42 protein-coding genes and 1 tRNA gene (1 of these 43 running past the window's edge) are annotated in these 57,671 nt (G+C 33.5%); 21 read left to right on the top strand and 22 right to left on the bottom strand.

Annotated elements, in window-relative coordinates; translation table 11 throughout:
* Together ABWO08_RS07750 and ABWO08_RS07755 are read left to right on the top strand one after the other, a co-directional pair.
* Window positions 1–1,851: GH92 family glycosyl hydrolase (locus tag ABWO08_RS07750; RefSeq protein ID WP_353084896.1), on the top strand; the 1,851-nt coding region annotated here is incomplete at its 5' end.
* Window positions 1,852–1,859: 8 nt separating this feature from the next.
* Entirely contained in the window at window positions 1,860–3,770 is a 1,911-nt protein-coding gene (locus tag ABWO08_RS07755; RefSeq protein WP_353084898.1) for a beta-L-arabinofuranosidase domain-containing protein, read from the top strand.
* A gap of 30 nt (window positions 3,771–3,800) precedes the next feature.
* Here ABWO08_RS07755 and ABWO08_RS07760 read toward each other — a convergent pair whose 3' ends face one another.
* Window positions 3,801–5,099, bottom strand: coding sequence for a T9SS type A sorting domain-containing protein (locus ABWO08_RS07760; protein ID WP_353084900.1), 1,299 nt, complete (start codon window positions 5,097–5,099; stop codon window positions 3,801–3,803).
* 121 nt (window positions 5,100–5,220) lie between these two features.
* Window positions 5,221–6,198: a polyprenyl synthetase family protein gene (locus tag ABWO08_RS07765; protein ID WP_353084902.1), complete on the bottom strand. Its 978-nt coding sequence runs from the start codon at window positions 6,196–6,198 to the stop codon at window positions 5,221–5,223.
* Window positions 6,199–6,306: 108 nt separating this feature from the next.
* On the opposite strand from ABWO08_RS07765, the gene ABWO08_RS07770 reads away from it, so the two are divergent.
* Window positions 6,307–7,176: a hypothetical protein gene (locus tag ABWO08_RS07770; protein WP_353084903.1), complete on the top strand. Its 870-nt coding sequence runs from the start codon at window positions 6,307–6,309 to the stop codon at window positions 7,174–7,176.
* Window positions 7,177–7,222: 46 nt separating this feature from the next.
* Here ABWO08_RS07770 and rlmN read toward each other — a convergent pair whose 3' ends face one another.
* Entirely contained in the window at window positions 7,223–8,263 is a 1,041-nt protein-coding gene (rlmN, locus tag ABWO08_RS07775) for a dual-specificity RNA methyltransferase RlmN (protein ID WP_353084904.1), read from the bottom strand.
* 76 nt (window positions 8,264–8,339) lie between these two features.
* On the opposite strand from rlmN, the gene ABWO08_RS07780 reads away from it, so the two are divergent.
* Window positions 8,340–8,981 (top strand): O-methyltransferase, encoded by a 642-nt coding sequence (locus ABWO08_RS07780; RefSeq protein WP_353084906.1) that lies wholly within the window; start codon window positions 8,340–8,342, stop codon window positions 8,979–8,981.
* On the opposite strand, the gene ABWO08_RS07785 is transcribed toward ABWO08_RS07780, so the two are convergent.
* From ABWO08_RS07785 to ABWO08_RS07805, 5 genes are all read right to left on the bottom strand, one after another.
* Window positions 8,978–9,532, bottom strand: coding sequence for a phosphatase PAP2 family protein (locus ABWO08_RS07785; RefSeq protein WP_353084908.1), 555 nt, complete (start codon window positions 9,530–9,532; stop codon window positions 8,978–8,980). The two genes, ABWO08_RS07780 and ABWO08_RS07785, sit on opposite strands and share 4 nt — an antisense overlap.
* The gene (locus ABWO08_RS07790; protein ID WP_353084909.1) at window positions 9,532–9,879 is read right to left on the bottom strand and encodes a Sec-independent protein translocase subunit TatA/TatB; all 348 of its coding nucleotides are present in this window, start codon (window positions 9,877–9,879) and stop codon (window positions 9,532–9,534) included. Before ABWO08_RS07790 ends, ABWO08_RS07785 begins: the two co-directional genes overlap by 1 nt.
* 39 nt (window positions 9,880–9,918) lie before the next feature.
* Window positions 9,919–12,165, bottom strand: coding sequence for a M1 family metallopeptidase (locus ABWO08_RS07795; RefSeq protein WP_353084911.1), 2,247 nt, complete (start codon window positions 12,163–12,165; stop codon window positions 9,919–9,921).
* Between the two features lie 59 nt (window positions 12,166–12,224).
* A complete protein-coding gene (locus tag ABWO08_RS07800) occupies window positions 12,225–12,668 on the bottom strand; it encodes a DUF6702 family protein (RefSeq protein WP_353084912.1) in 444 nt (147 codons plus the stop codon).
* Between the two features lie 103 nt (window positions 12,669–12,771).
* On the bottom strand, window positions 12,772–13,464 hold the full coding sequence (locus tag ABWO08_RS07805; protein ID WP_353084914.1) for a hypothetical protein: 693 nt from the start codon (window positions 13,462–13,464) through the stop codon (window positions 12,772–12,774).
* Window positions 13,465–13,652: 188 nt separating this feature from the next.
* Here ABWO08_RS07805 and pepE point away from each other — a divergent pair, with 188 nt between their 5' ends.
* Window positions 13,653–14,357, top strand: a complete 705-nt coding sequence (gene pepE / locus ABWO08_RS07810) for a dipeptidase PepE (protein ID WP_353084916.1) — start codon at window positions 13,653–13,655, stop codon at window positions 14,355–14,357.
* Window positions 14,358–14,398: 41 nt separating this feature from the next.
* Here pepE and ABWO08_RS07815 read toward each other — a convergent pair.
* Window positions 14,399–14,471 (bottom strand) — tRNA-Gly (locus ABWO08_RS07815).
* A gap of 148 nt (window positions 14,472–14,619) precedes the next feature.
* Between ABWO08_RS07815 and ABWO08_RS07820 the strand changes: the two genes are divergently transcribed.
* The 5 genes from ABWO08_RS07820 (at window position 14,620) to ABWO08_RS07840 (ending at window position 22,281) form a co-directional block, all read left to right on the top strand.
* The gene (locus ABWO08_RS07820; RefSeq protein WP_353084918.1) at window positions 14,620–15,066 is read left to right on the top strand and encodes a GNAT family N-acetyltransferase; all 447 of its coding nucleotides are present in this window, start codon (window positions 14,620–14,622) and stop codon (window positions 15,064–15,066) included.
* Entirely contained in the window at window positions 15,063–16,763 is a 1,701-nt protein-coding gene (locus ABWO08_RS07825; RefSeq protein WP_353084919.1) for a L,D-transpeptidase family protein, read from the top strand. The genes ABWO08_RS07820 and ABWO08_RS07825 overlap by 4 nt, the downstream gene beginning before the upstream one ends.
* A gap of 72 nt (window positions 16,764–16,835) precedes the next feature.
* Entirely contained in the window at window positions 16,836–19,268 is a 2,433-nt protein-coding gene (locus tag ABWO08_RS07830; protein ID WP_353084921.1) for a DUF5916 domain-containing protein, read from the top strand.
* A 118-nt stretch (window positions 19,269–19,386) separates the two neighbouring features.
* A complete protein-coding gene (gpmI, locus tag ABWO08_RS07835) occupies window positions 19,387–20,904 on the top strand; it encodes a 2,3-bisphosphoglycerate-independent phosphoglycerate mutase (protein WP_353084923.1) in 1,518 nt (505 codons plus the stop codon).
* Window positions 20,905–20,949: 45 nt separating this feature from the next.
* Entirely contained in the window at window positions 20,950–22,281 is a 1,332-nt protein-coding gene (locus tag ABWO08_RS07840) for a T9SS type A sorting domain-containing protein (RefSeq protein WP_353084924.1), read from the top strand.
* 4 nt (window positions 22,282–22,285) lie between these two features.
* On the opposite strand, the gene hisS is transcribed toward ABWO08_RS07840, so the two are convergent.
* Window positions 22,286–23,647 (bottom strand): histidine--tRNA ligase, encoded by a 1,362-nt coding sequence (gene hisS / locus ABWO08_RS07845; protein ID WP_353084926.1) that lies wholly within the window; start codon window positions 23,645–23,647, stop codon window positions 22,286–22,288.
* Between the two features lie 191 nt (window positions 23,648–23,838).
* On the opposite strand from hisS, the gene ABWO08_RS07850 reads away from it, so the two are divergent.
* Both ABWO08_RS07850 and ABWO08_RS07855 read left to right on the top strand, forming a co-directional pair.
* The gene (locus tag ABWO08_RS07850) at window positions 23,839–25,080 is read left to right on the top strand and encodes an ABC transporter permease (RefSeq protein WP_353084928.1); all 1,242 of its coding nucleotides are present in this window, start codon (window positions 23,839–23,841) and stop codon (window positions 25,078–25,080) included.
* A gap of 49 nt (window positions 25,081–25,129) precedes the next feature.
* Window positions 25,130–25,687: a hypothetical protein gene (locus ABWO08_RS07855; protein ID WP_353084930.1), complete on the top strand. Its 558-nt coding sequence runs from the start codon at window positions 25,130–25,132 to the stop codon at window positions 25,685–25,687.
* A 151-nt stretch (window positions 25,688–25,838) separates the two neighbouring features.
* Here the strand turns inward: ABWO08_RS07855 and prmC are convergent, their stop codons facing one another.
* Window positions 25,839–26,720: a peptide chain release factor N(5)-glutamine methyltransferase gene (gene prmC, locus ABWO08_RS07860; protein ID WP_353084932.1), complete on the bottom strand. Its 882-nt coding sequence runs from the start codon at window positions 26,718–26,720 to the stop codon at window positions 25,839–25,841.
* Between the two features lie 2 nt (window positions 26,721–26,722).
* Window positions 26,723–27,202 (bottom strand): GNAT family N-acetyltransferase, encoded by a 480-nt coding sequence (locus ABWO08_RS07865; protein WP_353084934.1) that lies wholly within the window; start codon window positions 27,200–27,202, stop codon window positions 26,723–26,725.
* A gap of 38 nt (window positions 27,203–27,240) precedes the next feature.
* Between ABWO08_RS07865 and ribD the strand changes: the two genes are divergently transcribed.
* From ribD to ABWO08_RS07880, 3 genes are read left to right on the top strand one after another with little or no spacing between them, the layout of a single operon-like run.
* A complete protein-coding gene (gene ribD, locus ABWO08_RS07870; protein WP_353084935.1) occupies window positions 27,241–28,263 on the top strand; it encodes a bifunctional diaminohydroxyphosphoribosylaminopyrimidine deaminase/5-amino-6-(5-phosphoribosylamino)uracil reductase RibD in 1,023 nt (340 codons plus the stop codon).
* Window positions 28,241–28,849, top strand: coding sequence for an HAD family hydrolase (locus tag ABWO08_RS07875; RefSeq protein ID WP_353084936.1), 609 nt, complete (start codon window positions 28,241–28,243; stop codon window positions 28,847–28,849). The genes ribD and ABWO08_RS07875 overlap by 23 nt, the downstream gene beginning before the upstream one ends.
* A 20-nt stretch (window positions 28,850–28,869) precedes the next feature.
* On the top strand, window positions 28,870–29,475 hold the full coding sequence (locus tag ABWO08_RS07880) for an IMPACT family protein (RefSeq protein WP_353084938.1): 606 nt from the start codon (window positions 28,870–28,872) through the stop codon (window positions 29,473–29,475).
* A 1-nt stretch (window position 29,476) separates the two neighbouring features.
* On the opposite strand, the gene ABWO08_RS07885 is transcribed toward ABWO08_RS07880, so the two are convergent.
* Complete coding sequence (locus ABWO08_RS07885) at window positions 29,477–29,878, bottom strand: acyl-CoA thioesterase (protein ID WP_353084968.1); 402 nt, start codon at window positions 29,876–29,878, stop codon at window positions 29,477–29,479.
* A 183-nt stretch (window positions 29,879–30,061) separates the two neighbouring features.
* On the opposite strand from ABWO08_RS07885, the gene dnaA reads away from it, so the two are divergent.
* The 3 genes from dnaA to ABWO08_RS07900 are packed head-to-tail and all read left to right on the top strand — an operon-like array spanning window position 30,062 to window position 32,730.
* Window positions 30,062–31,489: a chromosomal replication initiator protein DnaA gene (dnaA, locus tag ABWO08_RS07890; protein WP_353084940.1), complete on the top strand. Its 1,428-nt coding sequence runs from the start codon at window positions 30,062–30,064 to the stop codon at window positions 31,487–31,489.
* 51 nt (window positions 31,490–31,540) lie between these two features.
* Complete coding sequence (locus tag ABWO08_RS07895; RefSeq protein WP_353084942.1) at window positions 31,541–32,008, top strand: low molecular weight protein-tyrosine-phosphatase; 468 nt, start codon at window positions 31,541–31,543, stop codon at window positions 32,006–32,008.
* Window positions 32,008–32,730: an SAM-dependent methyltransferase gene (locus tag ABWO08_RS07900; RefSeq protein ID WP_353084944.1), complete on the top strand. Its 723-nt coding sequence runs from the start codon at window positions 32,008–32,010 to the stop codon at window positions 32,728–32,730. The genes ABWO08_RS07895 and ABWO08_RS07900 overlap by 1 nt, the downstream gene beginning before the upstream one ends.
* A 10-nt stretch (window positions 32,731–32,740) precedes the next feature.
* Here the strand turns inward: ABWO08_RS07900 and ABWO08_RS07905 are convergent, their stop codons facing one another.
* From ABWO08_RS07905 to dapF, 4 genes are all read right to left on the bottom strand, one after another.
* On the bottom strand, window positions 32,741–33,421 hold the full coding sequence (locus tag ABWO08_RS07905) for a peptidoglycan-binding protein LysM (RefSeq protein ID WP_353084946.1): 681 nt from the start codon (window positions 33,419–33,421) through the stop codon (window positions 32,741–32,743).
* 216 nt (window positions 33,422–33,637) lie between these two features.
* Entirely contained in the window at window positions 33,638–34,672 is a 1,035-nt protein-coding gene (gene mltG, locus ABWO08_RS07910; RefSeq protein WP_353084947.1) for an endolytic transglycosylase MltG, read from the bottom strand.
* Between the two features lie 28 nt (window positions 34,673–34,700).
* The gene (locus ABWO08_RS07915) at window positions 34,701–35,228 is read right to left on the bottom strand and encodes a GNAT family N-acetyltransferase (RefSeq protein WP_353084970.1); all 528 of its coding nucleotides are present in this window, start codon (window positions 35,226–35,228) and stop codon (window positions 34,701–34,703) included.
* The gene (gene dapF, locus ABWO08_RS07920; protein ID WP_353084949.1) at window positions 35,228–36,010 is read right to left on the bottom strand and encodes a diaminopimelate epimerase; all 783 of its coding nucleotides are present in this window, start codon (window positions 36,008–36,010) and stop codon (window positions 35,228–35,230) included. Before dapF ends, ABWO08_RS07915 begins: the two co-directional genes overlap by 1 nt.
* Before the next feature lie 145 nt (window positions 36,011–36,155).
* On the opposite strand from dapF, the gene ABWO08_RS07925 reads away from it, so the two are divergent.
* The gene (locus ABWO08_RS07925; RefSeq protein ID WP_353084951.1) at window positions 36,156–37,547 is read left to right on the top strand and encodes a S1C family serine protease; all 1,392 of its coding nucleotides are present in this window, start codon (window positions 36,156–36,158) and stop codon (window positions 37,545–37,547) included.
* A gap of 152 nt (window positions 37,548–37,699) precedes the next feature.
* On the top strand, window positions 37,700–39,148 hold the full coding sequence (locus tag ABWO08_RS07930) for a glyceraldehyde-3-phosphate dehydrogenase (RefSeq protein WP_353084952.1): 1,449 nt from the start codon (window positions 37,700–37,702) through the stop codon (window positions 39,146–39,148).
* A gap of 79 nt (window positions 39,149–39,227) precedes the next feature.
* Here ABWO08_RS07930 and ABWO08_RS07935 read toward each other — a convergent pair whose 3' ends face one another.
* The 4 genes from ABWO08_RS07935 to ABWO08_RS07950 all read right to left on the bottom strand — a co-directional run bounded on the left by ABWO08_RS07935 (window position 39,228) and on the right by ABWO08_RS07950 (window position 46,152).
* The gene (locus ABWO08_RS07935) at window positions 39,228–41,495 is read right to left on the bottom strand and encodes an aconitate hydratase (protein ID WP_353084954.1); all 2,268 of its coding nucleotides are present in this window, start codon (window positions 41,493–41,495) and stop codon (window positions 39,228–39,230) included.
* Between the two features lie 247 nt (window positions 41,496–41,742).
* Window positions 41,743–42,696, bottom strand: a complete 954-nt coding sequence (locus ABWO08_RS07940; RefSeq protein WP_353084956.1) for an AAA family ATPase — start codon at window positions 42,694–42,696, stop codon at window positions 41,743–41,745.
* Window positions 42,697–42,771: 75 nt separating this feature from the next.
* Complete coding sequence (locus ABWO08_RS07945) at window positions 42,772–44,178, bottom strand: peptidylprolyl isomerase (RefSeq protein ID WP_353084958.1); 1,407 nt, start codon at window positions 44,176–44,178, stop codon at window positions 42,772–42,774.
* A 9-nt stretch (window positions 44,179–44,187) separates the two neighbouring features.
* Window positions 44,188–46,152: a peptidylprolyl isomerase gene (locus ABWO08_RS07950; protein WP_353084960.1), complete on the bottom strand. Its 1,965-nt coding sequence runs from the start codon at window positions 46,150–46,152 to the stop codon at window positions 44,188–44,190.
* Window positions 46,153–46,373: 221 nt separating this feature from the next.
* Here ABWO08_RS07950 and ABWO08_RS07955 point away from each other — a divergent pair, with 221 nt between their 5' ends.
* Complete coding sequence (locus ABWO08_RS07955; RefSeq protein ID WP_353084962.1) at window positions 46,374–47,963, top strand: peptide chain release factor 3; 1,590 nt, start codon at window positions 46,374–46,376, stop codon at window positions 47,961–47,963.
* 130 nt (window positions 47,964–48,093) lie between these two features.
* On the opposite strand, the gene ABWO08_RS07960 is transcribed toward ABWO08_RS07955, so the two are convergent.
* Window positions 48,094–57,671: the 3' portion of an Ig-like domain-containing protein gene (locus ABWO08_RS07960; RefSeq protein ID WP_353084964.1), read on the bottom strand. 2,599 nt of this gene lie beyond the right edge of the window; only the last 9,578 of its 12,177 coding nucleotides appear in the window; its start codon lies beyond the right edge, outside the window; the stop codon is at window positions 48,094–48,096.

Below are 57,671 nucleotides of genomic sequence, written 5' to 3' on the forward strand. Positions count from 1 at the left end.
GAAAATTCAAAACTTAAAAATAGTTATTATAAAAACAGTGAAAAATCCTCAGTTGGTTATTACACCCTTACCAAAAAAGACGGTATTAAAGTTGAGCTGACTTGCTCCGAAAGAGTGGCCTTTCATAAATACACCTACCCCACTCAAAAAGCAAAACTACTACTCGATTTTCAACACGGATTTCATTTTTTAAATGACAGTTTGGTATTGGAAAGCGACATTAAAATAGAAAATGCAACCACAATTTCTGGGTATTGCAAAACCAAAGGCTGGGTGACAAAAAAATACTTCTTTACAGTAGAATTTGAAACACCATATAGTGTATTCAAAGAACTTGATAAAGAAAAAAACCAAAACGCACCGAAATATATTTTAGCTTTTGATTTGCCCAAAAACAAAAAATTACAAATAAAAATAGCTTTATCTACCGTAAATAGTGATGGCGCAAAAGTCAATTTAAAAGCGGAAATTCCACATTGGGATTTTAATAAAGTAAAGAAAAATGCCAAACAAGTTTGGGACACCTACTTGAATAGAATAGCGATTGAAGCACCTCAAAAACAAAAGGAATTATTTTATACTTCGATGTACCATTTATTGCTCCAACCTTCCAATATTGCAGATGTTAATGGTAAATACAGAGGAGCAAATGATGCAATTGGCTTAGCGCCAAATAAAGAATATTACTCTACTTTGTCTATTTGGGATATTTACCGAGGGGCCTTCCCATTGCTTCAAATTATTGCGCCTGAAAAAATAAATGGAATTGCAAATACTTTGCTTTTACATCATAAAGCAGCAGGCTTTCTTCCTATTTGGACTGCTTGGGGCCAAGATAATTATTGCATGATTGGCAACCACGCTATACCCATGTTGCTGTCGGCATATACGAATGGTTTTACAGGATTTGATAAAAACGAAGCCTTTCAAGCCATGTTAGAAACTTCAACCAAAAGTCATATTAATTCCGATTGGGAATTATATAATCAATACGGCTTTTATCCTTTTGACAAATTAGATAATGAGGCTGTTTCAAGAACCTTGGAAAGTGGATTCGACGATTGGTGTGTGAGTCAAATGGCTTTTAATTTGAATCAAAAAAACGAAGAACTTGTTTATAAGAAAAGAGCCAATTATTATAAAAATTTATTTGATTCGGACACCCAACTCTTTCGAGGAAAAGACACCAATGGAAATTGGAGAACTCCTTTTGATCCGCTAACAGCAACTTCACCTATGAATAATCCAGGTGATTATACCGAAGCCAATGCGTGGCAGTATTTTTGGACACCTGCCCAATATGACATTGACGGAATGAAAGAATTACTTGGCGGAACAACCGAATTCACAAAAAAATTGGATGAATTTTTCACATTGCAAAGTACCAATCCGAATAAATTTTTAGGTCAAGAAGCCCTGATTGGTCAATATGCCCACGGAAATGAACCAAGCCATCACATTGCCTATTTATATGCTTTTTCGGACACACCAAAAACAGGTCAAAAGTACATTCATAAAATAATGAATGAATTTCACGACAACACCCCAAATGGCATGATTGGCAATGACGATTGCGGTCAAATGAGTGCATGGTATATTTTATCTACATTAGGGTTTTATCCTTTGAATCCTACAAATGGTGAATTTGTATTTGGAGCCCCACAAGTTAAAAAAGCAACGCTTCGCGTAAGCAATAACAATCAATTTACCATAACCGCAGAAGGATTCTCAAACCAAACTATATTTCAAAATAATTCCAAACTCAATGGCATTCCGTTAGAAAAACCAATTCTTAATTATGCTGATATAATGAAAGGCGGAACGCTAAATTTCAAAATGACCACCAATTAATTTCTATCATGAAAAAATACATTTTACTTATTGCACTAGCGACTTCAATTCAATTGAGTGCTCAAAATAAACCTGTTGAAAAATACAAACCTTTTCCTTTTGGGACTGTAAAACCTTCTGGTTGGATTCAAACCCAAATGCAATACGATGTCAATGGTTTTGTGGGAAATCTTGATAAACTCGTACCAGATTTAATTAATGATCCAATATACAGCACCGGAAGATTGCACAAAAATAGTGTTGCCAAAGATCTTGGTAATTTAAAAGATGGCGATGCCGAAGGAAGCGAACAATATAAGTGGTGGAATAGCGAAACGCAATCGAATTGGTGGGATGGTTACATTAGAAATGTATTATTGTTAAATGATAAAGAAGGCCTGAAGAAAGCGCAAAAACACATTGATGAAGTAATTAAGAGCCAAGATGAAGACGGCTACATCGGAATTTACGCCAAAGACTTGCGCTACAATTTCAAGTCAGAAAACGGGGAATTGTGGGCAAAAACTACCATGTACAGAGGCTTACTTGCCTATTATGAATTCAGCCAAGATAAAAAGTTATTTGAAGTTATTGAAAAAGCAATCAATAATGTAATGGTTAATTACCCAATAGGAAAATCAAGTCCGTTTTATTCGGGTGAAAATTTCAATGCAGGAGTTTCCCACGGACTTACCTTTACCGATGTATTGGATAAAATGCATCAAATTACGGGAGATAAAAAATACGTTGAATATGCTCGATTTTTATACCTTGATTTTTGCAAAACCTATCAGTCAGAAAAAGATGCCCAATTAGAAAATATCTTAAACCCGGAATACAAACTGCAGTCTCACGGAGTACATACTTTTGAGCATTTAAGACCGCTTACTGTTGCGGCTTTTTCAATAGACAACCCTGAATTGCAAAAAGCATTAGACATTTACACCCAAAGAATTGAAAAAGCAACTACGCTTACCGGAGGTGCAATTGGGGATGAATGGATTGCACAAAGAACTGCAGATGCAACTAAAACCGGTTATGAATATTGTTCGTTACAAGAATTACTAAACAGTTATACTATGTTATTTCAAAAGCAAGGAAAATCTAAAACCGCAGAAGCAATTGAAACAATATTCTACAATGCAGCACAAGGTTCTAGAAATCCAAATCATTCGTGTATTGCTTATTTAAAAACCGACAATTCGTATGAAATGGAAGGTACAAAAAATGGAGAAATAGAACCAGACAGAAAGCAAATTCGATATAAATATTCCCCTGCTCACCAAGAAGTAGCCGTTTGTTGTAATCCAAATGCTGGTAGAATTACACCCTATTTTATTGAAAATTCGTGGTTATTAGAAAACGAAACTACTTTAGTGAACGCACTATTAGGACCAACTAAATTAGAAACTAAAGTGAAAAACAATCCTGTTGCGATTGAAGTGGTGACCGAATATCCGTATCAAAATAAATTTACTTTTTTGATTACTAATTCCAATCAAGCCAGTTTTACTATCAAAATAAGAAAACCATCTTGGGTAACTGAAATTGTTACAACTGAAAATTATAAAATTGAAGGTGATTTTATTACTATAGCCCGAAAATTTTCTAAAAGAGATAAAATTCAAATTGAATTTAAAACTGAGGTTCGTATTAAACTAGATGCAAATCAGGAAAACTATTTCACTTATGGAGCTCTTTTTTATGCAAAAGCTATTGAAGCAGAAGAACTAAAAGGAAGAAACTATTTTGAAGGTTTTGATGATTTTTCATACAAGCCAAAAAACAACATACGCTACCAATACATAGAAAACAACAAAGCAGTATTTGAAAATAATCAGATTAAAGTAAATGCAAGAAACAGTAACACTAATGAAGTGGAAGAAATTACTTTAATTCCTTTTGGAAAAACAATATTGAGACAAGTTAGCTTAAAATAAGAAATTAGTAATTTCTAATTCAATTAGCGCTTATATTTTTACAAATTTCATGGTATTCACTTCTTGGCTGCTAAATACCTTTAAAAAATACAAACCTGAATTTAGACTGTCCATTTCGATAACATCAGCACCTGATTCGCTGCTCATAACCATCATTCCATTGGCATTGAAAACCTCAACACGCTCAATGTCAAAATTAGCAGAAAGATGCAATCTATCTCCAACAGGGTTAGGATACATTGAAATTCTGTTAGCTTGATTATTGCAATTACCGTTTACCACAGCAGTATCATTATCGTATTGATTGCATAAATTTTGCATATAAACTACTTCATTGGCATCACAACAAACTGAAGTTAAACCTGGATTTCCTGAAAAATCAATATATTCTTCAATAATTCCATTTTGGGTTGCTAAAGTAGTTAGTTGATTATTTTTACAACTAAAGTTGATTAAATTAAACATTTCACTTACATCCAAACTAGTAAGTAAATTATTATCGCAAAAAAACTGACGAACATATTTAACATTATCAATATTTAAGGTTGCAATATTATTATTAGAAATATTTAAAGTCTCCAGATTTGGTGAATTACTTAAATCTAAACTGGCAATATTGTTTCCTGTTAAATCTAATCTCATTAACTTAGTTTGATTGCTTAAATCTAAAGTTGAAAGTAAATTTTCAACTGGCAAATTAGAATTTTGTGTTAAGCCAATGCAGGTTAAAGTCAATAAATTAGTTGCATCCGACAAATCTATGGTTGGTAATTTTCCTAAATAACTTAAGTTCTTTAGATTACTCAAATTACTTAAATTAAGTGACGTAAGTGATGGACAATAAATTGATATATCTCGAAGTAATGTATTGGAAGAAAAGTCAAGACTGGTTAAAATATCACCTCTACACTGGAACTTTTTCAAATTAATATTTGGCGAAAGATCTATTGTTGATAAAGAAGAGATCCCAACTGAATTTAATAAACCTAAATGCTCAAGATTAACTAATGTGGGTTGATAAAAATTTGGGAAATCAGCGTAATAAGTAGAAATAGATTTTACATTAGTAAAATATTGCAACCCTTCAAGATTTGTAATGTTAGCATAGCCAAAATCTAATGCTTCAACTAATAATGCTTCTGCATAACTTATTTCCCCATCTGCATTTGCATCAATTGGTGGATATTGTATAAAGACATTTGGATCGTAATTATAGTTGATTCTAGCAACCAATAAATAATCTTTAAAAACCGAATCTAAAAAAGTAATGTTTTGAGCAAGACAAAACTGAGTAAAAATAAAACAACAAAAAAGTAATTTTGCTTTCATATAAATTAATTTTTAAAGTAATTAACGCTGCTAAATTACTACATAAGTAACTATCAACTAATAAATTAACGCATTAAGTTAAAAATTTAACAGTTGTTTGAGGGGATGTAAATGTGGGATTTTATTTTTTTCGCTCCATTACATAGTTCACCATTAGTGTCAAACTATCTTTATAAACCGATTCTGGGTAATCTTTTATAAGTAAAAGTGCTTCTTGTTGGAATTGCACCATTTTTTGTTCTGCATAAGCCAACCCGTTTTTGTCTTTCACAAATTGGATAACTTCTTTTACGCGCTTTTTGTTTTTATTGTGGTTTTTTATCGAATTGATGCACCAGCTTTTTTCTTTATCCGAACAATGATTTAATGCATAAATTAATGGCAAGGTCATTTTTTGCTCTTTGATATCAATTCCTGTTGGTTTACCAATTGCCTCATCGGTATAATCAAATAAATCATCTTTTATTTGAAATGCCATTCCGATAAGTTCTCCAAATTTTCGCATGTTTTCTACTTGCACTTCATCATCAGAAACCGATTTGGCTCCCAAGGCGCAACATGCAGCAATTAGCGTAGCTGTTTTTTGTCGAATGATTTCATAGTATACGTCTTCCGTAATATCTAAACGACGCGCTTTTTCTATTTGCAACAATTCGCCTTCACTCATTTCACGAACGGCCACCGAAATGATTCGAAGTAAATCAAAATCTCCGTGATCTATAGAAAGTAACAATCCTTTGGATAATAAATAATCACCAACTAAGACTGCAATTTTGTTCTTCCAAAGGGCATTAATAGAGAAAAAACCTCTACGTCTATTACTATCATCAACAACATCATCATGAACCAAAGTGGCAGTATGAATTAACTCAATCACACAAGCTCCTCGGTAAGTTCGCTCGTTAATAGTGCCATCCGAAAGCATTTTGGCAGTTAAGAAAACAAACATTGGTCGCATTTGTTTCCCTTTTCGGTTAACAATGTAATAGGTAATTCTATTTAATAAGGCCACTTTAGACGACATCGATTCATAAAACTTTTTTTCAAAAAGTTCCATTTCTTGCATTATCGGTTGCTTTATTTGCGAAGTAATATTCATTAGGTCAAAGATACAACATTCCAACAATTTGAAAATTATTTTTATCTTAAGATTAAACCTTTTATATTTGTAAAAGTCCTAATGACATAACCTATTAATTTTATTCTTATGAAAACAAGATCTTTTATTAAAATGGCAGTAGTTTGTGCTAGTATTTTCTTTGCTGGTTGTAACAGAAATGAGCGTACAGAAAATCTTATGTCTAAAGAAGAAGCACAATCAAGTTCAAAAATTGATTTAGCAAGTGATGATATTGGTTCAATTATTGAAGACCAATTCAATAATATTAATTCGGATTCTTTTTCTTTCAAAAATGGAGATGTTGCTTTGTCTACATGTGCAACAATTACAAGAGAACCAAATTTTGGAACGCCTTTAACTCCGGGAACACAAGTTACTAAAACAATAGATTTTGGAACAGGATGTACTTTATCAAACAATAATGTAGTTAGTGGTAAAATTATTATAACTTTTACTTATCAGCCAACTGCAACTAGCCATACTGTAAATTACAGTTTTGTGAATTTTTATCACAACAATATCAAAATTGAAGGAGATAAATCATTTACAAGAACTATGACTCAAGCAACTGCTACGTCTCCAAGTCACCCAATTGTAGTTATGAATATGGATTTAACGGCTACAATTAATGGTCAAAGTCACCACAGAGTTGGTACAAGAACTAGAGAAATTATTGAAGGATACGGTACTCCAAATATTTTTTATGATAATGTTTATAGCATCATTGGAAATTGGACTACTACGCATCCAACAGGAGTGGTAACTAGTACAATCACAACACCACTTAAAGCTAAAATGAGTTGTTTAAATCAAAACAAACCACTTTTAGTTCAAGGTATAATTACATTTACAAAAAACAACAATACCGCTACTTTAGATTATGGAAATGGTGATTGTGATAATTTGGCAGTGTATACCGTAAATGGAAATTCTTATAATATTGTTATAGGTAATTAATATAATTCAAATTAATAAAAAAGTCCCAGTTAATTGGGACTTTTTTTTATGATTCTTTGTTGGCTAATTGGCCGCAAGCAGCATCAATATCTTTACCTCTACTCTTCCTTACTTTGGCAACGATGTTGTGTTTAGTTAATTCTTTAATATACATATTAACGGCTGCATCTGAAGCTTGCTGGAACTCCCCGTCATCAATTGGATTGTATTCTATAATATTGACTTTACACGGCACATATTTACAAAATTTAACCAAAGCATCTACCGCCTCTTTAGTATCGTTTATACCTCCCCAAACCACATATTCATAGGTAACTTTACTTTTTGTTTTTTGATACCAATATTCTAAAGATTCTCGTAAATCAGTTAACGGAAAATTGGTGCTAAAAGGCATAATATGGTTTCGAACACTTTCTATAGCAGAATGCAAAGAAACAGCCAATTTAAATTTTACTCCATCATCGGCCATTTTCATAATCATCTTTGGAATACCCGAAGTAGAAACTGTAATTCGTTTGGGGGACATCCCTAATCCTTCCACAGAGGTGATTCTATCAATTGCTTTAATGACATTGTTGTAATTCATTAAAGGCTCGCCCATTCCCATGAAAACAATATTAGAAAGCGGACGGTTGTGGTATAATTTACTTTCGTTATCTATTGCTAGTACTTGATCATAAATTTCTCCAGGCTCTAAATTACGCATTCTTTTTAATCGGGAAGTGGCACAAAAATTACAATCCAAACTGCATCCCACCTGAGATGAAACACAAGCAGTAGTTCTGGTATTTGTTGGAATCAATACGCTTTCTACTAGTAATCCATCATGAAGTCGAACCGAGTTTTTAACCGTACCATCAGCACTTCGTTGCATCGTATCCACTTTGACATTGTTAATCACAAAATTAGCTTCAAGCATTGCTCGTGTTTCTTTAGAAACGTTAGTCATGTCTTCAAAACTATGTGCGCCTTTACTCCACAACCATTCATAAACTTGATTGCCACGAAAAGCTTTATCACCATTGGCAACAAAAAAATCTCTAAGTGCTTCTTTAGATATAGTTCGAATGTCTTTTTTCTCCATCATGGCGCAAAGGTAAAACAATTAGTTGATTTGGTAATTTGTGTATTGTAATTTGTAATTTTGCTAAAAATAATATTTCATGCATTTTATATCTGAAGAATTAGAAGCCTACGTAGAACACCATTCGCAAAACGAACCCGAATTGTTGGTCAAACTTTTTAAAGAAACCCATCAAAAAATTCTACAACCCCGAATGCTAAGCGGTCATTTTCAGGGGCGCGTTTTAAGTATGTTATCTAAGATTATTAATCCGAAAAACATTCTTGAAATAGGGACATATACTGGCTATGCAGCGTTATGTCTTGCAGAAGGAATGCAAAAAGAAGGAACGCTAGACACGATTGACATCAAAGAAGAATTGGTTTCAATTCAGCAAAAATACTTTGATTTATCGCCTTGGAAAAATCAAATTACCGCGCATTTGGGAAATGCTTTGGATATTATTCCGACATTAAATAAAAAATACGATTTGGTTTTTATTGATGCGGATAAAGAAAATTACATCCATTATTTTAATTTGGTTGTACCAATAATGAATCCTGGAGGCATCATCCTTTCGGACAATGTATTGTGGAGCGGTAAAGTTTTAGAAGAATTAAATCCTAAAGATACTAGTACTATAGTATTGTTAGAATATAATCAAATGGTTAATAACGACCCAAGAGTAGAAACCGTTTTATTACCTATCCGAGACGGGTTAACGGTATCGCGAGTTCTTTAAATCTTATTGAAATATTTTTGGTATACCAAATAAAAACCAAGCCCTAAAGAAGACCCAAATAAATAGCCTGTTAGAATATCTACAGGGAAATGTACACCTAAGTAGATTCTGCTGTAAGCAAAAATTAATGGATATAGAAAAATCAAAAAGGCATATTTATAGTATTTCTTCAAAATCATATAAACAAAAATCATTGTTGCCATTGAATTTGAAGCATGACCAGAAAAGAAACTATATGTACTTGAGTGATGAATTATTCGAATAATTCCTTTAAGTTCAGGATCATTACAAGGGCGCAATCTTTCAAAAGTAGTTTTAAAAAATTCCACTGAAGTGTCGCAACAAAGTAAAATCAACGCAATAAATAACACAACAATCCCTAATTTTTTAACTCCAATCTTTTGAAATAAAAGATAAGCCAATAGCAAGAAAAACGGAGTCCAATAGGCTTGTTTTGTAATTAATAACCAAAGCCCATCAAATGTTGGAGAACCCAAACTATTTAAAAAAACAAAGAGTTTCTTATCTAAAGCAATGATTTTTTCAAGCATTACATTTTGCGTTTAATAGGGCCTGTAACTTCCTCAATATCTTCATTAATTTGAGTTACTACAGAAGGCGCTTCTTTTAAGATATTATTTTCAATAGATGTTGAAGATGCCGCAACATTAGATTTAACTTCCTCTACCTCTTGAGTTAACGTTTGTGTGATTTGCTTCACAGAAGCATCTAATTCCTTCACATCTACACTGTTTTGTATTTCATTTTTTATTTCATTGGTAGCATTTTTTAATGTTGCTACAATTTTGGCATACCCTTTCACGACTTCGGGAAGGTTTTTGGAACCAAACAATAAAAAAGCTACAAGAAGTATAAAAAAGAATTCTCCTCCAAACATGGCACTACATTTAATAAGTGGTACAAAGGTACAAAGTTCTTAATCAAATTTTGAATTTACTTCTGTTTTTGGCCAAGTATTATTTGACAAATCGATATCAGCTGTTTCTAAATTTGGATCGATATTAATTTTTACAATTGCTTTTTGCGTTGCAAATGTTCTATTCACCTCTTTATCGTTCATACGCCAAATTTGCGCTGGGAATTTTTGAATTTCTGATGTTCCATCTTCAAAAACTAATTCTACAATAATTGGCATTACTAAAGCACCCGGCTTATTAAAAGTTACTTGATAAAAATACTTTGGTTCGTTTAATTTAGCACGTTCTTCGGCAGTAAAATGTGAATTTACATAATCATTTAATGCTGCATAATCGGCAATTTTAAATGGCTTATTCATTTCAGCTTTAAAGTCTTCACTTCCATCGGCAATCATATAAACCATTGGTCCTGGCTTGCTATCACGACGGCGTTGTTTTTTCATAAACTCGGTTACCTCTTTTGAGGGCTCGTTGCTAACAAAATATTTTTTTACTTCTTTGATTCCAATATCATTGGAGTCAGTGGTGTAAAACCAACCTCTCCAAAACCAATCTAAATCAACTGCCGAAGCATCTTCCATAGTTCTAAAGAAATCTTCTGGAGTTGGGTGTTTGAATTTCCAACGGTTGGCATAAGTTTTAAATGCATAATCAAATAATTCATGTCCCATAACGGTTTCACGTAAAATATTTAAAGCTGTTGCAGGTTTTCCGTAGGCGTTATTTCCAAATTGTCTGATGCTTTCTGAATTGGTCATAATTGGTTCCAATCCTTTTTGATCACCACTCATATAAGGCACAATGTTTTTTGCAGGTCCGCGACGAAGAGGAAAATTAGGGTCAAATGATTTTTCTGCAAGGAATTCCATAAAAGAGTTTAATCCTTCATCCATCCATGTCCATTGGCGCTCATCAGAATTAATAATCATTGGGAAAAAGTTGTGCCCAACTTCGTGACAAATTACTCCAAGCATTCCGTATTTGGTTCCGTCAGTATATTTTCCTTCTGCATCCGGACGACCAAAATTCCAACAAATCATTGGATATTCCATACCTTGATCCCTAGCATTAATGGATATTGCTTTTGGATAAGGATAATCAAAAGTATAACTAGAATAACTTTTTAATGTGTGCGCCACCATTCGAGTAGAATATTGTTCCCAAAGCGGATTCCCTTCTTTTGGATACAAGGAAATTGCCATTGAAGTAGTGTTTCCGGTTTTAACCGCCATGGCATCATAAATAAATTTTCTTGAAGTAGAAATTCCAAAATCACGCACATTATCTGCCTTGAATTTCCATGTTTTTTTCTTATCCGAAAAGCCTTTTTCTGCAACTTCAGCCTCCGCTTGAGTTACTACAATAACTGGATTATCAAAAGATTTTTCAGCTTGAGCATAACGTGCTAATTGTGCCGGAGTAAACACTTCAGCTCTATTTAATAAAGTTCCTGTAGCTTCAAGAATATGATCTGCTGGAACGGTAATGTTCACTTCATAATTTCCAAAAGGCAAAGCAAATTCACCAGAACCCCAAAACTGCATGTTTTGCCATCCTTCCACATCATTATATACGGCCATTCTTGGATAAAACTGCGCAATTACATATAAATTATTTCCGTCAGAATCAAAATGCTCGTAGCCAGAACGCCCGCCATCAATAGTATAATTATTTATGTTATACCACCATTTTATAGAAAACGAAATTTTTTCTCCGTGCTTTAAAACCTTAGGTAATTCTATTCGCATCATCGTTTGATTGATGCTATAATTCATAGGTTTTCCAAGTGCATCTTTTACAAATTCGATATTAAAACCACCATCAAAATCGGCTTCTAAATATTTTCTAGAAAACCCTTGAACACCCATTGCTGGATCTGTTCTATTGCTTTCAACTAAAGGAGAAAGTGATTTGCGAGATTGTTGGTTTTGATCTAATTGTACCCAAAGATAATCTAAAGCTTCTTTAGCATTATTGGTATAGGTAATGGTTTCTTGACCATATAGCTTGGTGTTTTTATCATCCAATTCTATATTAATTTTGTAGTCGGCTTGTTGCTGATAATACTCAGGTCCTGGAGCGCCAGAAGCAGTACGATACATATTTGGCGTTGCCAATAAATCATACATCTGTTTAAATTTATCTGGATTTTTTTCGCTTGGCGCAGCTTTTGGAGCTTCTTGAGCATAGATTCCAATAGAAAAACAAAGAATAAAAACTTTACTTAGGGAAGAAAGATGTTGCATGGATATGAATTTTTAAAGCATAAAAGTAATTTATTTTTTTAAATAAATTACTTCTGCGATTATTTTATAGTTCGTTTATAATTATCTGAAGTAAGCATTACGGTTTGCTTTTCTCCGTTTAGGTTTGCTTGTATAATATTTTGCTGATCGGAATTCCATTCCATTAACAACGAATTTTCAATTTCTAAACTATTGATCTTTGAAATTTCTGGTATTCTAAAATAACAAATCATAACATTTGCGTCCAATTCTTTACTCAAATAAGTCATGGGCTTTGCTACTCCATTCACTTTAATTATGAATTTTTCAGCAAGGTATTTCTTTAGATTAGCTTCTTCTTGAGGTGTCTCTTGAGAGAAGCCTATATTTGATTTAACATGGAATTTTTTTTCCAAAGCCGCATTTAAATCATCTACAAAAATGCGCGAAGTAACTTGAATTCGTTTCTTTTGTGGCACAAAATCAACTTGATAAATTGCCATATAATATTTGTGAATCCCCATTGAAGTAAGGCTCACAAACAATAAAATAAAAGCTGAATATTTGAAATATTTGGGCACCTATATAAATAGAATTCGTTAAACTAATTTCCAAAAATAGTTTAATTTATTTATCATTCAAAAGTTGTTTGTATTTAACTGCAAGATCATTCATAATAAAGGTAGCCATGGTTTTATTTTTGGATTTCATTGCAGCATTGAATTTCGGATCCTCAACCAAATAAAACAAAAATCCTTTGACGTATTCTTCTGGAATTTTAAGATTTTCAATAAAATATTTTTTTTCAAACCATCCTTCTAATTTATGAATTAACAGTTCTTTTTTTTCTACTTCTAGTTCTTTTTTTAACATGCTTGTTCTTCCACTAATAGAATTTATTAACCCATCAACACTCATTCCTCCAAAAGGTATTAACAATGGACTATACCAATGAAGTTCTTCCGCTGTTTTTAATTTCCTTTCTGCAGGAGTATAATGCTTGGTATTCGGAGAAATAATTCCGAGAGAAACGGCATTAATATTTTTATATTCATTAATTCGTACGTCATCCAAAAAACGAACAATTGGATACAACTTAACAAAAAATAATTCTTTATTAAAGTCGGCTTCAGATAAAGCAACTTTTGCAGCTTTAAATTGAACTGAAGAAAAAACTAAGGTATCTCCAACACTTGCCTGAATAGAAAAATAACCACCATGCTCGGTTAGTGTATTCTCTTTTGATCGATTATTTATTAAATAAATCCCTTCTAAATCGGAAAAAGAAGAAGTTACTTTTCCATTTAATTTTCTATTCACAGTATTAGTTTGTCCTAAAGCAGCATTTAGAAAAAAGAGTAAAACGAAACTAAACTTAAAAGTATACAAGAAAAAGAAGTTAAATATTTTGGCAAAAGTATTTTAAAGTTTTGCAAAATTAGAGCCAAAGCAATGGTAATTTTTTGTTAATTATAAATTTGTAGCTTTGCATAAATTAGAATATCACAATGAAAAACCTAATCATAGCAAGCACTTCCACAATTCATGGAGGTGACTATTTAGACTATTTATTACCCATATTGGAAAATCATTTTGCCAATTGCGACACCCTTCTTTTCATTCCCTATGCGCGTCCAGGAGGAATAACAGAAGAGGCCTACACTAAAAATGTTAGCGCTGCCTTTGCCAAAATAAATAAAAAAGTGGTGGGCTTGCATACCTTTTCAAACCCTGTAGAAGCTATCTCAAATGCCCAAGGGATTTTTACCGGTGGTGGTAACACCTTTTTATTGGTTACCCAATTGTATCAAAACAAAGTTATGGAGGTGTTATCAAAAGCAATTGCTAATGGAACACCTTATCTTGGCACCAGTGCAGGAAGCAATATTACAGGTATTTCGATGCAAACTACTAATGACATGCCGATCATTTACCCTCCAAGTTTTGCAACACTTGGAGCAATTCCGTTTAATTTAAATCCCCATTATTTAGATGCTGATAGCACAAGTAAGCACATGGGAGAAACTAGAGAAACCCGAATTAAGGAATTTCATTCGTTCAATAAAACCCCTGTTCTTGGCCTGCGAGAAGGGAGTTGGCTAGATGTTAAGGGCGAATCCATTATACTAAAAGGTACATTAAAGGCAAGATGGTTTACTCAAAATCAAGATCCTGTAGAGCTGGATCCCGAAACCAATTTGGCTACATTATAAAATAAAAAAACCCGAATCGGATGATTCGGGTTTTTTTGTAGAGCGGAAGACGAGGCTCGAACTCGCGACAACCAGCTTGGAAGGCTGGAGCTCTACCAACTGAGCTACTTCCGCATTGGAGAGTGCAAATATAAAGTATTTGTTTCTTTGATTGCAAATTTTTTTTAGAAAATTTTTAAGTATCTTTATAAATTAGAAACCTGCAACAAAGCTAAAAGTTTTATTATTAAATTGTTACCAGATTCAAATTAATCAAAATAAAATGGATATCATTAAAAATATTACTGCTTTAGAAACCATATCGATAAGGCAGCCAGTATTAAGAGCAGGGAGATCAATTGAAAGTTGTCACTTTGAAGGAGATGATTTACCTTCAACTAAACATTTTGGCATATATTATGATAAGAAATTAGTTGGAGTAGTTTCTGTATTTTCTAAAATAAATAGTACATTTAATTCCCCAAATCAATTTCAATTAAGAGGAATGGCAATTTTATCCGAATTTCAAAAAAGAGGATTCGGAGAAAAATTACTTCAACACTGCGAGGACTATATCAAAAGTCAAAATGGTTCTATGATATGGTTTAACGCTCGCGTAACGGCCGTTTCTTTTTACGAAAAATCACATTACAAAAAAATTGGCGATCCATTTTCAATTTTAGAAATAGGACCACATTATTTAATGAAAAAAGAAATTGATTACCCATGAACAAATTTTACCTAGTTTTTATTTTTTTAATTCTAATTTTTTGGAACAAATCAATATTAAAATATTCCATTTTTAGAACTGCTGTTTATGAGTTTTCACCAAATAATAAAAGCAGTGTTATCGATTCAACCCTAATTTTGAATACCCACAATAATCTATTGATTGATTTTTACAGAAAAAATAATTTCGAATTGGTTTGGAATTCTAAATCTGATAGAGATATCTTAATTCAAGAAATTACAAATTCAGAAAATGAAGGATTAGAACCTAAAGATTACAACCAAGCAACGCTAGTGAATTTTGAAGAAAAAAGAGAAACACTTTCCGATTCTTTACTTATAGATTATGACATAGCGCTTACCTTAAGTGCTCAAAAATTAATTTCACACTTAAGTAGTGGAAAATTAAACCCTAAAAAATTATATCGAAATTGGGATTTAGAGGAAAAGAAAATACCTGTAAATATTATTCTAGAAGAAGGCATAAAAAACGGAAAACTCAAAGCAAATCTTGAAAATTGCAAACCAAAACATTGGGTATATAAAAAACTTAAATCAAGTTTGAAATTATTGAAACAATATCCTGCAGAAAAAACAATTGGATTAATCAATCTAAAGGAAAAAATAGTTCCGAATACAAAAAACATTTACATTCCTCTAGTTAAAAAAAGATTGAATTATTGGGGAGACCTAAAAGAAAAAGACACAATTCTTACTACATTTTACAACAAAAAAACACAAGAAGCAGTTAAGAAATTTCAGGCAAGACATGGTCTAAAACCAGATGCAATCATTGGTAAAAGCACCATTGAAGCATTAAACTACAGCAGAAACCAACGAATTGAACAGGTTATTGCAAACCTAGAGAGATGGAGATGGTATACACAAAATTTTGAAGAAAATTACTTACTCATTAACGTCCCCGATTATTCAATAGTAGCGGTTAAAAATAAAGACACTCTAGTTTCTCAAAAAATTGTTGTGGGAAGAGATACCAGAATGACACCTATTTTAGATTCTAAATTGTCTAATATAAATTTGAATCCGAATTGGACTGTACCACCAACAATTTTAAAAGAAGATATTTACCCAGAGGCTAAGAAAAATCCTACTATTTTTAAGAAAAAAGGTTTACTTATTTTAGATCAAAACAACGAAGAGATAAACCCATACGATTGGAAAATAAAAGAAGCTTACTTATATAAATATGTTCAAAAACCAAGTAGAAATAATTCGCTCGGTTCCATGAAAATTAACTTCCCAAATAGGTTTTCTGTTTACTTACACGACACCAACCACCGCGATTATTTTGATTACACTTTTAGATCCTTAAGCTCGGGTTGCGTTAGATTGGAAAAACCTTTAGAAATGGCAACTTACATATTAAATGACTCCCTAAAATGGCCTTTACAAAAAATTAGAGACACAACTGACATCTCTTATTACAACAAATTACAAAGAAAAAAACAATTAGAAATCAACCTTAAAAATTCGAAATTACTTGCAAAAAATCCATTTTTTAAAATTGATAATAAGCCATTACCAAAACCAGAACTAAAAACTATAGTAGTAAAAATAAAAGAACCCATTTATTTGCACCTTTGGTATTGGACCGCATGGGAAAACAAAGGAATTCTTCAGTTTAGAGAAGATATTTATTGCTTGGATGCCGATTTATATTCGAAATTAAAATATTAGAATGTAACATTTAACTTAATTTTTCGTCTATTAATGAGCTAGAAAATTAATTTTGCCGCAGAAAATTTGAAAATGCAAAAAACTACATCCTATTTCCTTGTTATTCTTAAATTTATTAGTGTTTTTGTATATTCGCAAGCTCCAAAAAAAAAATTACATACTCAATTTTGCAATGAAAAGATCAATGTTGACGGCAAGTTGACAGAGGCTATATGGAAAAATGCTGAAATAGCAACAGACTTCTTGATGATTAATCCAGATAACGGAAAACCTGAGTTAAAAACTAGAAAAACAGAAGTAAAAGTAGTTTATGACAATGATGCTATTTATATAGGCGCAACAATGTTTGACAACGAACCATCCAAAATTAGAAAAGAGTTAACTTTAAGAGATAATGATGCTTCCGCAGATATGTTTGGAGTATTTATAAATGGATATAACGACGGTCAACAAGAAGCACGATTTGCTGTAAGTGCTGCAGGGGTTCAAATAGACGGCATGTATACAAGTACTTCGGAACAAGATCTTTCCTGGAATGCAATATGGGATAGCCATGTAGAAATCACTAATTATGGCTGGGTTGCCGAACTAAAAATTCCTTATGCAGCATTGCGTTTTTCATCGGATAAAAAACAAACCTGGGGTTTAAACTTTTACAGAGATATCAATCGTGATCGTCAACAATTTACCTGGAACTTAATAGATAATAAAATTACTAACGAAAGTATACAAGCAGGCTTACTAGAAGGCATTGAAAATATTGACACTCCTACCCGATTATTTCTTATTCCGTATTCTTCGTTTTATTTAAATAGTAACCAACAACAAACAAAAGGAGAATTAAAAGGAGGATTAGACATTAAATACGGCATTAATGATGCCTTTACTTTAGACGCAATTATGATACCCGATTTTGGTCAAACTGCATTTGATAATGTGGTATTAAATTTGGGTCCTTTTGAACAACAATTTGCAGAAAATAGACCTTTTTTTACCGAGGGAACCGACTTGTTTAATAAAGGTAATATTTTTTACTCCCGAAGAATTGGTGGAAGCCCTTCTACTTATGCATATCTTGATGCCAATGAAGAATTTATTAAAAACCCAAGTACCATAAATTTATTAAATGCTTTAAAAATTTCAGGTAGAACTAAAAGCGGACTTGGAGTTGGAGTATTAAATGCAGTTACGGACAACACTTATGCCGAGATAAAAAATACTGTAAATGGAGACCGAAGAAAAGAACTTGTTGAACCTTTAGCCAACTATAATGTATTTGTTTTAGATCAGCGATTTAGAAAAAACTCCTCTGTAACATTTATAAATACTAATGTTACTAGAAATGGAGATTATAGAGATGCCAATGTTTCAGCTTTGGTTTTTGACTTAAATACAAAGAAAAATTCTTTCAACCTTACCGGAAATGTAAAATACAGTTTTATAAATGAATTTGGTACTTTCGAAAATAGAGATGGACATGAAATGGATTTGAGCTTTTCTAAAACTAGTGGAAAATTTAGATTTAATTTAGGATCCGAATATTATTCTGAAGAATTTGATCCCAATGATTTAGGAATCAATTTTCAAACACATTACCATAATTTTTTTGCTAATCAAAGTTATCGCATCCTAAATCCTACAAAAAGATTTAATAGTTTTTCCATTGGATTAAATGAATATATTGAATTTGATAACAGAACAAATAGATTGCAAAATGCCAATTTCTCATTAGATATTAATACGGTAAATAAGAAAAATGATTACTATGGTTTTGGGTTAAATTTTAGACCTTTGAAAATTTCAGATTTTTATGAGCCTAGGTCAGAAAATGAAATGAAATATGTAACACAGCCTGAATTTATAAATCCTTGGTTTTATATATCAACTAATTACAATAGAAAATTTGCAATTGATATAAACCCAGCATTTGCAATAATTAATGAAAAAGAGCGCTACAATATTAATTTTTCGGTTACACCTAGATACCGTTTTAGTGATAAATTTTCTTTAAGCTATTCCTTTGCTTACAATTATCAGAATAACAATGTTGGATGGGCAGCATTTGATACCAACTCAAATACTATTTTTACGAGAAGAAACAGGACCACATTTAACAACTCTATTCAAGGAAAATATTCGGTTAATAACCTAATGAATTTTAATTTATCGGTCAGACATTATTGGAGTTATGCTTTAACAAATAAATTTCTTACACTACAAGAAGATGGAAATCTTTTAGAAAACACGAATTACACTTCGAATCAAGATAGATATTATAATTCCTGGAATCTTGATTTATCTTATTCGTGGTGGTTTGCACCCGGCAGTCAAATTTCGGTTCTGTATCGAAATAGTTCCACTTACTATCCTGATGGCGATTTTAGTCAAGACTATGGTCAAAATTTTAAGAATTTATTTCGCCCAGAAAGCCTGAATAATGTACTGTCTATTAGCATCCGTTATTTCATTGATTACAATCATGCAAAGCGTTGGTTCTCTAATTAATAAGGTATTAAATTAAAACGAAATCACTAAAACGATTTCGTTTTTTTTATCTAAATTTAACGCTATTCTTCCCTTTTTCGATTTTGCAATTGACTATATTTGTGAAAATTTAATTTCCATGAATAAAAAAGTAATTTTGATGATTCTTGATGGTTGGGGAAAATCTCCAGATCCTAAAGTTTCGGCTATAGACAATGCAAATATTCCTTTTATAAATAGTTTATATACTAAATATCCTAGTGCTCAATTACGAACTGACGGTTTAAATGTAGGTTTGCCAGAGGGCCAAATGGGAAATTCGGAAGTCGGTCATATGAACTTAGGTGCCGGACGAATTGTTTACCAAGATTTAGCCAAAATAAATTTAGCGGTTCAAAACAAAACCATGAACCAAGAAAAGCCTTTATTGGATGCTTTTCAATATGCTAAAGACCACAATAAAAAAGTACATTTCTTAGGATTAGTTTCTAATGGCGGTGTGCATTCACATACTTCACACCTTTATGGCTTACTAGACGCAGCTCAAGATTTTGGGTTACAAAATGTATTTATTCATGCTTTTACAGATGGCCGAGATGTTGATCCAAAATCGGCTGTAGTTGATATAGCAAATTTGGAAAATCACATTAAAAATTCGAATGCAAAAATCGCAACAATCATTGGTAGATACTATGCTATGGACCGTGATAAACGTTGGGAAAGAGTGAAATTAGCTTATGATTTATTAGTTCACAATGTTGGAACTTCATGCTCAAATGCTATTGAAAGCATTCAAAAAAGTTATGCCGATAATGTAACCGATGAATTCCTTCAACCTCTTGTTATGGTGGATGAAAATGGTTCTCCGTTAGCGAAAATCGAAGAAGATGATGTAGTCATTTTCTTTAATTTCAGAACCGATAGAGGTCGTGAATTAACGGAAGTGCTATCGCAAAAAGACTTTCATGAATTCAACATGCATAAAATGAATTTGTATTATGTTACCATGACCAATTATGATGATACGTATCAAAATGTGCATGTAATTTACGATAAAGACAACATCACAGAAACACTTGGCGAGGTTTTAGAAAAAGCAGGAAAAACACAAATTCGTATTGCTGAAACAGAAAAATATCCACACGTAACTTTCTTCTTTTCTGGCGGAAGAGAAATCCCGTTTGAAGGTGAAACCCGAATCTTAAGAAACTCTCCAAAAGTTGCTACTTACGATTTACAACCCGAAATGAGTGCCTACGAATTAAAAGATGCTTTGGTGCCAGAACTTAAAAAAGGAGAAGTTGATTTTGTATGTTTAAATTTTGCAAACGGAGACATGGTAGGTCATACCGGAGTTATGGAAGCAGCAATTAAAGCTTGTGAAGCAGTAGATGCTTGTGTAAAAGAAGTTGTTGAAGCCGCACTTAAAAATAACTACACTACAATTATCATTGCTGACCATGGAAATTGCGAAACGATGATTAATCCTGACGGTTCACCAAATACGGCACATACTACAAACCCAGTGCCAATTATTTTGGTAGATAAAGAAATGAAATCCATACACGATGGCGTTCTTGGCGATATTGCTCCAACCATTTTAGAATTAATGGGAGTCGAAAAACCTGAAGCCATGACAAGACATTCCTTATTATAGAAATAAAATGAAAAAACATAATTAAAAATTAATAATTCCCTCAAAATGAATAAAGTATTTATTTCAATCAGTTTAATATTAATTAGTTTACAAATTCATTGCCAAACAAATCCAGCAATTACTGCATGGATTCAAAACACAAACAATACAACAGGACGTCACTACCTTTCTGGTAATTCCACGGTAATAAATGATGTAGCCTTGGCTAATGTACAAGATGTTCAATATTCAGCTAATTGGGCTTATGTTACAACCCAAGGAGTTCCGTCATTTATTACAGGGCCGTTCACTGCCAACCCCAATCCGGTGATAACTGCAATCACTTCCATATATAAAATTCCTTTAAATCCAGTCCCTAATATGGGTACATTAACTCCCACAGGAGCAGGAAATATTGGTGTTTTTATTAATGGTGTTGGACTTTTTAGTTATGGAGATGGTTTTTCTTATACCCCATCATCTAATTCAGATACCCCAACTCCAAATGGAGTTTGGAGACGCGATGCAGTAAAAGCAGAAATGATTGGTTTTGATTGTGCTAAAGCTCATCCGGCAGCTCAAGGTAATTACCATCACCACCAAAACCCTAGTGCTTTTAATTTAGATTTAATACAACTTTCTTCCATCTGTAACCTATACCCATCCGATGGATTATATACTATTAACCCTAGTGTTCATTCTCCACTTATTGGCTTTGCTTATGACGGATATCCTATCTATGGAGCATATGGCTACACCAATACTAATGGAACTGGAGGCTTAAGCCGAATGAAATCTAGTTATAAATTGCGAAATATTACAACTAGAACTACTTATGCAGACGGAACTGATGTAGTAGATGGACCTCCCGTGAGCAGTGCTTTTCCATTAGGATGGTACCGTGAAGATTACGAATTTATAGCAAATCCTTCAGATCCAACATATCTAGATGAACACAATGGAAGATTTTGCATCACACCCGAATATCCTAGTGGAATTTATTGTTATTTTACAACAGTAGATGAAAATTATAATTCTACTTACCCTTATTGTGTAGGACCAACTTATTATGGTGTGAAAAATGTAGTAAAAGTAACTTCAATAACTGAAGCTACAACCCCTTATTTGGATAATGCAAATTTTGATAAAAATATTTTTTCTATAATTATAGCTCCGAATCCTGCTCAAGATTTTATTGCAATTCAATCTCAAATTGCCTATTGTGATTACAAAGTTGAACTTATTGATGAATTGGGAAAATTAGTTGCTACCAATACTATTTTTAAAGGAAGTACCTTAACAGTAATTGATGTGCAAACAATTTATAACGGAATTTATTTTGTAAAAATTTCTAATGATAAAGAATTTAAAACATACAAAGTTATAATCGATAAATAGTTTTTTATTTAACTAGTTTTTGCAATAGCTCATTCATTGAAACTTGAACTTGCTCACCGGATATAATATTCTTTAAAGTATAATTTTCGACTCCTATTTCTTTCACCACAAAAGGAATACCTCTTTTTTCGGCATGCTTAAATTGTTTGTCAATCTTGGCATTATCTGGGTATAATTCGGCTTTAATATTTTGAGCTCGTAATTTCTGGATAGCTTGCATTGCTTGGAAAGCAGGAGCATCACCAAAATTTAAAAACATGACTTTAGTTCCTGTTGTGACCGTATTTGGAAATAAATTTAACTCTTCAATAACCAAATAAATTCGGTCTAATCCAAATGAAATTCCTACCCCACTCATATTTTTCAAACCGAAAATTCCGGTTAAATCATCGTATCTACCTCCGCCACCTATTGATCCCATTGCAACTTCTTTTGGAGCAACAACTTCAAATATGGCGCCTGTGTAATAATTTAATCCACGAGCTAAAGTAACATCCAAATCTAAAATGGCTTTTTGCAATCCTAATTTAGAAACATTTTCACAGATAAATTGCAACTCTTCAATTCCTTTTTTTCCTTCGTCAGAAGTTGAAAGTAAATCAGATAATTTGGCTATTTTTTCAAGAATTGTTCCTGTGAAATTAAATAAAGGCTGTACTTTTTGAATTGCTTGTTCTGAAATTCCTTTTTCAAGCATTTCTTTTTTCACCCCTTCTTCACCTATTTTGTCTAATTTATCTAGAGCAACCGTAAAGTCAATAAGTTTATCGGAAGCACCTATAACCTCAGCAATTCCAGATAATATTTTTCGATTGTTAATTTTAATGGTCACGCCATTCAAACCTAATTCAGAAAAAACTGCATCATACAATTGTACCAATTCCACTTCTTGCCAAAGCGATGTAGAACCTACCACATCGGCATCACATTGATAAAATTCTCTAAATCGTCCTTTTTGCGGACGATCAGCGCGCCAAACTGGTTGTATTTGATAACGTTTAAATGGAAATTCAATTTCGCTTTGGTGTTGTACCACATACCTTGCAAAAGGTACCGTTAAATCATAACGAAGTGCTTTCTCTGAAATTCTTGGAGTTAATTGTTTGGAATTAATATTTTGCAACTCATCTGCAGCAACTTTATCCAAGTAATCTCCCGAATTCAATATTTTAAAAATCAAACGATCTCCTTCTTCGCCATATTTACCCATTAAAGTGTCGGAGTTTTCAAAACTAGGAGTTTCAATTGGTTGATAACCAAATTTTTCAAAATGATTTCGAATTACTGAAATAATATAATTTCGTTTTGAAACCTCTGATGGTGAAAAATCGCGTGTACCTTTTGGTATGCTGGGTTTGGATGCCATTTTAAATAAGTTAGAAGTTGGTAGTGGAAACTAAAATTCAACTATTTTTTACATCTTCCAACTTCCGTCTTCCAACATTCAAAACAGTAAAATTTAATTTCCTTTGCAAATATCTAATTTTTTCGACTAATTTATAATTCTTATAGCACAAACTTGTAACAAAATCCGTAAATTCGTGTCAAATTGAGATTATGAAAGGAGTTTTTAAAGAAAATATTAAGATTGCATTAGGTTCAATTCGAGCGCAATTACTTCGTACAATACTTACAATATTAATTATTGCTATAGGAATCACGGCATTGGTTGGAATTCTTACAGTAGTTTCAGCGATTGATTATACACTAAACTCCAAGTTTGCTTCAATGGGATCGAATACATTTAGTATTAATCAATATGAATTTAGAACTCGAAATCAAGGGGGAGAAGTTGAAAAAATTAATCCAATTATTTCCTATCCAGAAGCCAAAGCCTATAAAGAAAAATACAATTACCCATTTACTAGAACATCCCTTTCATTTACTGCTACAGGAAGAGCAGAAGTGAAATTTGAAAATGAAAAAACAGATCCTGAAATTGCAGTATTAGGAGTTGATGAATATTTTACTTCAAACAATGGATTTGAAGTTGTACAAGGAAGAAATTTTAACGGTTTTGATATTTCAAACAATACTTATAATTGTATTGTAGGGAGTGATTTTGCATCGAAAGGACTATTAAAAGATGTAAATCCAATTGACAAAATTATTGCTATTCGTGGCGCAAAATTTAAGGTTATTGGGGTATTAAAAGAAAAAGGATCCACTTTTGGAAACAATCAAGACTTACGTGTATTAATTCCAATTCAGGTTGCAAGATCGTTGTTTTCTGTTCCTAGCATCAACTACACAATTAGTACAATGGTGGATAAAAAAGAATTTTTTGAAGAAGCTGTTGACAACGCAACGGTAACTATGCGTCAAATTAGAAAACTGAATCCAGTAGAAGAAAATAATTTTGGAATTTCCAGAAGCGATGATTTAGTAAACCGAATTGCTGAAATGACTGGAGTTTTGAGTGCATCAGCATGGATTATAGGAATTATTACCATTTTAGGTTCTTCAATTGCATTAATGAACATTATGATTGTTTCGGTAACCGAAAGAACGAGAGAAATTGGCGTACGAAAATCATTAGGCGCCAAGCGTAAAACGATAGCGTGGCAATTTTTCATGGAAACCTTACTAATTGGTCAAATTGGAGGTTTTGTTGGAATTATTTTCGGAATATTAATTGGTTATTTGATGGCTACCGTAATGGAATTTGGATTTGTAATTCCTTGGGGAGCAATACTTGCAGCAGTAATAACTAGTTTTATTGTAGCGTTAGTTTCCGGTTTGTATCCTGCAATAAAAGCATCAAAACTTGATCCTATAGAAGCGTTGCGTTACGAGTAGCTAGTAGTTGTAGGCAAGTACACCCGAATTTAACAAAACATATATCTTAATGAAAAACTTAATAATATTTTTTTGCTTCTTTTTAAATTGCTCATGTAAAGGCCAAAATAGAATTGACCCTATTAAAGATTTTGAAGTTGAACTTACTGATTCTGCTCTAGAAAAATTTAAAAATAATTGCCCATATGATATTTCAAATGTTTTTCTTGCTGGAAGTTCATTTTTTGCAAGTTTTGAAGCAATAGGAAATTCAGGAGTAAAACTAATGTTCAATCTTAATAAAGAAGATTTAAAACTGCTGGAGTCAAGGTTAAAGAAATATATTCGAATTAACAATAAAGAACTTAAAGTTCAAGACTATAAAGTCTTATATCCATATAATAATAAATTGTTACTGTTTAATGATGTTTCGGATGAATGGAAAGATTTGTTGGGAGAAGTTAATTTGAAAAATGAAGAAGTAGAAATTTACTTAATAGAAGAAGGCAAACTAGAAAATACATTTATTCAAGAGGGAACAAGTAATAAACCGCATAATTTTGTTTGTGGAATTTACTTATTTAAGAAGATGAACAAGTTAATATATTGGTTTGCAATATCTAAATAAAAAACTACCTACAACAGCTATTTCTCGCAATTGTGAATTTTGTGGTAAGTTCACGTTTCACATTGAACTTTTTACTTAATTACAAAATATGCAGTCACGAAGCCTTGCACCTCGTTTAGCAGCGAAACGTTGGAAGATGGAAGTTATTTTCTTACAAAGCACTTCGAATCATCCTATCATTACCGTAAATATCTTTCTTTAATTCGATAGATTTAAAACCTAAATTTTCAAGTAATTCAAAAGTTTCCTTTCCTAAATACTGATTGATTTCAAAAAACAACTTTCCGTTTTGAGCGAGATTTTTTGAAGCCAAATGAGCAATTTTTCTATAAAAGAGCAACGCATCAGTATCTTCCACAAATAAAGCCAAGTGAGGTTCAAATTCTAACACATTGGGTTTTATTTCGGCTTTTTCAAGATTTCGAACATACGGTGGATTGGAAACAATAATATCAAAATGAGTTGGAAGTTGAAAGTTGGAAGTTGGAAGTTCATTTAAATTAGTGACACTTAAAATATCTGCATTTACAAAATTCACTTTTACCTTATTATTCGCTGCATTTTTTTGGGCTACAGCCAAAGCTTTTTCCGAAACATCCACAGCAAAAACTTCAGCATTTGGAAAATTTTTGGCCAAGGAAATTGCTATACAACCACTACCCGTTCCAATATCGAGGATTTTCAAACTTTCAACTTCTGACTTCCGACTTTCGACTACAATCCATTCGACTAATTCTTCGGTTTCTGGCCTTGGAATTAAGGTATTTTCATTTACTAAAAACGGCAAACCATAAAACTCGGTTTCTCCTATTATATATTGTATTGGCCTTTGATTTTTTAATTCTGATAAGGCACTTTCCCATTTAACCAATTGTGAGACATCCATTTCCATTTCGGGATTCAGTGCTAAATCGATGCGTTTTTTTCCATGATAACTCTCCAACAACAGATAAAAGAAACTTTCAATTTCTTTTTCATCATAAATAGCTGAAAGTTCTTGTAATAATTTTGATTTAAAGGTTTTTAGTACCATTTCTATTCTAAATTTTTAATCATCCAAACAGGGCAACTGGTATTGCCCGTTCCGCCAAGTGGTTCGCTTAGATACTCAAAGCCTACTTTTGTATATAATTTTTGGGCATTAAGCATTACCGGCAACGTTTCTAAATAGCATTTTTCATAGCCAAATTCTTTGGCTTTCGCCAAACATTTTTCAATCATTTGCATTCCAATTCCTCTGCCTCGAGCTTCTTGTAAAAAATACATTTTTTGCAATTCACAGATGTTCTCAGTGGAGTTATCCAATTGATTTACTCCTGCACCACCAATAATTTTACCATTTTCTTCTACTACAAAATAAATTGATTTTGGATTTTGATAAGCCTCAAACATAAAATCCAATTGAACATCTGCAAAGGCTGTACCTGTTTTTGGATAGCCTTCATTTACAAAAACCTCCCGAATAACCGCAGCTATTTGAGGGTTATCTTCTTTTTTTATTTCTCGTAGTAACATACTTTCATTCTAAATTCAAAAAGACTTATTTTTGTGGTGTGAAGATACATGAAAAATACATAAAGCGCTGTATAGAACTAGCCAAAAATGGATTGGGCACCACCTACCCTAACCCTTTGGTTGGCAGCGTAATTGTTTATAACGACCAAATTATTGGCGAAGGATGGCACCAAAAAGCAGGAAGTCCGCACGCTGAAGTCAATGCTATTCAATCGGTAAAAGACAAATCCTTACTTTCAAAAGCCACAATTTATGTGAGTTTAGAACCATGTAGTCACTTTGGAAAAACACCACCTTGTAGTGATTTGATTATTGCAAATAAAATTCCGAATGTAGTCATTGGCACGATAGATCCTTTTGCAAAAGTAGCTGGAACTGGCATAAAAAAATTGATAGAAGCTGGAGCAAATGTTACTGTTGGGATATTAGAAGATGAATGCTATGAACTGAACAAGCGCTTTTTTACATTTCACACCAAAAAAAGACCTTATATTATATTAAAGTGGGCAGAAAGCAACGACGGCTTCATCGCTCCAATTACTAGAGAAGAGCAAAAGCCAGTTTGGATTACTAGTGAATTGTCTCGCCAACTAGTTCACAAATGGCGCAGTGAAGTGCAGGCCATTTTAGTTGGAACCAATACTGTTTTAGAGGATAATCCAACACTAACCACTCGAAATTGGGCTGGAAACAACCCAATTAGAATAGTTTTAGATCAAAATAATAAAATTTCAAAAGAAAGTCATATCTTTGATAATCAAGCGAAAACTATTTCAATTAGCAAAAATGAAATGCCGTTTGATGAAAATTTAGCTACAAATATTGTTTCGTTTTTATTTGAGCAAAACATTCAATCGGTGCTAATTGAAGGAGGAACAAAAACTTTGCAAACATTCATTGATTCCAATTTATGGGATGAAGCTCGATTATTTAAGGGAGCTATTTCATTTAATAAAGGAATAAAAGCACCTGAATTTAATTTTGCAAGTTCGAATAAAACGCAATTAACTGAGGATGAACTAGTAACTTTTAGGAACCATGATCACAACCATAATATTTGATTTTGGAGATATTTTTCTAAATCTAGAAAAAGAAGCGCAAGTTGAGACATTTAAAAAGCTTGGATTATCGGGTCCAAATGAAGAATTAATTGCTCAAAACGACTTATTTGAAAAAGGTAAATTAACAGAAATTGAATTCCTTGAATCGTTTAAAAAATTCATCCCTAACGCAAGTATAAGTGAAATTAAAGAGGCCTGGAATACTGTAATTGGAGATTTTCCTTTATATCGGTTGGAGTTTTTACAATTACTTTCCTATAAATATAAATTGTTTTTATTGACCAATACCGATGAGATTCACATTGACCATTTTGAGCAAAATGTTGGTATTTCCTTTTTTAGTGATTTTTATCAATGCTTTGAAAAAGTATATTATTCCTATGAAATGGGAATGCGAAAGCCAGAAGAGGCCATTTATTCCCATATAATAAGAAAACACGATTTAAATCCGAAACGCACCTTATTTATTGACGACAAAAAGGTAAATACTGATGCTGCTCAAAATCTAGGTTTACATGTTTGGAATTTACAAGTTGGGCAAGAAGATGTGGTCGATTTATTCAAACAAAAACAGCTTCCATTATAAAAAATTACCTTAATTTAAAATTGCAAGATACCTACAAAACCATAGCTACTGCTTCGGAGGAAATACTATTTAAAGAAAAAAATAGCAAGTTTTTTGGATATGCATTTCCGGTTTCTACCGAAGTAGAAATTAAAAATCATTTAGAAATATTAAAAAAGCAGCATTATGGAGCAGTTCATAATTGCTATGCTTTTCAAATTGGTACAGATTCTATTCAATACCGAGCAAATGATGACGGCGAACCTAGTAACACGGCAGGAACTCCCATATATGGCCAGATACAATCTTTTGGACTAACCAATGTATTAGTGGTAGTAGTTCGGTATTTTGGTGGAGTGAAATTAGGAGTTGGCGGATTAATTACTGCATATCGAACGGCAGCTCAAATGGCACTTGAAGCTTCAGAGATTGTTGAGAAAACTATTGACATTAAATTTTCTATCCACTTTGATTACAAAAACATGAATAAAGTAGTGCGCGTAATCAAAGAAAAAAATATAGAAATTAATTCTCAAAAGATGGATTTAGATTGCGAAATATTAGTTTCTACACGAAAAAAAAATGCCGAAATAGTATTCGACATTTTTAATTCAATGTTTGAAATTAACATTAAAAAATTAGATTAATTTATTCTGCATTAATTATATCCAAAATATATTGTGGAGGAGTAGTAGGTTTTCCGGAATTTACATCGACAAAAACCAAAATAAAATGTGCAGTTGTTAATAACTCTTCATTTTCATTGCGAATTTCACAATCAAACTCAATCTTCACTCCGCTATAACTTTTTAATTTAGTATGTATCGTTAAAAGATCATCATACTTTGCAGGTTTTTTATAATTAAGATGCATAGAAACAATTGGCAACGCAATACCATTTTGCTCCATGTCTTTATACAAAACCCCTCTGTTTCTGAGCCATTCCACCCTTCCTATCTCAAAATAGGGCACATAACTACCATGATATACTACTCCCATTTGGTCGGTTTCACCATATCTAACTCTAACCTCAACTTTATTATCTTTCATCATTATTATATTAATTTACACAAAATTTACACATCTATACGAAAATATTTTTTAAAAAACCATAGCAAATAATTTTTTTTAATGGATTTTTATCCACATATTTGTTATCCCAAAAAAAACAGAATAAATATCTCATTTTTCTGTTTGAAAACCATAATATAATTTAGTAATTTTAGTAAGAATATGAGCAAGACTGCGCAATCAGTTTGGGAGAATTGTCTACTTTTTATAAAAGACAACATCCAAGAACAGGCCTACAAAACTTGGTTTGAACCTATTAAATCTGTTGAATTATCAGACAACGCATTGTATATTCAAGTTCCTAGCAAATTCTTTTATGAATGGTTAGAGGAACACTATGTTAAATTACTAAAGGTTGCTCTAACAAAAGAGCTTGGGAAAAACGCAAAGTTACTCTATAAAATTAAAATGGAGAACACTTATGGCAATAAACAACCATTTACTGAACAATTGCCTAGTGCTCACCGTAGTCCAATAAAATCTCAAGATGTTGATGCGCCTTTTAAAAATCTAAATCCAGAATTAAAAAACCCATTTGTAATTCCTGGAATTAGAAATTTAAAAATAGAATCGCAATTAAATCCAAACTACAGCTTTGATAATTTCCTTGAAGGAGATTCAAACCGTTTGGCTCGATCTGCAGGTATGGCTGTTGCCAACAAGCCTGGAGGAACTTCATTCAATCCGTTATTAATTTTTGGTGGTGTTGGATTAGGTAAAACGCACTTAGCTCATGCTATTGGTGTTGAAATCAAAGATAAATATCCAGAAAAAACTGTTTTATATATATCTGCAGAAGTATTTACTCAGCAATACATAGATTCTGTTAAGAAAAATAACAGAAACGATTTTATTCACTTTTACCAATTGATCGATGTATTAATCATTGATGATGTACAATTCTTATCTGGTAAAACTGGAACACAAGATGTGTTTTTCCACATATTCAACTACTTGCACCAAAATGGAAAACAAGTTATCCTTACTTCAGATAAGGCACCTGTTGATATGCAAGATATTGAGCAACGATTGTTATCTCGTTTCAAATGGGGACTTTCTGCAGAATTACATCAACCAGATTACGAAACTCGAGTTTCCATTTTAAATAATATTCTTTATCGCGACGGCGTAGAAATGCCAAGCGAAATTATTGAATATGTTGCTCAAAACATTAAAACTAATGTTCGTGAGCTTGAAGGAGCTATTATTTCTTTAATTGCACAATCTTCATTCAATAAAAAAGAAGTAACAATTGATCTCGCAAAAAATATTGTAGAGAAATTTGTTAAAAATGTGAAACGCGAAATCTCTATAGATTACATTCAAAAAGTGGTTTCCGATTATTTCCAATTAGATTTAGACACTTTGCAATCAAAAACTAGAAAGCGTCATGTGGTACAAGCAAGACAATTAGCTATGTTTTTTGCGAAAAAATTCACTAAAGCTTCTTTAGCAAATATTGGATCACAAATTGGAGACAGAGATCATGCAACGGTTTTACACGCTTGTAAAACTGTTGACAACCTTGTTTCTACTGACAAGCAATTCAAAAAATTCGTAGAGGATATTCATAAAAAATTATCGCTATAATTTTAATTTATTTCTAACTTTTCCAAATTATTGGAAATAGAATAAATAACTATGCCAGTCAAAATTGTAATGGTTTGCTTGGGAAATATTTGTAGATCGCCTTTAGCCGAAGGAATATTAGCATCTAAACTTCCCAAAGACAAATTTGCAGTTGACTCAGCAGGAACAGGTTCATGGCATGTTGGCGAGAAACCCGACTCAAGATCTATTGCTACAGCAAAAAAACACGGCATTGACATTTCAAATCAAAAAGCAAAACATTTTACAGCAGCATTTTTTGAAGAGTTTGACTACATCTATGTTATGGATAAAAGTAATTATAAAAATGTAATCTCTCTATCTTCATCTCAAAAGCAAAAAGAAAAAGTAAATCTTATTTTAGAAGTACTTTCAAACAAAAACTTAGTTGAAGTTCCCGATCCCTATTATGATTTACAAGACGGATTTGATGCCGTTTATGAAATGCTAGATGAAGCTACCGATATAATTGCTCAAAACTTAATTGCAAAACATTCGTAATGAACACAACAAACTCAAAAGGAAAATTATACTTAATTCCAACTACACTAAGTGAAAGCAACGCCGAAGAGGTATTGCCTATATTGGTAAAAAGGGTTATTGAAGTTATTGATCATTATATTGTTGAAAACGAAAAAACAGCACGTAAAAGTATAAAAGCAGTATATCCAGAAAAAGTACAAGCTTCTTTAATACTAAGCACATTAAATAAGCATACTGATGTAACAGAGCATAACGAAATGCTAAAACCTTGTCTGCAAGGAATTAATGTTGGATTAATGAGTGAGGCAGGTTGCCCTGGAGTTGCGGATCCTGGTGCTGCAATTGTAAAATTAGCACACGAAAAAGGAATTCAAGTAGTTCCACTAGTTGGACCTTCGTCTATTTTATTGGCTATGATGGCTTCTGGAATGAACGGACAAAGCTTTGCTTTTAATGGTTATTTACCTATTGATAAATCTGAGAAAAAGTCGGCTTTAAAAAACTACGAGAAACTATCTCAAGATAAAAATCAATCTCAAATATTTATCGAAACCCCTTACCGGAACAATAAATTAATGGAAGATTTATTGCAAACTTTACAGCCAAACACGCATTTGTGTATTGCAGCAGACATTACACTTCCTACTGAATACATCAAAACATTTCGAGTAAATGATTGGAAAAAAGTAAAAATAGATCTACACAATAGACCTACAATTTTTATTATTCACAAAATGTAATTGAAATAGCTTATACTTTTGGAGAACTATCTGCTTTAATATTGTGGGTTTCATACCCTCCAAATTTTCTTAAATAGCTTTTAACAGTAGTTCCGTAGCCGTCTTTACATTTCTTTTTCCCGTTAGATTCTAAAAATTTTCTAACTGAACCTGCTCCGCCAAGATGCGCAGCTGCTAATATCCCTGATTCGGTAACATGAACTCCATCAATAGTTTTACCTCTATATTCTTCAATAATATCTTGTAACTTATACTTATTAAATTTAATTAAAGCTACAAATGCTTTTTCTTGAAGTTCTGGTGAATTTAAAAAAGCAGCATTACTTTTAATTCCAAAAAAGCGTAATGCATCAGTTCCAAATTGGTATTTACCCATGTAACCTAAAGAATTAACTAAACGGTATTGACCTTGAGATTCTCTAATAGCGATAGCTTCTTTGAAACCAATGAAGTGTTTTCCGAGAAAAGGTAGAGATTGTTGAAAATAATCGGATGGATTTTGAGAGGGAAATTGATATAACATTTCCTCTTTTTCGCTTACATAAAATCGTTTTTGATTTAAAGCTTCTGAAGGTTTAAAAGCAGAGCTAATAAATCCAACAATTGTAACGATTCCTATGTAAAACAACCATTTATTTATCATAAATTGTAATTTCCAAGCGCTGTCACCATCTTGATATTGACGGGGCAAATATACAACTTTTTTTAAATAAAATTGAAAATCAAGTAGTTACCGTATTTTCAGGATGGGAATAAATTGAAAAATCACTTCTAAAAGGCTTATTTCTAGGGAAAAAGCAAAAATTTAAATTGAAATAAAAAATGTTAATAAAAACTTAATTTTATTGATCTTGTTTAAATATTTAGCCGAATTTAGAGCAAAATAAAGGTGAATTAATTGCAATTTTTACCTGTTTGTGCCAGTACTATTTAACCAATTTGCATATTTTTTTGCATTTACTTGGTGTTCTTCATAGGTAGCGGCAAATTCATGGTAACCGAAACGCTCCACACTAGCACAAAAATAAATATAGTTATTAGTATCTGGAGATAAAACTGCATCAATTGCTGTAATATCTGGCATTGCAATTGGCCCTGGAGGCAATCCGGTATTTACATAAGTATTATAAGGAGATCGAATACTTAAGTCGGCATATAAAACGCGTTTAATTATTTGGTCAAAATCATTACTTCTAAGTTTAACCGCATAAATAACTGTTGGATCAGCTTGCAAGGGCATTCCTTGAGCTAATCTATTTAAATATACTCTTGCTACTTTTGGTCGTTCGTCTTTTTTAACTGTTTCTTTATGAACTATTGAAGCAAGTGTCATCACTTCAACCGGAGATAAACCTATTTTTTTTGCTTTTATCAAACGCTCCAAAGTCCAGAATTTCTTGTATTCCTTGAGCATTTTATCTCTAAATTTCTCAGCAGAAACATTCCAATAAAACTCATAAGAATTTGGAATAAACATTGAAATAACATTTTCTTTTGTAAAACCATTTTGCTTTAAAAATAGAGAATCTCTAAAAACAGAAAGCAATTTAGTGGTATCTGGTTCTATTTGTGAGCTAATTCGAACACATAAATTTTCCAAACGCTCTTGGTTATTAAATGCTAAATTAACAGGCATATTTCTTCGCAAAGCAGAAACCAACCCGAAACTACTCATTCCCTCTTTAATTAAAAATCGTCCTGGTTTTACATTTTCATCATAAGAACGAACACCTGCAATGAATTTAAAATCATCTAGATTTTCCACATAAGGAGAAACCAATTTCAGAACATTATCAAAATTCGAATCAGTTGGGATTTCAATAAAGGTTTCCTTGGTAACACCTTTAGTATTGTTTGCAAAATATTTACTATAAACTACGATAGCAAAAACTAAAAAAACTCCTGCGGCAGCTATTAATAGGGTTTTAAACTTTGTGTTCAAATCAATATGTATTAGTAGTTATGGGTAATTAGGAATTAATCAATTGAAAAAATAATTCATCCTGAAAAGCATTATTACTATAGTTCCAATCTTTTTTGACTCCTATTTTTTCAAATCCAAAAGTAGTAAAAAGGTTTATACTTGGCACATTGTCTGCTCCAATATTTGCAAAAAGTTGGTGCAATTGCAATTGTTTGAACGAATAATTTATAAGCAAATCAAGAGCTTCTTTACCGAAACCTTTACTTCTATCTGCGTCATTTTGAATTACGATTCCGATGCCAGCTCTTTTATTTTTGGGATCAAAATCGAATAAGTCAATTAATCCGATTACAGAATTCGTATCTCGAACACATATTGCCAATCGCAATTGTTTGGCTTCATATATGTCTTGATGGGCATTTTCAAGATATTGGCGTATCAAAAATTTACTATATGGAGTTTGCGTATTGCTCACTTCCCAAATGGATTCGTCATTTTCAATTTGATAAATAAAATCCAAATCTTCAGGTTCTAGTGCGCGCAAATAAATAGAAGTTCCGGTTAGTGTCATAATTATATTTCTATTTCTCCTTCAAAAACAAAAGTTGCAGGACCTTCTAACATTACCTTTTCATAACCCGCATTGGTCTTGTCGAAAGAAACTGTAAGCTTTCCTCCTTCTACCTCAATTGCAATTGCATTAGAATTAGTATTTCCTAGGGAATGCATTGCTATAGCTGTTGCAGTAGCTCCAGTTCCACAGGATAGGGTTTCATCTTCTACGCCCCGCTCATAAGTTCGTAAACGAAAATTGGCATCACCTAATTGACTTACAAAATTTACATTCGATCCTTCTTTTCCATACAAATCAGAATATCGAATAGCTGCACCGTCTTTTTTTATGTCTTTATTTTGAATATCATTCACCATAGCTACATGATGTGGCGAGCCCGTATTTAAAAAGACGTATTCATTTTCTATTTTAACATCCGATACATCTTTCATTTGAAGTGAAATGTGACCATTATCTAGAATAGTTGCATGATGCAAACCATCCGTGGCAATAAAAGTGGTTTTATCATTAATCATTCCGAGACTTTTGGCGAAAGCCACAAGGCAACGACCACCGTTTCCACACATGGAACTTTGGTTTCCATCAGAATTGTAATACACCATTCGGAAATCGGCATCGGAATCATTTTCTAACAAAATCAATCCATCAGCTCCAATACCAAATCTACGATCGCACAATTTTTCAATAATAACAACAGCATCTTTCGGAAAAAAGTCCAATCGATTATCAATCATTATAAAATCATTGCCTGTTCCTTGGTATTTATAAAACTTAATTTGCATGAATAGTTTTAGATTAAATATTAATTCTGTTTAGCAAAGTTACAATTATTAATGATAAGTTAAAGATTGTTAAACGAGCGTTAAAGCATTTTTTTGAAAAATAAAAAACTATAATTTTACTTAACATAATTTAAAACAAAAAGAAATGAAACGTTATTCGAGCTTATTATTAGTTGCCTTATTTAGTGGAGCAACAACTCTTGGAGGTTATAAATTATTATTCGAAACTGATTTTGGGAAAAAATCAATTATTACATCTGCACCAGAAAATTATAGCAGAAATGTAGGATTGGGCGAAGAAAATATTGATTTTACAGCTGCAGCTGAAAATGCAGTTCATACCGTAGTTCACGTAAAAAATGTATCGGTGCGCACAGTTTACAATCCGATTATGCAATTTTTTTATGGAAGTAATGGCGGTGGGCAACAACAAGAACAAATAGGAACCGGATCGGGAGTTATTATTTCGGAAGATGGTTACATTGTCACCAACAACCATGTAATTAAAGATGCAACAGAATTGGAAGTAACTTTAAATAACAAAAAAGCATACAAAGCAAAGTTAATTGGTACCGATGCCAAAATGGATATTGCATTGTTAAAAATAGATTCAGAAGACAAATTGCCATATTCAACTTTTGCCGATTCTGATCAAGTTAAAGTTGGTGAATGGGTATTGGCTGTTGGGAATCCATATAATTTAAATTCAACAGTTACCGCAGGTATCGTTTCGGCGAAAGCTAGAAATTTAGATACGAACGGAATTCAATCATTTATTCAAACCGATGCGGCTGTAAATCCAGGAAATTCTGGTGGTGCATTAGTAAATACTCGTGGAGAATTAATTGGAATTAACACCATGATTTCTTCGCCAACAGGAAGTTATGCAGGCTATTCGTTTGCAATTCCGTCTAATATCACTCGCAAAATTATTGAAGACATTATGGAATTTGGTAATGTTCAACGAGGTGCATTAGGAATTGTGGGTAATGAAATTAACGGCCAGATGTCTAAAGAATTAGGAATAAAAGACACGCAAGGTTATTACATTTCTAAAGTATTGAAAAATTCGGGTGCAGAAAAAGCAGGGCTACGAAAAGGTGATGTCATCTTAAAATTAGACAGCCAAACTATTACAAGCTTCCCTGAATTAACAGGTTATATTAGCACAAAAAGACCTAACGACAGAATAAATGTAACTGTTTTAAGAGAGGGTAAAAACATGGTCATTCCAGTAACCCTAGTTAAAAATGACATTATCAATACCGATTTTAAAGGATTAGAGCTTGAAAATATTGACTCAGCCGATAAAAGAAAATATAAAATTAATTATGGCGTTAGGATTAAAGAAGTTACAAACGACCGATTAAAACCCTATGAAGACGAACTTTCTGGCAGCATCATTCTTACAATAGACGGAACTAAAGCCACTGACGTAGAAACCGTTTCAAAATTGGCTAATGATAAAGGAGAAAATCAGGGAGTTAGCATTGAAATGATCAATAAAATAGGTCAAATAATACGCATCATCATTTAATTTATTATACTATTGGGTTTTAATAACCGTCAACAAATTGTTGGCGGTTTTTTTGTTGAAAAAAGTGTCAAATAATTTTACGAAAACGATATAGTTAATTACTTTTGCACCAAATTACATAGAAAACATACTTCTAAATATTACTATCTCACATGAACTATAACAATTTGTACGAAAAAGAACTGTCTTTACAAGCAGATCGCCGCAAAGCCGGAGTTGAATTTATTAAAATTATTAGCGATTTATGGTACGATAAATCTATCGAATTAATTTTCTTTAGAAATCAACTAATTGATACCACGGTGAGTACCATCATGAACTTGCATGAATATGCAGGTGAATTTGTTCAAAAGCCAATTAATGTTTTTGATACAGTTGAAATTGCAAGTGCCATTTTAAATTTAGATCTTCCGCCGTCACGAATTGATATTGGAAAATTAACTTATGAATACCATTTAGAGGATAATAAATATAACGATGCTAAAGCATTTGTAATTGACAAATTAAAAGATTCTAAAAACTCTGAAGACATAACTCCAAAAGATGTTGTGCTTTATGGTTTTGGAAGAATTGGTCGACTTTTAGCTCGTGAAATGATGAGCAAAATTGGAAAAGGGCAACAACTTAGATTGCGAGCCATTGTTACTCGTGATAGAAATGATGCACAATCTCTAGAAAAAAGAGCCTCTTTATTACAATATGATTCAGTTCACGGAGATTTTCATGGTTCGGTTTCTGCCGATATTGAAAACAATGCCTTACTAATTAATGGAACTACGGTTCATGTTATTACTGCCAATTCACCTGAAGAAATAGATTATACCCAATTCGGAATTGACAATGCACTGGTAATTGATAACACTGGGGCTTTCACAACTGAAGAAGCGCTGCAACGCCATTTAACATCCAAAGGAGTTGATAAAGTATTACTTACAGCGCCTGGAAAAGGAGTTCCAAATATTGTTTACGGTGTAAATCATAATGATTACAATCCAGATGAAGTTTCCATTTTTTCTGCTGCTTCTTGTACAACCAATGCAATTACCCCAATATTAAAAGCGGTCGAAGACACTCTTGGAGTGGTAAAAGGACATCTTGAAACCATTCATGCCTATACCAACGACCAGAATTTGGTAGATAACATGCATAAAAAATACCGTCGTGGAAGAGCTGCAGCCTTAAATATGGTAATTACTGAAACTGGTGCAGGAAGTGCAGTTGCTAAAGCATTACCTAGTTTAGCAGGAAAACTTACCTCTAATGCTATTCGAGTTCCGGTTCCTAATGGTTCATTGGTAGTACTTAATCTTGAAGTTGGAAAAACAACTTCAATTGAAGAAGTAAACAACATCATGAAACACTATGCATTAGAAGGTGAATTGGTAGAGCAAATAAAATATTCTTTAAATAACGAATTGGTTTCTTCGGATATTGTTGGTACTTCGGCACCATCGATATTTGACAGCAACGCCACAATTGTTTCTGCCGACGGAAATAATATTGTATTATATGTATGGTATGATAACGAATACGGCTACAGCCATCAAGTAATTAGATTGGCAAAATACATAGCAAAAGTGAGAAGATATACTTACTATTAGTAGCTAGCTAATTATTAATTCAAATAAAAAAACTCCCAAGTATACTTGGGAGTTTTTGATTATATAGTTGGAAAACTAATTAAGCATTTCCAGCAGCAGCAATTAAATTTAATGCTGACCCTGCTTTAAACCAACCAATTTGACTGTCATTATACGTATGATTAGCCAAGATAGATTCTTGAGAACCGTCTGCGTGAGTAATCGCAATAGTTAATGGTTTACCTGGAGCAAAGCTTGTTAAATCTACAAAATCAAAAGTGTCATTCTCTTGAATTTTGTCGTAATCAGCTTCATTAGCAAAAGTTAATGCTAACATACCTTGTTTTTTCAAGTTCGTTTCGTGAATACGAGCAAATGATTTAACCAATACCGCTTTCACACCTAAGAATCGAGGCTCCATTGCAGCATGCTCACGAGAAGAACCTTCACCATAGTTTTGATCTCCAACAACGATTGAAGGAACTCCGGCAGCCTTATAAGCTCTTGCAACAGCTGGCACAGCAGCATACTCTCCAGTTAATTGATTTTTAACTTTATTAGCTTCTTGATTGTATGCGTTTACAGCACCTATCAACATGTTATTAGAAATATTATCCAAATGTCCGCGGAAGCGTAACCATGGACCTGCCATTGAGATGTGGTCAGTGGTACATTTTCCAAAAGCTTTGATTAATAATTTAGCTCCCGTATAATTTTTACCATCCCAAGCATCAAATGGTGCTAAAAGTTGTAACCTATCCGATGTTGGAGAAACCGCAACTTGTACATTACTTCCATCGGCAGCCGGCGCTTGAAAACCTGCATCTTCTACATCAAAACCTCTTTTTGGTAATTCATCACCTGTTGGAGGATTTAATTTCACGGCTTCACCTTTATCATTCAATAAAGTATCAGTTATTGGATTAAAAGATAAATCCCCTGAAATTGCTAAAGCGGCAACCATTTCTGGAGAAGTTACAAAAGCATGGGTATTTGGATTTCCATCGGCACGTTTTGAGAAATTTCTGTTAAACGAATGAACGATGGTATTTTTTTCTCCTTTATCGGCTCCTTCTCTATCCCATTGTCCTATACATGGTCCGCAAGCATTTGTAAATACTTTAGTTCCCATTTTCTCGAAAGTTGCGATGATCCCATCTCTTTCAATAGTAAATCGAATTTGCTCAGAACCAGGATTGATTCCGAATTCTGCTTTTGGAGAGATTCCGTGAGCAACGGCTTGTTCAACTATAGATGCAGCACGCGCCATATCTTCATATGATGAATTGGTACAAGAACCAATTAAACCCCATTCTACTTTTAAAGGCCAACCATTTTTGGTTGCTTCTTCTTTCATTTTAGAAACTGGTGTTCCTCTATCTGGAGTGAAAGGTCCGTTAATATGTGGTTCTAATTCTGATAAGTTAATTTCGATTAACTCGTCAAAATACTGACTTGGATTAGCATAAACTTCAGCATCACCAGTTAAATAATCCGCTACTTTATCGGCAGCATCCACTACATCTTGACGACCTGTTGCCACTAAATATCTTCTCATGGAATCATCGTATCCAAAAGTTGAAGTTGTTGCACCAATTTCTGCTCCCATGTTACAGATAGTTCCTTTTCCTGTACATGACATGTTGATAGCGCCTTCACCGAAGTATTCTACTATAGCTCCGGTTCCCCCTTTTACAGTAAGAATATCAGCCACTTTTAGAATTACATCTTTTGGAGCTGTCCAACCGTTTAATTTTCCTGTCAATTTAACTCCGATAAGTTTTGGAAATTTCAATTCCCAAGACATTCCTGACATTACATCAACTGCATCAGCACCTCCAACACCAATAGCTAACATCCCTAAACCACCAGCATTTACGGTATGAGAATCGGTACCAATCATCATTCCACCAGGAAATGCATAATTTTCTAAAACAATTTGGTGAATAATTCCAGAACCTGGTTTCCAAAAACCAATTCCGTATTTGTTTGAAACTGAAGAAAGAAAATCAAAAACTTCTTTTGATTGCGAATTTGCTACAGCTAAATCAGTAGTAGCACCAACTTTCGCCTGTATTAAATGGTCACAATGCACTGTTGTAGGAACAGCAACAGTTTTCTTTCCTGCATGCATGAATTGTAATAATGCCATTTGAGCCGTTGCATCTTGGCATGCTACTCTATCTGGGGCAAAATCAACATAATCTTTTCCTCTTGAAAAAGCTTGAGAAGGCTTTCCTTCCCATAAATGTGAATATAAAATCTTTTCAGAAAGTGTTAATGGACGACCAACTAACTCCCGTGCTTTGTCAACACGTTCTGCCATTGTACCGTACACTTTTTTAATCATTTCGATATCAAAAGCCATAATGTAATAGGTTATTTATTTGCAAAGCAAATTTACGAAAACGATGAAGTTTTTAAAAATTTTTAATCAAATAAGTTCTTTGATTTTAATAATTTACGAAATAATCAATTTTGAGATATGATTTTTACTAAAATAGCATTATTAAGGTCAAAAAATAAATTATATTGATTTAATTAAGAAATCATTAAAAGCACAAAACCCTAACCATTTTTTTGGTTAGGGTTTTCTATTAAATATATTGATTTAACTATAACAATTTATCAATAATCATTTCTTCAGTGATTGCTTCGGCATCAGCTTTGTAATTCTTGATAATTCTATGACGAAGAATTCCAACAGCAACGGCTTTAACATCTTCAATATCTGGAGAGAATTTTCCGTTGAAAGCCGCATTTGCTTTTGCAGCCAAAATTAGATTTTGAGAAGCTCTAGGTCCTGCACCCCAGTCTAAATAATTTTTTACAAATTCATTAGAAAGTGCATTATCAGGTCGAGTTTTACTTACCAAAGTAACCGCATATTCAATTACATTATCTGCAACCGGGATACGACGAATTAAGTGTTGGAAATCGATAATTTCTTGAGCAGAAAACAAAGGGTTAATTGTTGGCTTAGCATCTGAAGTTGTACTTTTTACAACTTCAACCTCTTCTGCAAATGAAGGATAATCAAGTTTAATAGCAAACATAAAACGGTCTAATTGTGCTTCTGGCAAAGGATAGGTTCCTTCTTGTTCAATTGGATTTTGGGTTGCTAAAACGAAATAAGGTAAATCTAATTTATAGTTTTGACCTGCAATAGTTACCGAACGCTCTTGCATTGCCTCTAATAGCGCCGCTTGAGTTTTTGGTGGGGTTCTATTGATCTCGTCGGCTAGGATAATATTTGAAAAAATAGGTCCTTTAATAAATTTAAACTGACGGTTTTCATCAAGGATTTCACTTCCTAAAATATCCGAAGGCATTAAATCGGGTGTGAACTGAATGCGCTTGAAAGCCAATCCTAAAGCTTGTGAAATGGTATTCACCATTAAGGTCTTAGCCAATCCAGGAACTCCAACTAAAAGTGAATGCCCTCCAGAAAATATACTTAATAAAACTTGGTCGACAACCACATCTTGCCCAATAATAATTTTGGAAATTTCTTTCTTAAGTTCGATTTTTTTTTGAACTAAACTTTGTATTGCAGCTACATCCGACATACTATTTGAGTTTAAAGTTGGGAGTTTGAAGATGGAAGTTAGAAAATCTGTGAAGTAACATCTGCTTACTACTGACTATTTTTTAAGCCAATTATTAGCGTATTCACAATTTGAATATTCACCATTAATTTTAATATAAGTTTCTTTAATTTTTGCTTCCGACCACTTAGCAATCGCGTTGATTTGTTTTTCTTTGAGAGCCAAATCTTTAATTTTAGTATAATCTTTACTAAAATCAGCAATATGTTGTTCGATTTTATTAGTTACTGTAATGATTTTATATCTTTTACCAGCTTTAGGATCTTCGTCTAAAATAACTGGCGAAATATCACCATTATTCATATTTGAAACTTGAGCGTAAAATTCAGGATCCATTTTGGTTAACTCAAAATGAGTGTCTTGAGTTTTTGGATTAATTAAAGTTCCTCCGTTTGCACGAGTTTCTTTTTCATCAGAAATTGTTCTTGCTGCTTCTGTAAAAGTTATTTCTTTATCTAGAATACGTTTTCTAATTAATTCTATTTTTTCTTTTGCTTCTTTCAAAGCATCTGGAGTGATCTTAGCTGCCATCAAAATGTGACGCAACTCTAAATCTTGTCCTTTTATTTTCTCTAAATAAATGATATGAAATCCAAACTCGGTTTCAAAAGGATCCGATATTTCTCCTTCTTGCAATGAAAATGCAACATCTTTAAATTCTTTTACAAAAGGTGTTTTCTTGTTTATTTTATAGAAACCACCACTTGATCTTGAACCTGGATCTTCTGTATACAAAACTGCTTTAGTTGTAAAACTAGCACCGGCTAATACTTCATTTTTGATCTCTTTCAGTCGGTTTACTACCGCTTGTTTTTCAAGTTCAGATACTTTAGGAATGATTACAATTTGGGCCATTTCTAATTCTGCTCCTAATAGTGGTCTATCTGATTCAGGAATTTTCTTAAAGAAATTTCGGGTTTCTTCGGGTGTAATTTGAATTGGATCAATGATTTTTTTCTGCATTTCTGCAGCTAATTTTTGTTGTTTCAAAATTTCAAAAAGTTCCGTTTTAAATTCATCTTCACTATTTTTCTTGAAATATTTTACAACATTATCCATAGATTTCAATTGCTCAACCATATAATCAAGCTGTTGATTCATCTTTTCTTTGACTTCTTCGTCTTTCACCACAATTGAATCTTGAATTGCTTGGTGCGCATACAATTTATCTTCAAGTAATTTACCTAGCATTTGACAACGCGTAATATCTTTGGTAGAACTGCCAGAACTTTCAATTTCTAAAAAGGCTTTATCAATATCAGAATCCAAGACAATATAATCTCCAACAGTAGCAACAATACCATCTACTTTTTGTCTTTTTTGTTGTAAAACTGGTTTCTTTTCTGGCTCTTTTTCTTTAATTATCTCTTGTGCGTTACCATAAAAACCAATTAAAAAAAGGAAGATCCCTAGTATTCTTTTATTATTTAAAACATTCTTCATTATTCGATTTTATTTTTTAATTTGATTTTTTAATTTTTCAAAAACAGGGTTCTCAACTTTCACATTAAATTCTTTTTTCAATTCATTGACCCAATTTTGCTCTAAATATTGTTGGTATTCATTTACTAATTTACCTCTACATTCATCAAGAGTTTTAGAACCTGCAGGAAGCACCTCTTTCACATTGGTTATATAATAATATTCCCCTTTATTTGTGATTTCAGAAACTCCCATTTCCATTTTTGTGCCTTTAGGTAATGCCTCTGCTCCTTCTTCATATATTCCTTCAAAAAACATTACACTTACGTTGTCTTTAGAGTTGAATTTATCTTTGATAACTTTAGACGTTTGATTTTTCTTCAACATACTTAAAACTTTTTTCATTTTATTGATGTCTGTCGAAGAGTAAATTTCGGTATTCACTCTGGTTTTCCAAAGGTGTTTGTCTTTTTGAGTTTCATAAAAAGCCTTTAATCCAGTGGTATCTGATTTAGAGCGTTGCCAAATTTCTTTATCCATTAAATCAAATAACAAAAGACCATCACGGTATTCATCCATAACTGCAGAAAATTCTGGAAATTCATTTTCTAAGTTGTCATTATAATATTGATTTCTTTTTTCATCAACGAAAGAGTCAAATAGAAAATTAGTTAGTTTCTCTATAGGTCTAATTGCAGAACCCGCTTTTTGTTTTGAGAAAACATAATCTAAGAATTCGGTTCCTTTGTAACTTTTTGTTCCAATTGAGAATACGGTTTTATCGTATTTCTTCACATCAGTTGGAACCGCCCATTTGTTCTCAAAAAAAGCATCTGTAACCGCTTTTGATAAATCAGCATATAATTTTGCTTCTTTTTTTATTGGATATTTTGCTCTTAATTTTTCTGTTAATGAATTCGTAATCAATCTAGAACGATCATCTTTGCTAATTTTATTCTCTAATTCTAATTTTGAATCTTCATAAGACTTAACCGGAAACTTATCCATTAGTCTTACAATATGCCATCCAAACTGAGTTTCAAATGGTTTTGAAATTGGATTTTCTTTAGTTAAAGAGAACGCTTGGTTTTCAAATTCTTCAGAACTAAGTTGTCCAGAGGCAAAACGATTTAGCGCTCCGCCTTTTGATGCAGAAGATTTATCTTCTGAAAATTGTTTTGCTAATTCTTCAAAATTTTCTCCTTGTTGTAATTTTTGATAAATAGCTTCACATGTAGCTTTAGCATTTTCAACAGCAACACCTTCTTTGTTTTTTAATATCATAATATGAGAAACAGCAACCTCACCACGATTATCTCTAATGTCATTAACTTTAATTAAATGATATCCAAAACGCGTGCGAACAGGCATTGAAACGGAACCAAGCGAGGTGTTATATGCACCATTTTCAAAGGCATAAACCATTTTAAAACTAGTAAAATAACCTAAGTTACCTTTATTGTCTTTAGCAGATGGATCTTGAGAAAGTGCTGCTGCCAAGGTTCCAAAATCTTCACCATTTTGAATTCTAGATCGAATTGCCATTACTTTATTATATGCTGCTAAAGTATCTGCTGGAGCCGCATTCTCATCGGCTAAAATTAATATGTGCGAAGCATTTACCTCTTTTAGTAGTCTTTTATAACCTTCATCTACAAGTTCTTTGGTTACTTTAGAATCGGTGGTGTAATTCTTTGATAATTGAGTTCTGTAGCTTTTTAATTCGGTTTGGTATTGTGAATTGTTTTGCAATCCCAATTTATTTGCTTTAGATACTTTTAATTTATATCCAATAAATAATTCTAAATATAGATTCAAATCTTTTTGAGATTCGTCTTTTACTAAATCTAAGTTTTTATTATAAACTCTTATAAATTCATCAGTATAAAATGGTTGGTCATCAATAGTAAATAAAACTTCTTTGGAACTAGATTGCGCATTTGCAACTAAAAAAAATCCCATCAAAAATCCTAAAAAAACATGCTTTAACTTCATTGTCAATTCAATTAAATTAAGTTATACAAAACAATATAAATTATACATTTAGATAAATCTAAATACAATCAACAAAAGTAACAAATAGGAAGTATTAAACAACATTAGTACCTACTATTAACAAAAATTTATTAACAGAAATTGATATTGCCATTGGAAATACCAACTAGCATTAGTTATTTATTTAATAAATAGTATTTTTGCAATCCATTACTAGAACTATGAGCTTTTTAAAAGAAATATTACGCCGCAGAACATTTGGGATCATCTCGCATCCCGATGCTGGAAAAACAACCTTGACCGAAAAATTATTACTTTTTGGGGGGGCTATTCAGGAAGCGGGAGCAGTCAAAAACAACAAGATAAAAAAAGGTGCGACGAGTGACTTTATGGAAATAGAACGCCAAAGAGGTATTTCTGTTGCCACCTCAGTATTGGCTTTTAACTATAAAGACAAAAAAATTAACATTCTAGATACTCCAGGGCACAAAGATTTTGCAGAGGACACCTTTAGAACATTAACCGCTGTTGATAGCGTAATTGTTGTAATTGATGTGGCAAAAGGAGTTGAGGAACAAACTGAGAAATTAGTTTCGGTTTGTAGAATGCGTAAAATTCCAATTATTGTATTCATCAATAAGTTAGACCGAGAAGGAAAAGATGCGTTTGATCTTATGGATGAAGTAGAGAAGAAATTAGGTTTACAAGTAACTCCGTTAAGTTTTCCTATTGGAATGGGATATGATTTTCAGGGTATATACAATATGTGGGAGAAAAACATAAATCTATTTAGTGGTGACAGCAGAAAAAACATTGAAGACACTATTGCTATATCGGATTTAATGAGTCCGGAACTTGATAAATTGATTGGTGAAAATCCAGCAATCAAATTGCGGGAAGAATTAGAATTAATTGAAGAAGTTTATCCGGCATTTAGTAAAGAAGAATATTTGGCAGGTAATTTACAACCGGTATTTTTTGGTTCTGCTTTGAACAATTTTGGAGTTCGCGAACTTTTAGATTGTTTCGTAGAAATAGCTCCAACACCTAGAGCAAAAGAATCGGATACGCGATTAGTAAATCCTGAAGAAGAAAAACTATCTGGGTTTGTATTTAAGATTCACGCCAATATGGATCCAAAACACCGCGATCGATTGGCATTTATTAAAATTGTATCGGGAACTTTTGAAAGAAACAAACCCTATACACATGTTCGATTAAATAAAAGTTTAAAATTTTCGAGTCCGAATGCATTTTTTGCAGAAAAGAAAGAGATCGTAGATATTTCCTATCCAGGAGATATTGTTGGATTACATGACACTGGAAATTTTAAAATTGGAGACACTTTAACTGAAGGAGAGAATATGAATTTCAAAGGAATTCCGAGTTTCTCACCAGAGCATTTTAGATACATTAACAATGCCGATCCAATGAAAGCAAAACAATTGGAAAAAGGAGTTGATCAATTAATGGACGAAGGTGTTGCTCAATTATTTACTTTAGAAATGAATAATCGAAAAGTAATTGGTACCGTTGGTGCGCTTCAATACGAAGTTATTCAATACCGTTTAGAGCATGAGTATGGTGCAAAATGTACCTACGAAAATTTCCCGGTTCATAAAGCGTGTTGGGTAAAACCCGATGATGCAAAAAACGAAGAGTTCAAAGAATTCAGACGCGTAAAGCAAAAGTTCTTAGCGCATGACAAATACAATCAATTAGTATTTTTAGCAGATTCAGATTTTACTATTCAAATGACGCAAAGTAAATACCCAAGTGTAAAATTATTCTTCACTTCAGAATTTGATTAACTATTATTCTATTTAAAATAAAAAAACCTTCTCAAATTGAGAAGGGTTTTTTATATATTATCATTTACAAGTTAGTTAGCAAAAAAAAAGAGCCATCATTCGATGGCTCTTTTCTATTTATAAAGTACTATTAGTTTTTAATAACTTTAACTGTTTTTGATACTTCATCAGAAGTAACTTCTATAAAGTAAGTACCAGTTGCAAATCGAGATAAATCAACTTGTGTAGTCGTAGAATTAACTTTAGTATCAATTACTTGTTGACCAAGCATGTTGAATACTTTAATTTGAGTTATTTCTTTAGAGTAACTAATGTTTACAATATCTCTAGTTGGATTTGGATAGTAAGAGAAGCTTGACATATCAAACTCTTCGTTACCTAAACATGGTCCAGAAGCAATAACTACTAATCTTGGTCCTTCACAACCATTAACAGTTTGAGAAACATAATAGAATGAATTCAATACTGCAGGAGTTGATGTAGGGATTGAAGTAGTTGAAGTACTTGTAGCATACCAAGTTAATACAGCACCAGTATCACCAGTTACTACAAAGTCAGCAATTGTTTCTGTAATACATGCATCTTGAAGAGAAGCACCAGTTGGCGCAGCAACTGTGTTCACAGTTACAGCAACAGACAATCTTGGGCTCTCACATCCATTTAATGTTTGAGTTACAAAATAAGTACCTGTTGACAATGAAGTAGATCCAGCTAAAGCAGCACCACCTGTTGCAACATTATACCATCTAATTGAAGTTCCTGAAGCAACTAAACTAGATACAGTTACAGGACCACAGAATGTTTGAGCAGATGCAGTTGGAGCTGAAGTTACATTTACAGTAACAGCTACAGCAGTTCTTGGACCTTCACAACCATTAGTTGTTTGTGAAACATAATAAGTACCTGATGCTAAAGCAGTACCTGAAGTTAATGCTGAACCAGCAGTAGCAACATCGTACCATGTTAATGAAGAACCAGAAGGAACTAAATCAGCAACAGAAGCACTTCCACAGAAAGATTGTGCAGATGCATTTGGAGCAGAAGGTGTTGCATTGATTGAAACAGTTACTGCTAATCTAGGAACACTTTGACATCCATTAACGGTTTGTGAAGCATAATAAGTAGTGCCATTTACTAAACCAACCGCTGTCCAGATTGAAGCTGGATATTCAACACCGCCAGTTGCAGCGCTATACCATCTAATGTTACTTCCAGTTACTGAAAGTTGAGATAGATTAGCAGCTCCACAGAACGTTTGAGTAGCAGCACCAGTTGGTGCACTTGTCACATCAATAGTTACAACTACTGGGCTAATTACATTACAACCTGTAGCATTATTAGTAATTTTAATATAATAAGTACCTGAAGTTGTTACTGCAGCAGGTGTTGCTAAAGCAACGGTTGCATCAGCATCAGTGAAGTATGACAATGTCATTCCTGTTGAACTAGATCCAGCAGTTACAGCCGCAGCAGTTAAATCAACCGTTGCAGGAAAACAAGCTGTTGCAGGGTTAGTGATTGTTAATACTGGTAATGGATTAACCGTTACTGTAACCGGAGTTATTGCAGAAGAACAACCATTTGCATTACTAGCAACTATATAATAAGTACCAGAAACAGCAACAGCAGAAGGATTTGCTAATGGCGTAGTAGCATTATTATTGCTCCAATATGTATATGAAACAATATCTGAACTTGATCCAGTTGTAACTGAAGCAGCAGTTAAATCAACAGTTGCAGGAGCACAAACAGTTACAGCATTAGTAACCACTGTTGGCAATGCGTTAATTGTAACAGGTACAGTTGCAGTTCTTATACAACCAAAAGAAGAAACTGATGTTGCAGTATAAGTTTGAGAACCAGCTTGCGCAGATTTCACATAAACAGTAGCAGAATTAGCATTAGCAACATAAGGAACAGTTGCAGCAGCATCTGTATACAAATTAGTTGCAGGAGACCATGTAATGTTACTTTGTGTTCTTGCAATTTTCACATTATCAATTAACCAACCGTAATAATTTGTACTAGAATCTGTAGTATAACGGAATCTAATTCTAAACTGTGAAGTTAATGCAGCAGCAGGAACATTAAATGTTTCTGTTTTCCATAAACTTGTTGCAGGACCTGTACCAGGAGTAGAAGCATCAGTTGTAAATGTATTATTCCAATCTGTATAACTTGTTGAACAAAATCTTGCATTACCACCAGTAAATACTGTTGTAGATGCTGAACCTACATAACTAGTTGAACTAAATGTATCCCAAGTATCACCACCATTTGAAGAGTATTGAACAAAACCAAAATCCCAGCCTTGCTCCATACCTGCAATATGAGAAAAAGTAACTGTAGCACTTGTAGCACCATTTAAATCAACATTTTGATTTAATGTTAGTCTTTCATTTGCATCTGTATTAGCGGTAGTAAATAACAATGAACTAGAACCTTGAGAATAATAAGTATTATCAAGAGTTGCACTTGCACCTCCGGTAACTCCAAATTCTGAAGGAGATACCTCCATAGTTTGAGTGTAAGCATTTTGAACAAAGTTACCACCAGCAGCGGTTAACATTTGAGTACTTCCAACGCATACTGCAGGAGCAGCAGGAGTAATTGTTATTGCTGTTGGTAATGGATTCACATTTACTACATAAGATACCAAGTTGCTACATACACCAGCAGATTGAGAAGCTGTTAGGGTATATGAAGTAGTTGTAGTTGGGTTAAATGTCCAACCATTTGCACCACTAGTAACACCTGTAGCAGGAGACCAAGTATATTGATCATAATCTGTTGCGCCAGTAATTACAGTAACAGGAGCAGTAGTATCTGCCTCACAAATAGTAGTTGTAGCTCCGCTAATAGCAAATGCTGGAGGAGCATTCAAGGTAGCTGTAACTGGTACACGAGTACCATTACAAAATTCTTGAATAGTAATATTATGGAAGTAATTGTATGATGTACTATCATTTCCAAGATTATATCCGGTAGTAATACTTCCAGAAGTACCTAATGAATATGGATAGTTTACTCCAGCAGTAACTCTATCAGCTGATTCAGAATAAGAAGCTAATAATCTATAAGTACCAGGTACCACATCAAAATTAATATTCATGGTATACCAACTCGGATTAGCGCCTTGAGGAACTATTACATTAGTAGAAGCAACTTGAGTTCCAGTTGCATCATCAAGTAAACGAATAGATACCGTATTACTAACATCAGTATCTTGAGAATAATACTCTGCAGAAACCAATTTAAATGATTTAGTAGCTGTGAATACAACACCTCTTTGAGAAAACCAAAAAGGAGAATTTGGAAGAGTAGCTGTTCCTATACCATTACCAGCTAATACTGGCTCATTAGCTCTTTCTTCAACATAATATGTAGTTGAAGCAGCAGTTAATAACGGAGTAGTAAATGAACTAGTAGAAGCTAATACAGCAGTACTAGTTGGACTTGCAAACCAATTCACACTATTACTTGCACTAGATGGTGTAGCAGTAAGTGTAAATGCAGCACTATTAGCACATAATGTTTGTCCTACAACAGTTGGTTGCGGATTATTTACTGTAACAGTACTAGATGAAGAAACTATAGTACCCGCATTATCTGTTACTGTAACTGTATAAACAGTTGTAGCAGTTGGTGTAACAGTTAAAGTAGAGCCTATTTGACCTGCAATTGGACCACTAGCAGTACTCCAAGCATAAGTATAAGGAATACAACCACCTGATGGCACAGCAGAAAGTGTTGCAGATGAACCTATACAAACAACTGTAGTTGCTGGTGTTACTCCACCAGATATTGCTAACGGAGCAACATTCGTTGAAACTAATACATTTTGACTAGAACTACAACCAGTTGCAGCAATAGTAGACGTAACAGTATAAGTAGTTGTTGCACCAGTAGGAACAACTGTAGTGCCTGAAGCTGTATTTAATACATTGGTAGCACCATTAGTCCATGACCAGTTATAATTAGCTACATTATTAGTAGGTACTATACCTGCAAAAGTAATCATTGGACGAGTTGAACTAGTAGTTGAGGTTCCATTCCATCCTGCCGGAGTAGTACTACCCGTGTAAGAACAAACATCAGTTGCTGTTTGAGAATCTACATAACGAGCATTTGCTGAAACAAAAGGTGTTGTATCAACTTTAACATTAGATGCAGTATTAAATGTGTTACCATTACTCCAACAGAAGCTCAAAATAATGTTTGAAGTTCCATCCCAATTATAAGGGGTACTAAAATTAATAGTATTAACACCAACAGATGGAGTAAATGTTCCAGAATAAACATTGTCAGAAACATTCTCAATATTTGTTGTTAGAGCTGATAGAGATGTAGCTCCAATATTTACTCCAAAACCAGATAGAGTAGAACCAGCAGAAGTAATATCAATTCCTAATGAAGTAATATTTCCAGCAGATAACCCTAATGCTGTAAGTTCTGAAGCTTTAAATAAATATTGTGTTTTTACACCGCCATAACCTCCATAAAATGGATTATTTGCAGCACTTGTAGATGTGGTTGCTCCAGATCCTACAGTAACATTTCCGTTACCATTTTCAATGATTGTAGCTTCAAGTGCAATTGTACTTCCAGCACAAGCAATAGAAGGATTAGCAGTAGCAGTAGTAATAACTGGCAATGCATTAACAACAACAGTAACTGTACTAGTAGTTACACATTGAGGAACTGAACCTGTTGCAGCAGCTGTACCTGTAGCTGTAATAGTATAAGTACCAGCAGCAGTTGGTGTAGCAATTAATGGTGAACCAGGAGTACCATTTACAATTCCACTTCCATCTTGAGATGACCAAGCATAAGTATATGTTTGTGAAGGAGTAGAAGCTGTATTTACAGAAGTTAAAGTAATACTCTCACCTAAACAAATAGCTGCACTACTTGTAGTAGCAGAAATTAAATCAGGGATAGTCACAGTAACTAAAACTGGTGTACGAGAACTTTCACAGTTTGTTATAGGATTAACTAAAGAAACATAGAATGTTGTAGTCGCACTAACATCATTAGTGTAAGTATTTAAAATACTTGATTGTAAAGGTGTAGCTGCAGTATTTGAAGCATACCAATTAATGACTGGAAAACTAAAATTATTAGGATCTGTTACGCTTGCAGTTGGCTGTTGTGTTCCACATTGAGATGAAGGAACTGCAACAGGTGACAACGGTTTAGCAATAACATTAACCGGTATAGTTTGACTTGCACTACAACCTTCAGCTGAAGTTGCTGTTACAGTATAAGTAGTAGTAGTAAGAGGACTTGCTGTTACAAAAGTACCACCTGTAGAACTAAGACCTGTTGACGGTGACCATGCATAAGTAAGTGTTGGTGAAACATCAGCAATACTCTCTATTCTAATTGTATAGTCTTGTGTTGATCCACTTCCCATAGAAATACAAGCACTAGTATTACCATTAGTATTACCAGTCTGTCTTGTACGAATACGCATACCCGTTTGTCCAGCAGTAGCATTTGCAGGAATTGTAATATTTACAGAACCTGAAGATGCACTTGTCCACAATTGTGTCCATTCTGAAGCATCATAAACTCCATCTCTATTAAAATCAATCCATACAGAAGCAATACTTGCTGCATCTGATTGCACATTTAATGCATAGGTTTGCCCAGCAGTAACCGTAGTAGTATTTGTACCTGTAGCAGGATAAATATCATAAAAAGGTGCCACTTGGGTAACTGCATTTGAAAGTGTATTAAAAGTAACAGATGAAATATTAGAAGCACCTAAACTTGAAGGAACACAATAAACAGCTGGTAAACCAGAAGGACCAGATGAAAGCATTTCAGAGGTAGCTGTTAATGTTGTAGAAGTACCTTCACAAATTGTACTTAACGAAGCTGCCACAGTAACTGGTGGTATTGCATTAACCGTAATTGGTAAGGTAACTACACTACTACATAATTGACCGGTAGCTTGACTAGCAGTTAAAGTGTAAGTAGTAGTTTGTGTTGGATTAAATATCCATCCTGTAGATTCATTTCCAGTAACACCAGTACTTGGTGACCAAACAAATTGACTGTAATCTGAACTACCTGCAGTTAATGTAACCGCACTTGAACTAGCTCCAGCACATAGAGAAACTGAAGCAACACTTATTGTTAAAGCTGGTGCAGGATTAATAGTTGCAACAACCGGAACTCTAACACTATTACAAGTTGCAGTAGAAACTTCAACAAAATAAGTAGTAGTAGCAGATAAAGAAGGTGTTGTAAATGTTAAACCAGTTCCAAGAGCTGTTGTAGAAGTTGCAGTAGCATACCATTTTACATCAGTAGGAGCTGTAGCATCGCTAGTAGCAGCTAAGCTTAATGTACCAACACCACAACGCGTTGCAGGAGTAATTGATGTAATATTGTAAGCAAATGAAACTGAACTATTAGAAGAATAAGAAGGTGTTCCATTACATGCAGTAATTTTACATCTGTATATTCCAGCTTGAGTTGGAGTTGTTGTGTAAGCATGCGTTGGACTTCCTAATGACAAAGCGAAGAAACCGTTAGGACAGTTATTAAAGTTTGCACCTCCATCGTTAGATACTTCCCATTGCATTGTTTTACCATCAGGGCTTCCAGTAAAGTTAGTATTGAAAGTAACTTGCTCACCTGCACACAATGGTCCAGTAGCTGTAGAAGTAGTTGTAATTCCTGTTGGAGCTACACCATCTAATACCGCCATTGTAACCTGTGCAGAACCCGCTGGGTTAGCACAACCTGTAGTTTGATTTGTATATGAAATTGAGTAAGTAGTAGTTTCTAGCGGAGACACACTTTGTGAGAAAATGTTAGTTCCTGATGCTATAGTACTAGTACCTGCAGAATCGGTTTTAGTCCAAACTGTTGTATAGTTTGAAGGTGGAGCAAATCTCCATGCTAATGGTGTAAGAATTTCATTAGAAACCCCGTTCCAAAAATTAGCGGCATTTGTAGTACAATTTGGAGCAGTTGCTCCAATTGTTTTATCACCATTTTGCAAACCAATAAATTTATTTCTAGAATCATTAATAAAAGAACCTGTAGTAGCAGCAGGATTCGAAGCTCTAATAACTCTAATATCAATAGTACCAAGAGTTTCATAAAAAACAGCTTCAGCAGAATTAACTCCATCTGTAGCAGTAGTTGAATACCAAGAGGTACAATTATCATATTGAACAATTAATCTACGATTTGGAGCAACTCCTTCAGTCCAATAAGTCACTTTTCCACGACCAAAACTAGAATTTCCACCTGTTGCACCCAACTGTAAGTCACGTGCACAAACAGCAATAGTATTAGCAGGATTTGAAGCATTTGGAAAACCACCAACAAAAGAAAATTGTGTAGCACCTGTAGCTCCAAAATTTATTGTTCCATTTGTAGCAACATTAAGTGTTGTATAATTTGTTCCAAAAAAATTAAATGAAAATCCTATTGGAAGTGAATTCCAAAATCCATCATCCAGAGAACCACCTGATAAAGTTGTAACAGCAGTACCTGCATTTGTCAAAACTACTGCACTGGCAGGAGGTGTTGCTAAAGCAGTTGGAGCTGGAATACAAACAGCAGTAAAGTTCCCGGCACTTAATCCAGATTCAATAGTTGCAGCAGTACCCGGACAAACCCCATCAGCCGTTGTAGTAACGTTAGCGGTAGGCAATGGATATACACCAACAGAATAGAATGCACTAGTAGTACATGCACCAGAAACTGCGTCAACTTTAAAATCAGATGTTACTGCCATTGTTGCTGTAACACTACTACCAGTAGTTGCAGAAAGAGTTGCACCACTAGTTAAAGCAGTCCATGTGTAAGTAATTGAAGGATCTACAGGAGAAACACTTAAAACAGCATTTCCACCCGTACCACAAAAAGTAGCAACAGAAGAGGTAATAACAGTAGGTTGTACCGTAACCGTAACCGCTTGTCTTGCTCCATCACAAGAACCATTATTTTCTGCAACATAATATGTTGTAGTTGAACATAATGCTGGTGTTGTAAAAATATTCCCAGTAAATTCCGGTGTACCACCTGTAGCAGTAGTATACCAATTCATAGTACCAGTTGTTCCTGTTGCAGTTAAATTCACTGTAGCACCTAATACAATACTAGGAGCTGCAGGAGTTACAGCAGGAGCGCTTGGAGAAGGAGAGACAACGATTGACTGCGTACCCAATATAGTACCTCCATTTTTAGTAATCGAAACGACACCATTAGAGCCATTTCCAGCAAATCCTGAAATAGTAGTTGCATTAACCACTGTAAATGCAGTAACCGGTGTACCACCAATATTAACAGCGGTAACACCAGTAAGATTTGCACCAGTAATAGTAAATGTACCTGAATTAGCACATAATGCAATATTATTTATATTGTCTATTGTAGCTGTAGCACTTGCCCATGCATAGTGGTTTCCATTTGTTAAAGTTATAGGACCTGGAGTTGTTGTAGCAGTAGCTCTAGAACCTGTAGCAGCAAGTGCACCAGAAAGACCAACTGCAGCACTTCTAATATTCCAAGGACCAGTTAAAGAAGTAGACTCAGCTACAAATGTATCATTTTGAGTAGAGGTCAAAGCATCCTGTGAATTGTAATTCAATGTAATTGTTGGATTAGTACCTGCCGTTCCAGCAGCACCTAAAACCGTTGCAGTCTCCACTTTAAATGCACGAGAACCCGTTGCAAGACCAGTACCATTAGTTCCATTAGTTGGAGCAGCGGTATCAGAAACTTTTAAATTAATAATATCTGAACCTGTTGTTGCTGTTGTAGGAGTTGTACCAGTAGCAATTGCAACTGTACCTGAAAAAGGGAAATTGAAAGTACCAGAACCACCACGACCCATTAAGGATATTGTACCGTTTCTTACAAAGCCTTTTGTAGCTCCAAAAGTAGAAGTTGTACCAGCATAACCGTTCCATGTAAAATTAAGATTTTTTGTACCTAAATTAAGAATATTACCATAACTGTCTCCACTAGCTGTAAGAACAAGTGGTGATGGTGGGAATGTACCTAATGTAGTACTTGTACCAGAACTAATTAATGTAAGGTTATCTGTTAATGTCATACCTGCGCTTCCAGCTCCACTCAACCATAATGCATGCATTTTTCTGCTCGAAGGCACATATGCATCATCCAATTGAGTCACTGCAGCTGTAGCAGGAGTAAAGAAATTTATTTGTAATTGATAAGCAGCAATACGAGCAGTTGGCGCTGTAATTGCTGTTGTATAAGTACCTCCAGTAGGAGTAGCAGATGCATTACCAACAGCAACTGATGGAGCAGCAACATAACCAAAACCGGAATTAGTAACTGTAAAGTTTGTAATTTGACGGTTTGTTCCTATCACAGCAGTAGCTGCAGGCCAACAATTTGTTGGAAAAGCTAAAGTTGCGCCAGTTCCACCTCCACCACCAGTGAAAGCTAATGTAGGCGGTGTGATGTATGTTTTAGTTACAGTAGTATTCAAGTAAACAGAAACCACTTTACCTTGATTTACAGTAATTGTAAAATCTCCAGTAACTAGAGCAGTAGCTCCTGCAGGTTGAGTTCCACCTGTTACAGTAATAGTTGGAGCAGCAGTATATCCTGAACCACCACTAGTAACTAAATTTAAAGCAGTTGGACCAGAAAAACCAACTTGTGGAGCAACAGTATAATTAGCACCACCATTAGTAGTGAATACATCCC

Source organism: Flavobacterium sp. (genome assembly GCF_040383245.1).
GTDB lineage: Bacteria > Bacteroidota > Bacteroidia > Flavobacteriales > Flavobacteriaceae > Flavobacterium.

Bases quoted from the DNA above. Each gene is read 5' to 3' on its own strand.
- ABWO08_RS07930 (WP_353084952.1), top strand. From the start codon at position 37,700: ATGAACTATAACAATTTGTACGAAAAAGAACTGTCTTTACAAGCAGAT.
- ABWO08_RS07825 (WP_353084919.1), top strand. From the start codon at position 15,063: ATGAACAAATTTTACCTAGTTTTTATTTTTTTAATTCTAATTTTTTGG.
- ABWO08_RS07830 (WP_353084921.1), top strand. From the start codon at position 16,836: ATGCAAAAAACTACATCCTATTTCCTTGTTATTCTTAAATTTATTAGT.
- ABWO08_RS07770 (WP_353084903.1), top strand. From the start codon at position 6,307: ATGAAAACAAGATCTTTTATTAAAATGGCAGTAGTTTGTGCTAGTATT.
- rlmN (WP_353084904.1), bottom strand. From the start codon at position 8,263: ATGATGGAGAAAAAAGACATTCGAACTATATCTAAAGAAGCACTTAGA.
- ABWO08_RS07865 (WP_353084934.1), bottom strand. From the start codon at position 27,202: ATGTTACTACGAGAAATAAAAAAAGAAGATAACCCTCAAATAGCTGCG.
- ABWO08_RS07800 (WP_353084912.1), bottom strand. From the start codon at position 12,668: ATGGGGATTCACAAATATTATATGGCAATTTATCAAGTTGATTTTGTG.
- ABWO08_RS07780 (WP_353084906.1), top strand. From the start codon at position 8,340: ATGCATTTTATATCTGAAGAATTAGAAGCCTACGTAGAACACCATTCG.
- hisS (WP_353084926.1), bottom strand. From the start codon at position 23,647: ATGGCATCCAAACCCAGCATACCAAAAGGTACACGCGATTTTTCACCA.
- ABWO08_RS07900 (WP_353084944.1), top strand. From the start codon at position 32,008: ATGAACACAACAAACTCAAAAGGAAAATTATACTTAATTCCAACTACA.
- prmC (WP_353084932.1), bottom strand. From the start codon at position 26,720: ATGGTACTAAAAACCTTTAAATCAAAATTATTACAAGAACTTTCAGCT.
- ABWO08_RS07855 (WP_353084930.1), top strand. From the start codon at position 25,130: ATGAAAAACTTAATAATATTTTTTTGCTTCTTTTTAAATTGCTCATGT.
- ABWO08_RS07790 (WP_353084909.1), bottom strand. From the start codon at position 9,879: ATGTTTGGAGGAGAATTCTTTTTTATACTTCTTGTAGCTTTTTTATTG.
- ABWO08_RS07760 (WP_353084900.1), bottom strand. From the start codon at position 5,099: ATGAAAGCAAAATTACTTTTTTGTTGTTTTATTTTTACTCAGTTTTGT.
- ABWO08_RS07940 (WP_353084956.1), bottom strand. From the start codon at position 42,696: ATGTCGGATGTAGCTGCAATACAAAGTTTAGTTCAAAAAAAAATCGAA.
- dnaA (WP_353084940.1), top strand. From the start codon at position 30,062: ATGAGCAAGACTGCGCAATCAGTTTGGGAGAATTGTCTACTTTTTATA.
- ABWO08_RS07850 (WP_353084928.1), top strand. From the start codon at position 23,839: ATGAAAGGAGTTTTTAAAGAAAATATTAAGATTGCATTAGGTTCAATT.
- ABWO08_RS07785 (WP_353084908.1), bottom strand. From the start codon at position 9,532: ATGCTTGAAAAAATCATTGCTTTAGATAAGAAACTCTTTGTTTTTTTA.
- ABWO08_RS07885 (WP_353084968.1), bottom strand. From the start codon at position 29,878: ATGAAAGATAATAAAGTTGAGGTTAGAGTTAGATATGGTGAAACCGAC.
- ABWO08_RS07765 (WP_353084902.1), bottom strand. From the start codon at position 6,198: ATGAATATTACTTCGCAAATAAAGCAACCGATAATGCAAGAAATGGAA.
- dapF (WP_353084949.1), bottom strand. From the start codon at position 36,010: ATGCAAATTAAGTTTTATAAATACCAAGGAACAGGCAATGATTTTATA.
- ABWO08_RS07945 (WP_353084958.1), bottom strand. From the start codon at position 44,178: ATGAAGAATGTTTTAAATAATAAAAGAATACTAGGGATCTTCCTTTTT.
- pepE (WP_353084916.1), top strand. From the start codon at position 13,653: ATGAAAAACCTAATCATAGCAAGCACTTCCACAATTCATGGAGGTGAC.
- gpmI (WP_353084923.1), top strand. From the start codon at position 19,387: ATGAATAAAAAAGTAATTTTGATGATTCTTGATGGTTGGGGAAAATCT.
- ABWO08_RS07895 (WP_353084942.1), top strand. From the start codon at position 31,541: ATGCCAGTCAAAATTGTAATGGTTTGCTTGGGAAATATTTGTAGATCG.
- ABWO08_RS07875 (WP_353084936.1), top strand. From the start codon at position 28,241: ATGATCACAACCATAATATTTGATTTTGGAGATATTTTTCTAAATCTA.
- ABWO08_RS07935 (WP_353084954.1), bottom strand. From the start codon at position 41,495: ATGGCTTTTGATATCGAAATGATTAAAAAAGTGTACGGTACAATGGCA.
- ABWO08_RS07820 (WP_353084918.1), top strand. From the start codon at position 14,620: ATGGATATCATTAAAAATATTACTGCTTTAGAAACCATATCGATAAGG.
- ABWO08_RS07840 (WP_353084924.1), top strand. From the start codon at position 20,950: ATGAATAAAGTATTTATTTCAATCAGTTTAATATTAATTAGTTTACAA.
- ABWO08_RS07925 (WP_353084951.1), top strand. From the start codon at position 36,156: ATGAAACGTTATTCGAGCTTATTATTAGTTGCCTTATTTAGTGGAGCA.
- ABWO08_RS07950 (WP_353084960.1), bottom strand. From the start codon at position 46,152: ATGAAGTTAAAGCATGTTTTTTTAGGATTTTTGATGGGATTTTTTTTA.
- ABWO08_RS07795 (WP_353084911.1), bottom strand. From the start codon at position 12,165: ATGCAACATCTTTCTTCCCTAAGTAAAGTTTTTATTCTTTGTTTTTCT.
- ABWO08_RS07755 (WP_353084898.1), top strand. From the start codon at position 1,860: ATGAAAAAATACATTTTACTTATTGCACTAGCGACTTCAATTCAATTG.
- ABWO08_RS07955 (WP_353084962.1), top strand. From the start codon at position 46,374: ATGAGCTTTTTAAAAGAAATATTACGCCGCAGAACATTTGGGATCATC.